Below are 55,564 nucleotides of genomic sequence, written 5' to 3'. Positions count from 1 at the left end.
CCCCGCCGTCGCGCACGATCAGATTCGAGCCCAATCCCAGCGGCATCACCGGCACCGCCGGATCGAGCGCCGCCAGAAACTGCGCCAGGTCGTCGATATCGCGCGGCTCGAACAGCCATTCCGCCGCCCCGCCGGTCTTGAACCAGACGAGCGGCGCGAGCGGCGCCTGCGGCGTCAGCCGACCGGCAACCTCCGGCAACGACACGGAAAAGGACGGCGAAGACGCCATGCTTCAGCCAAGCCCCCACATGCGCGCCCAGGCGTTCATCGCCGCGATGTTCGCTTCGGCCGCCTTGCGACCCGCTTCCTGCATCTTGACGAACGCATCGCCCGCACCGAGCGCCTGTTGCCCGGCACTGAGCGACGCCTTTTGCGCGTCGAGCATCTGTTGCTGGAGTTTGATCGATGCGGTGAACCAGTCGGTCATGAACGTGCTCCTTCGATCGCGGTGGCCAATCCTGCAGCCCATTTGGTGATGTCGCCCGCGCCGAGACACACGACCATATCGCCCGCCTGCAACACCGGCGCCAGCACCTCCGCCAGCGCCCCCGCATCGGCGATCGTGGCGGCGGAACGGTGCCCGCGGCGCTTGATCCCGTCGACCAGCGCGTCTGCGTCGACGCCCTCTACCGGCTGTTCGCCCGCAGCATAAACGGGACTTACCAATACCATATCGGCATCGTTGAAGGCGCCCTGGAATTCCTCCATCAGGTCGCCGAGCCGTGAATAGCGATGCGGCTGCACCACCGCGATCACGCGGTTGCGCACGCCCTCACGCGCAGCGGCGAGCACCGCGCGGATTTCGACCGGGTGGTGCCCGTAATCGTCGATGATCGTCGCGACCCCGCCCGGCACCGCGACTTCCCCGACCTTGGTGAAGCGCCGCTTGACCCCGCCGAACTTGGCGAACCCCTGCTGGATTGTCGCGTCGTCGATCCCGAGCTCGAGGGCCACGCCGATCGCGGCAAGCGCGTTCTGGACGTTGTGGCGCCCCGGCATCGGCAGTTCGATCCCCTCGATCGATCGGCTCGTCCCGTCGCGGTGGCGGATGATCACCTCGAAGCGATTGCCGCCCGGCACCGGCGTCACGTTGACGCCGCGCACGTCGGCTTGCGCCGCGAAACCATAGGTCACGACCCGCCGGTCACGAACCCGCGGGATGATGTTCTGGACCTCGGGATGATCGAGGCACAACAGTGCCGCGCCGTAAAAGGGCACGTTTTCAATGAACTCGACATAGGCGTTCTTCGCTTGCTCGAAGCTGCCGTAATGGTCGAGATGCTCGGGATCGATGTTGGTGACGACCGCGATCGTTCCGTCGAGCCGCAGGAAGCTGCCGTCGCTCTCGTCCGCCTCGACCACCATCCAGTCGCTCGCGCCGAGGCGTGCGTTCGATCCGTAGCTGTTGATGATCCCACCGTTGATCACCGTCGGGTCCACCCCGCCCGCGTCGAGCAGCGCCGCGACCATGCTCGTCGTCGTGGTCTTGCCATGCGTGCCCGCGACCGCGACGGTCGACTTGAGCCGCATCAATTCCGCCAGCATTTCCGCGCGTCTTACCACCGGAATGCGGCGTTCGAGCGCCGCTTCAACCTCGGGATTACCGCGTTTGATCGCGGTTGACGTCACGATTACCGCAGCATCGCCAAGGTTATCGGCATGATGCCCGATCAGGACCGGGATGCCCTTCTCGCGCAGCCCCTCGATGACATAACCCTCGGCCACGTCCGAACCCTGCACGCTGTAGCCGAGGTTTTTCATTACCTCGGCAATGCCCGACATGCCGATCCCGCCGATGCCGACGAAATGGATCGTGCCGATGTCGGTTGCGACACCCCTCATGCGAATGCTGCCTTCTGACTGGGGTTGCGGCGCTGCGGAGCGCCGATCGGCATATCGCCGCGCGTATTGCCGAGGCTTTCGACCAGATCCGCCAAATCGCTCGCCGCTTCCGGGCGACCGCAGGCGCGCGCACGCGCCGCGGCATTCTGGAGCGCCGCGGGATCGAGCCCGAGCTTCTGCATCTGCTTGGCGAGTTCGACCGGCGTGAAACTGCTCTGCTGGATCGTCCGCGCGCCGCCCGCCTGCGTCATCTCGCGCGCGTTGACGGTCTGGTGGTCGTCGGTTGCGGAGGGCAACGGCACGAGGATCGCCGGGCGTCCCGCGCACGTCAGCTCCGCCAGCGTGGATGCGCCCGCGCGCGCGATCACGACATGCGCCCAGGCCAGTTGTTCCGGCAAATCCGGTAGATAGGTCGCCAGATCCGCTGCGATCGACAGGTCGGCATATTTCGCGCGGCACGCCTCGATATCCTCGATCCGCGCCTGATGAGTCACTTGCAACCGCCGCCGGAACGCAAGCGGGAGCAGCGACAACCCGTCGGGCACCACCCGGCTCAACACACTCGCCCCCTGGCTGCCGCCCGTCACGAGCACGCGGAAAATGCCGTCTTCTTCCAGCAGCGGATACGGCTTGGCGCGGAGCGCAAGCACCGCATCGCGCACCGGATTACCGACGAGATACGTCTTGTCGCGCAGCTTCCCGCCCAACCGCTCGACCTCCGCATAGGACGTCGCGATCGCATCCACCTTGCGCGCCACCAGCCGGTTGACCCGACCAAGTACCGCATTCTGTTCGTGCACCGCGGTCGGGATCTTCTGGTTGAACGCCCCCAGCAGTGCCGGCAACGCCGGGTATCCGCCGAAGCCGATCACCGCATCGGGACGAAAGCTCTTGTAAAGCTCGATCGCCATCGCGCGACCCTTGAGCATCGCGCGGGTCGCCTTGAGATACCCCAACGGCCCGCCGCCGAGCCGCCCCGCCGGCAGGATGTGCGTCTGGATCCCCTCGAACAATCCCGGGAAGCGCACACCGCGTTCGTCGCTGACCAGCGCAACGTGATGCCCGCGTCGGATCAGTTCGGCCGCAAGCGCCGCAGCCGGGACCATGTGTCCGCCGGTACCACCCGCTGCCAGTACGAAATGTTTCGCCACGCTCATTCGCCGCTCCATCGCGCGATATATTTGGATCGCATGACGAACGGATTGCGTCGGGTGAACGCCAGCAGCAACCCCATTCCGATCGACAAAGCGATCAACGACGACCCGCCATAGGAAATGAACGGCAGTGTCATGCCCTTCGAAGGCGCGATCCCGGTATTGACCGCCATCGAGATCAGCGCCTGCACACCGAACTGCGTGGCGAGCCCGGCTGCGGCGAACAACCGGAATTCGTCTTGTTCATCCAGCAGCTTGACGAACACGCGCACGACGATCGCGAGGAACAGCAGCGCGATGATCATGCACGCGATCAAGCCGAACTCCTCGCCGATGACCGAGAAGATATAGTCGGTATGCCCTTCCGGCAGCCGAAACTTCATCGCCCCGCCGCCCGGCCCCGTCCCGCGCCAGCCACCCGCAGTGATCGTGTCGTGCGCGGCGTTGGTCTGGTAGTGGTCGGCCGCCCCCGGCCCCTCATGGTCGGGAAAGACGAACGCGTTGATTCGCGCGCGCGCCGTGCCGTAGAACATGTACGCTGCGACGAGCCCCGCCGGGACCGCCGCGACAAACCCCGCGATGATCTTTGGCGACGTTCCCGATATTAGCAGCAACGCCATCCACACCGCACAGAACACCACGGTTTGGCCGAAATCCGGCTGGAGCATCAGCAGCACCGCGACCAATCCCGTCATGCCCGCGGTGATCGTCACCACCGGCAACGCATCGTCCTGCGCGCGCATCGACAGGACCCACGCCGCAGTGACGATGAAGAAGGGTTTGAGAAACTCGGATGGCTGGAGCAGCGACACGCCAAGGTTGAGCCAGCGCGTCGCGCCGTTCTTCTGGACCCCGAATACGGGCACGAGCATCAACAATATCAGGCACGCGACCGTGCCGATCAGCGCCATCCGACGCGCAACCGGGACCGGTAGCATCGACACGCCCAGCAGCACGGGCAGCGACACGCCGACCCACGCCAGCTGCCACCACAAATAGTAAAGCGGCGCGACATGGTGTTTTTCGTCCGAATAGCGCGTCGCGGCGGCAGGCGACGCCGCGCCGACCGCGACCAGCCCGACCGCAATCAGCAGCAGCGTCAGCAGCAGCAGCATCCGGTCGATATCCCAGAACCACGTGCCGAGCGGCGACCGGTCGCCACGTCCGCCGCGACCCTTCATGCTCTTCCACAATTTTGGCGGGCTATTGCTCATATCGTTCACTGGAGCGCCTCGACCAGGGTCCGGAATTGGGCGCCGCGATCTTCGAAATCACGGAATTGATCGAACGAAGCGCATGCGGGCGACAGCAACACCGTATCCCCCGGCGCGGCACTGCGCGCGGCTGCGGCGACTGCGGTAGCGAGATCCCCGCACTGCTCGACCGGCACCTTGCCAGCAAGGATCGCGGCGAACCGCGGCCCCGCTCTGCCGATGGTATAAGCGCAGGCGACATGGCCGAACTGGGGGGCGCAGGCATCGAGGTCGTCCGACTTCGCTTCCCCGCCAAGGATCCAGTGAATCCGCCCGAACGCCGCCAGCGCAGGCGCGGTGGATTCGGGGTTGGTCGCCTTGCTGTCGTTGACATAGGCCACGCCGTCTCGGACGCGGATGCGTTCCATCCGGTGCGCCAGTCCTGCGAAGCTCTGCAGCCCCGCATCGATGGCTGCTTCCGGCACTCCCAGCTCTTGCGCAACAGCGATCGCGGCGAGCGCATTCTGTGCGTTGTGCGGGCCTTGCAGCGACGGCCAGCGCGACTGGTCCATGCACACGCCGGGTGCAATCTTGGTAAGATGCTCGCCGCGCGCGGACAGGCTGCGCGCGATCAGCGCGGAGGGGGTGTCACCGATCCCTATGATCGCGGCGTGCTCGGGCGACTGCATCGCGAACAGGCGGGCCTTGGATGCGGCATAGGCTTGGAACCCGTCGTAGCGATCGAGGTGATCGGGCGTGATGTTGAGCAGCACCGCGACGTCGCAGTCGAGGCTCTGCGTCAGGTCGATCTGGTAACTCGACAGTTCGAGCACATAGACGCCGCCTTCTGGCAGCGGTTGCTGTTCGAGGATCGGCAGGCCGATGTTGCCGCCCATCAGGCTGGGGACCTTCGCGGTTTGCAGGATGTGGTGGATGAGCGCGGTGGTGGTCGACTTGCCGTTGGTGCCAGTGATGCCGACGACCTTGTGGCGCGGCAGCGCGGGGCGCGCCTGCGCGAAAAGTTCGATGTCGCCGAGAATGGGGACGTTCGCGGCGCGTGCGCGTGCTGCGACGGGGTGCCGGTTGAGCGGTACGCCGGGGGAAACTACCAATCCGTCGAAGCCCGCAAGGTCGAACGTCTCCGGATCGTCGAACGTCAAAAGCCCCTCCCCTTCAGGAGTGTCAGGTGAATAGCCCCCCGGGCTATTCAGGTCAGGCTGGGAGCCTGACCGGCCTGACACTGGGTTGGGGGTGGGGGAAGTCTCACCGAGACCAGCGCCTGGTACAGCCCCACCCCAACCCCTCCCCTGAAGGGGAGGGGCTAGAGAAGAAAGAGCCGCCCGCTTGCCCGCATCCGAATCCCACGCGACGACCGCCGCCCCGCCCGCAACCAGCGCACGCACGCTCGCCACGCCCGACCGCGCAAGCCCCAGCACGGCAAACCGCTTGCCAGCCCAAGTTGGCGAAACGATCATCGCAGCGCCACCATTTCAATAAAGCCCCTCCCCTTTAGGGGAGGGGTTGGGGGTGGGGCGTGTCTCACCGAGAACAGCGCCTGGTACAGCCCCACCCCAACCCCTCCCCTGAAGGGGAGGGGCTCAAGAAAAAGCCGCGCGCCGCTCAGGACCCTGGAACCGATCACCGCAACTTCAACGTCGAAAGACCCGCTAGCGCCAGCACCAACGCAATGATCCAGAAACGGATCACGACGGTCGGTTCGCTCCAGCCGAGCTGCTCGAAATGGTGGTGAATCGGCGCCATCTTGAACACCCGGCGCCCGGTGCGCTTGTACCAGAACACCTGGACGATGACGCTCACCGCCTCGACCACGAACAGACCGCCGATGATCCCGAGCACGATCTCGTGATGCGCGACGACCGAGATCGCCCCCAGCGCGCCGCCGAGCGCAAGGCTCCCGGTATCACCCATGAATACCGCAGCCGGCGGCGCATTGAACCACAGGAAGGCAAGCCCCGCCCCCACGATCCCACCACAGAAGATCGCCAGATCGCCCGCATGCGGCACATGCGGAATCCCGAGATAGGTCGCGAACTTGAGGTTGCCCGCCAGATACACGATCAGCATGAACGCGACGCTCGCGATGATCACCGGCATCGTCGCCAGCCCGTCCAGCCCATCGGTGAGGTTCACCGCATTGCCGAACGCGACGATCGTGAAAGCCGCGAAGATGATGTAGAACCACCCGAGCTGGATCACCGGCCCGGTGTAGAACGGCAGATACAGATGCGTCCCGTTCTGCTGAACGATGATCGCGCTCGCAACGAGCGCGATCGCGAATTCGCCGAGCAGCCGCAGCTTGCTCGAGACGCCCGCGGTGCTCGCCTTGCGGACCTTGTCATAGTCGTCGAGGAATCCGATCGCGCCGAACCCAAGCGTCACGAAGGTGCACGCCCAGACGAACGGATTGGACAAGTCCATCCACAGCAGGCTCGAGATAACCAAGCTGGTCAGGATCATCAGCCCGCCCATCGTCGGCGTGCCGCGCTTCGACAAATGCGATTGCGGGCCATCCAGCCGAATCGGCTGTCCCTTGCCCTGCCGCACCCGAAGCCAGCCGATGAACCGCGGACCGATCAACAGCCCGAGGAACAGCGACGTCGCCACCGCGCCGCCGGTGCGGAACGAGAGATAGCGGAAGAGGTTCAGCCCCCCCGGAAATCCCAGATATTCGGCGATGAAATAGAGCATTACTGTATCCCGCTCCGCAGGCTTGCGACAACCGCCGCCAACCCTACGCCGTTCGATCCCTTGATGAGCACCGCATCCCCCGCCCCCATCATCGCGGAAAGGGCGGCACGCGCTGCGGCGGCGTCCGCGACATGGACGAAATCGCCCTTGCCCTCAAGCGCGTTCGCCAGCGGCGCAATGCGTTCACCGACGAGAATGCCCGCTTCGACCCCCGCCGCAAGGATCGGCTCGGCGAGCGCCGCGTGGTAGGAATCGCTGTCCTCTCCCAGCTCGCGCATCTCCCCGAGCACGACGAATCGGCGCACGCCCTTCTCCGCCGCCAGCACTGCAAGCGTCGCGCGCATCGACGCCGGATTGGCGTTGTAGCTTTCGTCGATCACCATTGCGCTGCCCCCGGTGACCCCGACGGTGAAGCGCGCGCCGCGACCGGCGAGCCCGCCCATCTCCGCCAGCGCCAGCCCAGCCAGTGCAAGATCGCCGCCGACCGCGTCGACTGCGGCGAGCACCGCAAGGCCGTTGGACACCCAGTGCATCCCGGCCTGCCCCATGGTGAAGCTCAGTTCGCGCTCACCCACCCGGGCGGTCACGAACGTCCCACGCGCGGTCCGCATCGTTTCCATCGCATGGACGTCCGCGGTCTTGTCCAGACCGAACGTCACGATTCGCGCGGCATATGGCGTGGCGGCGGCGATCAGTCGATCGCGGTGGCGGCTGTCATACGGCACGATCGCGACGCCGCCGGGCTCCAGCCCCGCGAAAATCTCGCCCTTGGCGTCCGCGATCGCTTCCTCGTTCGGGAAGAATTCGGTGTGCGCGGGGGCGATTGTGGTGACGATCGCGACGTGCGGACGGACGAGTTGCGTCAGTTGCGCGAGTTCACCCGCATGGTTCATCCCCATCTCGAACACGCCGAAGCGCGTCTTAGCGGGCATCCGCGCAAGACTGAGCGGAACGCCGGTATGGTTGTTGTAGCTCTTGACCGAGCGATGCGCCGCATCGGGCGCGCCACGATCGAGCGCCGCAAACAGCGCTTCCTTCGTCCCGGTCTTGCCGACCGATCCGGTGACGCCGATGATCTTCGCCGCAGTCCGCGCCCGCGCCGCGCGCGCCAGCGCGTCTAGCGCCAGCGTCGTATCGGCGACCAGCACGTGGGGATGCGGTGTCGGCTGCGACACGAGCGCCCCCGCGGCACCTTGAGCAAAGGTCGTATCGAGGAACCGATGCCCGTCGCTGAATTCGCCCTTCATCGCGATGAACAGGTCACCCGCGCCGATCTCGCGCGAATCGAACGCGACGCCCGTTGCGGCGAAGTCGGTGGAGGCAGTGCCCCCCGTCGCGGCGGCAATGTCCGCAGCGGTCCAGAGCGGCTTGGTCATACCCGCGCCTCCTGCGCCATTTCGCGCGCGACGCTGACGTCGTCGAAGGGGAGTACGAGATCCCCGACGATCTGCCCCTGTTCGTGGCCCTTGCCCGCGATCAGCACGATATCCTGCGGTCCCGCCGCAGCGATCGCCGCGCCGATCGCGTCGCGGCGGGAGGCGATCTCGATCGCGTCGGGTGCACTCGCCAGGATCATCGCGCGAATGCTCGCCGGATCCTCGCTCCGTGGATTGTCGTCGGTGACGATGACGTGATCGGCCTGTTCCGCCGCAATCCGCCCCATTTCTGCGCGCTTGCCCTGGTCGCGGTCGCCGCCCGCGCCGATGACGACGATCAGCCGCCCGCCCGCATGGGGTTTCAGCGCAGCGATCGCTGCCTCGAGCGCGTCGGGGGTATGCGCGTAATCGACATAGACCGGCGCACCGCTCGCGGCGATCACCGCGCGTTCGAGCCGCCCGCGCACCGGCTGAAGCCGCGCAAGGTTGGCCAGCGTCACCGCAACGTCCCCGCCGGTTGCAATCACCAAGCCGGCGGCGGTTAGCGCATTCGCCGCCTGATACGCGCCGATCAACGGCAAGGTGATGGTGTGCGTCCGTCCCTCCGCTTCGATCGTCAGCGCCTGACCGAGCAAGCTCGGCACCCGCTTCACCAGCTTAAGCCGCTCGCCGGTCGTCCCGACCGACGCAACGGTGATGCCGCGCTCGCGTGCCGCGGCGGCAACCTGCGCAGCGGCGGCGTCATCCGCCCACAGCACCGCCGTGCCATCGTCGGCCAGCACTTCAGAGAACAGCCGCAGCTTCGCCTCAAGGTATGCCGCCATCGTCCCGTGATAATCGAGATGATCCCGGCTGAGGTTGGTGAAAGCGGCCGCGCGCACCGCGAGCCCTTCGGTGCGATATTGCGACAGGCCGTGGCTCGATGCCTCGAATGCGACGTGACTCACGCCCTCGCGCGCAAGACCCGCGACGTTCGACAGGAAGGTCACCACGTCCGGAGTCGTCAGCCCGGTTGAGACCCGGTCGTCCCCGGTGGTCACCCCCAGCGTCCCGATCGAAGCGGCGTGATACCCGACCATGCGCCACAATTGCCGGACCATCTCGACGGTTGACGTCTTGCCGTTGGTCCCGGTGACCGCGACCGCGACTTTGGGAAACGGCGCGAAATACCGTGCGGCGAGACGCGCGAACGCACGGCGCGGATTCGCGTCAGCGATATGCACGGCCCCGACCACCATCGCCTCGGGTCGCGCCACGACGGCGACCGCGCCACCCGCCACCGCGGCCGTGATATAGTCTTCACCGTTGACGGCCGCGCCCTGGAACGCACCGAACACCGTTCCCGGTGCGACCTTGCGGTGATCGATCGCGAAGCCGCTTACCGTGGCGCTTTCGTTTCCGCCGGTCAGCGCACCCAATTTCACGGCAAATCCTTCATTCTGCGGTTGCGGCAGGTTTCTTCTCGCCGGTCCATACCAGCGGCAAGAGCTGGGATACATCGATGTCGCGTGTAGCGTCGGGTGTCACCCCCAGCAGCGCCCCAGTCCGCGAGATGACCCGTCCGACAACCGGTGCGGCATTCCATGCGGCGGTGGTCAGGCCGAAGGTTTCCTTGGTCCCGTTGGGCGAATCGAGCATCGCGACGACGACATAGCGCGGCGCATCCATTGGGAACGCCGCCGCAAAGGTCGATACGTTCTTGCTCCGCGAATAGCCGCCCGCGCCCGCGATCTCGCCGGTCCCGGTCTTGCCGCCGACCCGATAGCCCACGGCATCGCCCTTTCGCCCGGTTCCCAGCAGCACGACCAGCCGCAGCAACTGCCGCATCCGCGCGCTGGTTGCCTCGGTCAGCACGCGACGGCCCTTGGGGGCAGCCCCGGGCGCGACCTTGAGCAGCGTCGTCGGACGGTAGATCCCGCCGTTAACGAGCGTGGCATAAGCGTTCGCGAGATGGAGCGGCGTCACCGCGATGCCATGCCCGTAAGCGGTCGTCATCACCGTCGTCCGGCCCCAGTAGCGCGGCCAGATCGGCCCGGCGCGTTCGCGCAATTCGGTCGCAGGGCGTTCGCCGAACCCGAGCGCAGTGAACATCGCCGCCATCCGGTCCTTGCCCATCCTGTCCGCAATCTGCGCGGTCACAACGTTCGACGAGTAGACGAGCGTCTCCGGAATGTTGAGCCAGCGCTTTGGATCGCCGCGATCGTCGTGGATCGTGAACCGGCCGACCTTGAGCGGCTTGGTTGCATCGAACCGGCGTGTCATGTCGGTGATGACACCGTCGTTGATCGCCGCCGCGATCGCGATCGGCTTGAAGGTCGATCCGAGCTCGTAGACCGACTGCGTCACGTTGTTCCGCAGCGAATCACTGCTCGTGCCGCCGATCTTGTTGGGATTGTAGACGGGCAACGACACCATCGAGATAATCTCGCCGGTATGCACGTCGAGTACCACGCCCGTCGCCGCCTTCGCTTTGAAGTTGTTCATCGCGCGGCCGAGTTCGCTTTCCATCGCGGCCTGCACCCGCGCGTCGATCGACAGCGAGATCGGCTCGCCACGACGGCGCGGGTCGCTCAGTCGTTCGTCGAATGCGCGCTCGATGCCCGCCCGGCCAGCAATGTGCGCGTCGGTCGCGGTCGGTCCGATGTACCCGAGCACATGCGCCGCCATCGTCGATTGCGGATACAACCGCTCGGGCTCACGCGCGAAAACGAGGCCCGGCTCGCCGAGCGCATGAACCTGGTTCACCATGTCGGGCGACGCATGCTTTTCCAGGTAGGTAAACTTCGCGCGCATCGTCAACTTCTGGAAATACCAGTTGGCGTCATGGCCCGGCATGATGCGGGCCAGTCCGTCCGCCAGCGCCTGGCGATCGCCGATGACTTGCGGTGGTCGGACGCCGATCGTCCAGGCGTCGATCGTGCGCGCCAGCGGCTGGCCGTTACGATCCAGGATATCACCGCGCACTTGCGGATTGACCGCCAGATTCGCCGCACCGGCGGGCGACCCCAGGATCCCAAGCAACGCAATCCGTCCGATCACGAGCAGGAACCCCGCCATGATCAACAGCATCAGCATCATCAACCGGACATGCGCGACCGCGACCAGCGCATGGCGCTGATCGCTACCCCGTCGCGCGGGGACTGGCCGGGCGACGAAGGTCGTCACTTCCGCGAACGGATTTCGGCGCGGGCACCACTGCGCAAGTCGCCCAACATGCTGTCGTCGAGCAAGGCGCGATCGAGCATCGCAACCGCCGCGCGCTGCTTGACAGGTGCCGCCGACGCCATCGCGGTGCGTCCGACCGGCGCTGCCTCCCGAACAGATTTGGCACGTGCCGAAACCGGTGCCGGGGTGACTGCCGTCTGAGCGTGCGCCACGGGCGCTGAAATTGGCGCAACCTTGGGAGACAACGCCGCGACGGCCACCGCTCCTGAAGCAACGGCCGCAGCAGGTGCGGCACCCGTCACTGCGTCCGTTACCGGCAGCGGCGCCAGCGGCTTGAACGAGGCAAGTTGCGGACCGTTGGGCATGCTTGGCTCAAGCGCGGCGAGCGCGGCCTCGTCGACGACGAACTGCCCCGCCGACGGCGCGACCAGACCGAGCTTCTCCGCGTTCCACTTGTCGAGCTGGGCGAGGTTGGCGCGCGTGTCGAACTCGGTCTCCAGCGCGCGGATCTCGCGCTGTGCGCGCGCGATTTCCACGACGGTGCGATCGAGCTTCTTGCGCTCGGCGGCGACCTGCAACGGCACGAGCAGGAAGCCGAGCGCCACGGCGACGCTCGCCAGGAACCATCCCAGACTCTTCCAAGCCAGCCCAAGCATTACAACGCCCCTTCCGTCCAGGCGGTGGCACCGGTACGTCGTGCCGTCCGCAATGTGGCTGATCGTGCGCGCGGGTTCCGCGCGATCTCGTCTTCGCTGGGGCGCACACCGCGCCCGACCTGCTCGAAACTGGGTTGGTGCTTCGCGGCCACCTCGGGCAAATGTCGCGATCCGGAGGGAAGCCCGCCCGACCGCTCCCGCAGGAAGCGCTTGACCATCCGGTCCTCGAGGCTGTGGAACGTCACGACCGCGAGCCGCCCTCCTGGGGCCAGAACGCGCTCTGCAGCGGCAAGGACGTCCGCCAGCTCGCCCAATTCGCGATTGATATGGATGCGGATGGCCTGAAAGGTCCGCGTCGCCGGGTCCTTCTTGTCGTGCGCCTTATAGCCTAGCGCCCGACGAACGATGTGCGCGAGCTCGCTCGTCCGCGTGATCGGACGCGCCGCGACGATCGCACGCGCGACCCGCCGCGAACGAGGCTCGTCGCCATATTGATAGAGCACGTCGGCAATCGCGGATTCGTCCGCCATGTTGACGAAGTCCGCGGCACTTTCGCCCTCCTGGCTCATCCGCATGTCGAGCGGACCGTCGGACTGGAAGCTGAACCCCCGCTCGGCCTGATCAAGCTGCATCGAGGATACGCCGATATCCAACGTGACGCCCGCCACCGGCACGGCATCCCGCGCGGCGAGCTCGGCTTCCAGCGCGGAGAAGGTCGCAGGCACGAGCATCAACGCGCCATCGGACGTATCGACCAGCGCTGCACCGGCAGCGATCGCGTCCGGGTCACGGTCGAACGCAATGACGCGCGCGCCCTGCGCCAGCATTGCGCGGGTGTAGCCGCCAGCGCCGAAGGTCGCGTCGACATGAGTCTCGCCGGGGGCAATGGCGAGCGCGTCGATCACTTCGTGGAGCAGCACGGGGACGTGCGGGGAAAGGACGGGTGTGTCGCTCACAGCGCGACTCCCTTGGTCTTGCAGTGATAGCGGCACGCCGCCTGCATTACCGGATCGACATCCTCGGCGTCGAGCAAGGTCCTGGGGTCCCATATCTCGATCCAGTCGAGCGTCCCCCAGAAGAACGCATGCTCCCCGATCCCGGCATAGTCGCGCGGGAAGCCGGGCATGATGAAACGCCCCGAACCGTCGAACGGAACCGGCTCGCCGCTCGCGCCGCGCCGCTTGAAATTATAATTGGGCTCGCCGTCCGCGGCGGTATGCGCAGCTTCGCGCGCATCGAGCTGAGCGCGCAGGATCTTCACATAAGCCGGGTCGTAGGCGCGCAGGCACTTGTGCTTGGGATGGACGCCGACGATCACCGTTCCGCCATCCTTGCCATCCGCACGCGGCGCATTCGCCGCCAGCGTCGCCCGAAGAGAAGCAGGAATCGCGACCCGGCCCTTGTCATCGACAAGGCCAAGACCGTCTCCCTGATAATCCCCACGTTCGTCCACGCTTACCCCGCACAAGCGAGCCAGCCTCCCCCGGCCCAGGAAGTGCAAACCTGCACTTCCCAGCGCTGCAAAATGCATGCGAGTTCGGGATGCCCCTGTTAGACCAGAGGTATCACGGGGAGGGTCGGGGATACAAGGGGAAACCCGGGGATCAACAGGGTGAGACCGTCAATCTCACGCTTTTCAACGCAAATCTATTTCCCAGAAATCAAGCCGTTCCCGGTGTGTTCGGTGAACGGATGTGAAAGCGGCGCCGAATCCCCGACAGAATGGGGGCAGCGACATCATTTCCCGGATTTTCCCCGAACATCCCCGTACCGGCGAAGGCGTTTTCCAAGCCAGTCGAGTCATGCGCGATTCGATCACTGCTGCGCGGCGTCCGGCTGCATCATCGCATTGTCGATCGCCGTGGCGTTCTCGACTTCGGCACTGGGAGCGACGCCGAGTTCGGCGAGCGGCTCCTTGTTCACTCCCGACGCTGTGGAACCGGAGGCGCCGGAGACGATATTGGCGACCACGTCCGCACGTGCGCTCCCGATCGCCACAACCTGACGGTCATGGTTGGCGGTCGAGAAGATGGCAGCGGCGAGTCCGATGAACAGCAGAACTGCAGCGAGTCCGATCATCCCGACCCGGAACCGCTGCGTCGTTTGCGCTGCGTCTTGTGCGATGATTTTCATAGGCTGTGGTATAAATGTAACGTCTTTTGACGCCTCTGTCGATGCAAAGCTTAATCGCCCGCCAGCCACGGCGGAACGGCCAGTCCTTTCGCCTCCAACCATTCCCGGTTGTACAGAGTCGACAGGTACCGAAAGCCGGTGTCGCACAGGATCGTCACGACGCGCGACCCCGACCCGAGATGGTGCGCAAGTCGCACTGCGCCCGCAACGTTGATCCCGGACGAAAGACCGAGGCACAGCCCCTCTTCGGATAACAGGCGCGTCACCCACTCCATGCCTTCCGCGTCGGAAATCCGGAATTGCGTGTCGATCGGGGCGCCTTCGAGGTTGGCGGTGATTCGCCCCTGTCCGATCCCTTCCGCGACCGAAGACCCCTCCGATTTGAGCTCGCCATTGGCGTAATATTCGTAAAGCGAGGCCCCGTGCGGATCGGTCAGCGCGATGCAGACATTCTCGTCGTGCGCTTTAAGACCAAGGCCGACCCCTGCGATCGTCCCACCAGTACCTGCAGCGCAGGTAAAGCCGTCGATGCGCCCGTCCATCTGGTTCCAGATTTCCTCGGCGGTCCCGGTGATGTGCGCACGACGGTTGGCGATATTGTCGAACTGGTTCGCCCACACCGCATTGGCGGTTTCCTCAGCAATTCGGCGCGAAGTGTGGACGAAATGGCCGGGATTCGAATAAGGAGCGGCGGGAACCAGCACCAGTTCGGCACCAAGTGCGCGCAAAGTGTCCATCTTCTCGCGGCTCTGCGTCTCAGGCATGACGATGATCGTCTTGTACCCCTTAGCATTGGCGACGAGCGCGAGCCCGATCCCGGTATTGCCAGCAGTACCCTCGACGAAGGTCCCGCCCGGCAGGATCGCCCCGCGGGCCTCCGCATCCTCGACGATCCCGAGAGCCGCCCGGTCCTTGACCGAAGCGCCCGGGTTGGCGAATTCGCACTTCCCATAAATTTCCGCCCCTGCGGCTTCGCTTGGCCCCTTGAGCAGGACAAGCGGCGTATTACCGATCAGGGCGAGCGTGTTCGCTGTTGTATGCATGCGGGATAGCTATGCGTCCGAGTGCTCAGCCGCAAGCAAGCTTCGCTTTGTGGTGCGCGAAGAGCGCTACGCCGCGCCAAGAACGCGCTGTTAGGCGCTCGATTGTTCTGGTATTGTTCCTAGGCCATGGAAACCCGCTTCGAGTCCCCCGAAACTGCTCTGGTGCTTCCGCCACGCCCGCTTCGCTGGTTGTTTCTCGATCTGAACAGCTATTTCGCGAGCGTCGAGCAGCAGCTCGACCCTGCGCTCCGGGGCAAACCCGTGTTGGTCGCGCCGATCGACAGCGACACGACGGTCGCGATCGCAGCAAGCGTCGAGGCGAAGCGGTTCGGCATCAGGACCGGCACGCCGGTTTGGGAGGCCAAGCGCCTGTGTCGCGACCTCATCATCACGCCCGCGCGCCACGACAAATATGTCGAATTCCACGACGCGATCGTCGCCGAGATCTGGCGGCATATTCCGGTGACCAAGGTGTGCTCGATCGACGAGGTAGCATGTCGCTTGCTCGACAATGAAAACAGCGTTGCCGCCGCCACCGCGCTAGCGCACCGGATCAAGGCAGGAATCCGCGCAAACATCGGGGACTGCATGACGAGTTCGGTCGGGATAGCGCCCAACCGACTGCTCGCCAAACTCGCGTCCGATCTGCAGAAACCGGACGGCCTCGTCATCCTGCACGCCGAAACCCTGCCGCAGCGGCTGTATGATCTGCAGTTGCGCGACATCAGCGGGATCGGCGCGAAGATGGAACGCCGGCTCGCGCAGGAAGGCATCAACGACATCCGCCAATATTGCGAGCGGCGCCCGCGTGATGCCGGAAATGCATGGGGCGGCACCAACGGCGATCGGTTGTGGTATCTGCTGCACGGGGTCGACCTGCCGGAAAAGGCCACGCAAAGTCGGTCGATCGGGCACAGCCATGTACTCTCCCCCGGGAAACGCAGCGCGGCGCCAGTGCGGCTTACCGCGCGTCGCCTCGCGCTGAAGGCAGCCAGCCGCCTGCGCCGCAAAGCGTATCGGGCGCGTTTGCTGGTACTGCACGCACGGTTCGAGGACGACAAATCGGCCTGGCGCTGTTCGGCCAAACTGCCCGCGACCCAGGACAGCTTCGTCGTCCTGACCGCCCTGGAAAAGCTGTTCCCGCTGCTTGCCGCAGCAGGCAAGGCGCGTCCTGGTGACTTTCAGGTCCGCATGATCGGCGTGACGCTGGCGGAGATCGAACCGGTCACCGGAGAGCAGCAATCCCTGTTCGGCCTCCTTGATCCGGACGACCCCCTTGCTCGCGAAACCCGTACACTTGCGTTGAGCCGTGCAATGGACCGGATCAACGAGAAGTTCGGTCGACACGCAGTGAGCCTAGGCCCCCAGAACGGCGGAAGACTCGATCGAATAGGCACCAAGATCGCCTTCGGACGAATTCCTGACCTCGACGAATTCCATGAGTAATGATGACGCTACCACGAAATATTTGCTGCAGTGCGTCGATCCGATACGCGCCGCCACAGCGGGGTCTTGACGCTACGTACCGCGTGCGCGAAGAAAATCGAATGCTCAACAAACTGCTCCCCGCCGCCGCCGTCGCGCTCCTTGCGCTGTCGGCCTGTGATAACAAGCCAACCGAAGTTACTTCAGTCTCTGCCGACCCGATGGCGGCGGAAATCGCGAACCGTGCGCCGGTCGAACTTCCGCCGGCGATCAAGAAAGAAGCTACGTTCCGCTGCGCCGACAATAGCTTGGTGTATGTAACCTTCTTCGAGGGCGACAAGCAGGCGCTCGTTCGCAGCACGCAGACCGGCACCCCGGTAAAGCTGACCGCCGCAAACGCTGGCGATCCGCTTAAGGCCGACGGCTATGAAATGACGGGCACGGTCAAGGCAGTCACGCTGACACAGCCGGGTAAGCCCAAGCAGCTCTGCGACCTCTAACCAACCTTTATTGCGCACATCGTCGGCATCCGGCACGATGCCCGTTCCTGAGCGAAGGGCTTTGCCGGTGTCGACGATCGCGATCTACAGTTTGAAAGGCGGCGTCGGAAAAACCACGCTTGCCGTGAATCTGGCATGGTCAGCAGCAATCCAGTCCTCCCGCCGCACGCTCTTGTGGGATCTGGACCCGCAGGCGGCGAGCAGCTTCCTGCTGACGCTCAATGCCGATGTGCCCAAGCACCATGGCCTGGCACAATCGATCTTCGCCAAGGACGTGGCACCCGAAACGCTGATCGAAAAGACGGCAATCCCGCGGCTCGACCTGCTCGGCGCGGATTCATCGCTTCGCGGCCTGGATTTGCTTTTCCACGAAATGGACAAGAAGAAGCGGCTCCAGAAGCTCCTCGCCGGCCTGCGTAAAGATTACGATCGCATCCTGCTCGATTGCCCGCCCGGACTGACCGAGACGACCGAACAGGTAATGCGGGCGGCCGACCTCATCGTTGTGCCCGTCATCCCCTCCCCACTGTCGGAGCGCGCACAGGCGGACGTGATTGCCCATCTCGGCGGGCGGACGGATATCATGCCGGTACACTCGATGGTGGACGGCCGCCGCAAGCTCCACGCCGACGCGCTCGCGCGCCATCCGGACTGGCCAGTCATTCCTACTGCGAGCCAGATCGAGCAAGTTACCGCACGCCGTGCGCCGATCGGCAGCTTCGCCCCGCGCTCAACCGGCGCCGCCGCCTTCGGCCGGCTCTGGCAAGCGATCGAACGTCGTCTCGCGGCATGAGGGCTCCTCCCTCGCCCATCCTCGACGTTCCACCAATCGATCCGCTTGATCCGCAATTGGTGCTGGGGGCGTATGCAGTCGGCGTGTTTCCGATGGCCGACAGCCGGACCGCCGATGAAATCTATTGGGTGGAACCACAGGATCGCGCGGTACTTCCACTGGATGGGTTCCACCTTTCGCAATCGCTGCGCAAGACGATCGCACGCGACCGATTCCGCGTGACCGCCGACCAGCAGTTCGGCGCGATGATGCGACTCTGTGCGGAAGCGGTGCCGAACCGCCCTGATACTTGGATCAATCCGCAGATCGAGGACGTGTTCAACCGCCTGCATAGGCTCGGCTTCGCGCATTCGATTGAAGTCTGGGACGGCGATGAGATGGTCGGCGGACTGTACGGACTGGCGCTCGGCCGGGCGTTCTTCGGGGAAAGCATGGTCAGCCGCGCGCGTGATGCGTCGAAAGTCGCGATCGCATGGCTCGTAGCCCGCCTTCGTGCCGGCGGGTTCGTGCTGCTCGATTGTCAGTTCATGACAGACCATCTGGCATCGCTGGGCGCGGTCGAAATTCCGCGGGCGGCTTATTTGGTCGAATTGTCCGGCGCACTGTCGGCCGTGACCGGTTCAGGCGATTCCTCGGCGGGCGTCGGTGACTTCTTCGCACTCGACCGAGGTGTGGCAGCCGTGGACGGCGTGCCCGCCGAGACCGAGTCGGGTCCGCCTTCAGGGAAGGTCATTGCGCAATTCTTGGTCCAGACATCGTAAATCGGATGCTGAACCACGTTTAGCCCAGGCCGTTCCTTGAACAACCAGCCTGAGAACACACGCCGCCAGCCCTTGTCGGCTCCCGCGATATCGACCTGCACGAAGGCACCGGTATAGTGCTCCTGCTCCCACGGCGCGGTCTGTTCACATGCCTTGAGATGCAACACCACGTCGCCGACGCGGACTGTTTGCCCGGGCTTGAGCACCACGTCACGCGCCTGCCCGTTGCGTTTGTTGAGCAGGCCGAGCGTCGCCACACGTTGCGCCATCTGTGTCGCGCCGAAACTGGGATCAACGCCGCCAGCCACGTCCACCGTCACGACATTCTGTGAACTCGTATCCGCATCGAGCGCGGTTTCCGCGGTAGCGGTCGGCACGGGCGCGGGCGCGTCCGCGGCGCGATCACACCCTGTCGTCGCCAGCAGCGCGGCCACACCGGCCGCGCCCAGCGCGGGGCGAATCACGCGTCCGGCGTCCAGGCTTCGTAATCCCCGGTGGCCTGAGCGCGCACACCGCCCTTTTCAATGGCGCCCTTTGGACGATAGGCCAGAACGGTGCCGGTCAGATTCGGTTCGGGCGGGAGTTGCCACGCCCGCGGCGCGGGAAGTGCACGATCCGGCACGTCGGCAACCTGATGGTGCAACCAGCTGAACCATTCGGGAGCGATCCGGCTGGTGTCGTTGATACCGTTGTAAATAACCCAGCGACGCGGGTTGCCGGCAGTATCCCGACCGCCCTCGTAATAGACATTGCCGAGCGAGTCCTCGCCCATGCGCGCCTTGCCGCGAAGCCCGAATGCCGTGCCCCAGCTTGCGCCGGTCCACCAAGTGAAGGGGTTGAGATTGATGCCCATGCCATAGCGCTTAGCGCGCCACGCCGTGCCCTTCAACCGAGATCAACGCCGGGAAGAGGCCGTCCAGCTGATCCGGTCGCCTTCCTTGATGCCAAGATCGACCGAGCGACCGCCCCGAAGCTCGAGCACGGCCGAGACGGGTTCGCCAGACGCTACCGGAATCTCGGATTGGGGGATCGTGTTCTCCGCAATCCGCGCGATCGTCTGGTCCGGGCGAATGAAGATGATGTCGAGCGGCGTCGGCGTGTCCTTCATCCAGAAACTCGCTTCGCGCGGTGCCCCTTGCGGTGGGTAGGGCGCGAACAACATTCCACCATTTTCCGGTATATCCGTTCGGAACATCAGTCCGCGGCGCTGCTCTTCCTCGCTAGCGGCCGACTCTACCAGGAAGCGATGCTGCCCAGTACCGCTGCTGATGGTCACCGCCACCATCCCCGGCGCAACCTCGGTCGACGCCGCGGCGGGTGCGTTGTCACGGCAGCCGCCAAGCGCCGTCGCGAAGCCTGCGAAGGCAAAAACAGTCAGCAATTGCCGGCGCATGGACAGTCCTTAGATCTTCTGTTCGACCGTCACCGCCAGCGGCCCCTTCTCTCCTCCCACCATGCGGGCGAAGAGCACCTGTCCCGGTTCGACTTCCTCCAGGCCGGCGCGACGTAACGTTTCTACGTGGACGAAGATATCGCCGGAATCGTCGCCGCGCACAAGGAAGCCATACCCTTTCAAGCGATTGAACCACTTCACCGCCACGGGCTCGAAGGGGCCAGCCCCCTCGATCAGGGCCGCAGGATCGGGCCTTTGCGATTCAGGGCGAACTTTTGGTGGAGGTTCGACCGCATTCGTAAGATCGATCGAGAGAATCTCACTCGCCTGCAAACCCCGTTCCCGCAACGAGGCTATACATTCGAGCCGAGCACCCTCAGGCAAGCTACGCCGCCCGTGCGGGCGCAATACCGAGAAGTGGATCAAAATGTCGCCGACCCCTTCTTGGTCGGCGACAAGAAAGCCAAAGCCCCGGGTCATGTCGAACCATTTCAGAACGCCTGAATAACGTTGCGAGTCTTCGCTCACGATATCAGCTTCATCATCTATTCGGCCCTCGCGACCCAGCTGCACAGTCGCCGGAATCGGTTCATCACGCATTTTATAAAGTCCCCCGTCCGGGCCCATAGCATGACTTCATGCAGGATCGAAAGGCCCGTGACGCAGCGGTCAATACTCTTTGTATAATTTGGTAAATAGAGCGTTATTCTTCACTTCGGCCGAACTAAACAAATGTTTCGAAGCTTTCGCCAGGCATTAGGTTCACGATCTTCCGCGCGATGGTGAAGCCGTGACCGCCGCGAATCATCGCGGCAATTTGTTTCTCCCGTAGCGGTGCGTCAGCTTGCTGCAAGGCGAAGGGCCCGAACCGTCGCCGCTTCGCAAAAGCGAGCGCGGTCTCTACCGCCCGCTCCTCCACGCCTGGCACGATCGCGGCAGTGTCATCTTCATTGAGGCCAGACTGGCGCAATACGCCAGCGACCCGACGTTGACCCAACCCGCGGCGCGCCATAGCGACCGCTCGCGCCTCGCCGAACGCGCGGTCGTTGACATAGCCCAGTTCGGCGAACTTCTCGGCGATTCCGGCGGGGTCTCTTTCTGGCCCTTCCCACCCTCGTTCGCGCACCTTTCGCACGAGATAGGCCACCAATTTCGCACGCGTCGTTGAAAAACGTTCGACATAGCGTAAGGCGATCCGTTCCAATGCGGCGCTATCTAGCGGCGGAATTGGCTTTTTTTCTCGGGTTGGGGTCTGGTTCTTGGGGCGCTGGTACATGACGCCATCATTGTGCCACACTCGAACTGGATTTTGAACGCTTGGCATAAGCAGGGGTGCTTGCTGAACGGGACCATAGCGTGGTCGCAAAGAGAGCCACGATCGAGGGCGCAGATACAGATGACAGTTGACGTTGCGGGCACGCAGGACCTCGAGGCCGAAACGCCGAAGCTGGTCGCCACGCCCACCGAAGATTTGCTCCCGCGCCGATTCGCGGACTTTGAGACGCTAGGCGCGGCGTTGGATTACGCTGCGAAAGGTCAACGTGGGTTTAATTTCCATGATGCCCGCGGCACGCTGACACGCGCCTACCCGTTTTCCGAGGTGCGCGACGATGCCCTCGCGATGGCGCGACGCCTGATCGCAGCCGGGATCAAGCCTGAAGATCGTATCGCGATTGTCGCAGAAACCGGTACTGATTTCGCCGCGCTGTTCTTTGGCGCGGTCTATGCGGGCGCATGGCCGGTCCCATTGCCATTGCCCACGTCGTTCGGCGGACGGGATTCCTACGTCGAGCAGCTTCGCGTACAGCTCTCCAGCTGCGAGCCGGTGCTGCTGATCTATCCGCCTGAACTGGCGCAGATGGGAATCGATGCAGCGCGCGCCGCGGGCACCGAAGGGATTGACTGGTCCGAACTCGTCCGACGCCCTGCCCCCGCTGTCGAGCTTCCGCAGGCGACCGGGGATCAGGTTGCCTACCTCCAATACTCGAGCGGATCGACGCGCTTTCCGCACGGCGTCGCGATCACGCATCATGCCCTGCTCAACAATCTGACGGCGCATGCCTATGGCATGCAACTGGTCGCGAAGGACCGCTGCATCTCTTGGTTACCATGGTATCACGACATGGGCCTAGTTGGATGCTTCCTGTCGCCGGTCGCCAATCAGGTTTCCACCGATTACCTGAAAACCGAAGATTTTGCGCGACGCCCGCTGGCATGGCTCGACATGATCAGTCGGAACGAGGGCAATTCGATCAGCTATTCGCCGACGTTCGGATACGACATCTGTGCGCGGCGTATGTCGAGCCAGACCAAGGCGTCGGAGCGATTCGACCTGTCGCGCTGGCGGCTTGCGGGAAATGGCGCGGACATGATCCGTCCGGACGTGATGCAGTCCTTCGTCGATGCATTTGCCGATGCCGGCTTCAAGGCCGGCGCGTTTTTGCCGAGCTATGGTCTTGCCGAAGCGACCCTTGCGGTGTCGATCATGCCGCCCAACGAAGGCATCCGGGTCGAACTGGTCGAGGAAACGCAACTGTCCGGCGTTGCCGCCGGAGAGGACCGCCCGCAGCGGTATCGTGCGATCGTCAATTGTGGAAAGCCAGTGAAAGGCATGACCGTCGAAATCCGCGAGGAGGACGGTACGCCGTTGCCTGAGCGGGCGATCGGCAAGCTGTGGTGTTCGGGCCCGTCGCTGATGGTCGGCTATTTCCGGGACGAGGCCGCGACCGCCGCGTGCCTGATCGACGGTTGGCTCGATACGGGCGACATGGGCTATTTGTCTGACGGCTACGTCTACATCGTGGGTCGCGCCAAGGACATGATCATCGTCAATGGTCGTAATCATTGGCCACAGGATATCGAATGGGCCGTCGAGCAGCTGCCCGGGTTCAAGGCTGGCGATATCGCCGCGTTCGCGATCACCACGCCCGGTGGCGAGGAAACGCCCGCCGTTCTGGTCCAGTGCCGCAGCTCGGACGATGCCGAACGCGTCCGCCTGCGGGAGGAAATCCGCGAGCGGGTTCGCTCGGTCACGGGTATGAACTGCGTGATCGAACTCATCCCGCCGCGCACGTTGCCCCGCACGAGCTCGGGTAAGCTCAGCCGGGCGAAAGCGCGCAACCTCTATCTCAGCGGCGATATCAAGCCGTACGATCTGGCGGCATAAGGCGCCGCGATGGGGGTTGGGCGCGGCCAGCCCCCTCATGGTCTCATCCTAACGAACTCCTAACCTTGCGTAGCGTAGGACGGGCACGGTGAGCATCCGGCCCTCTTCTCAATTTACCAAGCCGCGCATCGACGTGCGGGCTCTGCTTGGACTGCTGGATCCCACCGACACGACCGAATGGGGCCCGATCCGCGCGGCACAGCTGAATGCCGGCAGCAGGCTCAGCGGCTATCTTGTGGCAGCAAACGGGATCGGCGCGGCGCTGGTGGTTGCGATCCTGTCCCGCAGCGTATCCTTACCGTTGCTCGCCGCCTGGGGCGTCAGTGCGACCGCGGTCAGCATCCTGGTTACGGTTCGCCGTCATGCCTCGCGGCATCGTTCCGCTTATACGGCGACGCTCCGCGATGTTCGGCAAACCCTGATCGACGGAATTCTGTTGGGAGGAATCTGGTCCGTCCCCCCGATCATCACCGGACTGCGCGGCGATACCACTACCGCGCTGTACCTGTGGGTCGCATTGTCCCTGATGATGACCGCGTCGTCGGTTGCGATGGCAGCCCTTCCCCTCGCCACCCTCAGCTTCTTGGCGATCCTGGGGGTTTCGATCGCGGCGATGATGCTGTTGACCGGCAGCCCGATGCTGACGGCAGCCGTACTCGCTTTCACCGCCGTCCTGATCGTCACCTGTTTCACCCGCGCAAAATCGCTGGTCCTGCTCCGTACCAGCGAGATCGCGATTGCAGAGCGTGACGAAACTGTCAGTCTGCTGCTGCGGGAAGCGGAAGAGCATTCGTCGGACTGGTTGTGGGAAACGGACGCGCAACGCCGAGTCGTGCGCGCGTCTCCGCGCTTCGCCACCTCAGTCGGGCTCGACACCAACACCGTAAACGGAAAATCGCTGCTGGAAGTGCTCGCCGGCCCCGCATGGGCCGCGGGCAAGGTCGCCCCCGAACTCGCCCGGCTCGCCGAGTATCTTAAAGGACGCGACGCGTTTCGCGGTCTCAACCTGCCGGTCATGGTGGGCACCGAGGAGCGCTGGTTCGAGATCGCCGCCAACCCGCGTTATGACGAACGCGCCGTTTTCATTGGGTTTCGCGGCGTGGGATCGGATGTGACGGAACAGCGGGCATCAGCCGATGAGATCAACCGGATGGCGCGCTTCGACGCACTTACGGGCCTTCCTAACCGCCTGCTAATCAACGAAACGCTTGCGGGCGCGATGGCGGATGCAGACAAATGGGGCAGCCGTTGCGCGTTCATGATGATCGATCTGGACCGCTTCAAGGCGGTCAACGACACGCTCGGCCATCCCGTTGGGGACCGGCTGCTCGGGCGCGTGTCCGAACGGCTTGCGATTCTAGTCACAGAGAACGAGATCATCGGTCGTCTGGGCGGCGACGAGTTCGCGGTGGTGGTGCGCGATGCGACCGACACCAAGCGGGTCGAGCGGCTAGCGCAGACCATTGTCTATGCGCTCGGGCAGCCGTATGAACTCGATCAACATACCCTGTATACCGGCGCGAGCGTCGGTGTTGCCATCGGCCCGCGCGATGGCAACACCGCCGAGACGCTGGTTCGGTCGGCTGATCTTGCGCTCTACCGTTCAAAGGACGCCGGCGGCGGCACCTATCATCGCTACGAACCGCAACTGCATGTCGTCGCCGAGGAGCGGCGTGTCCTTGAGCAGGCGTTGCGGCATGCGCTGGCGAAGAACCAGTTGCACATCTGCTATCAACCTGTGGTCGACGCCGAATTCGGTCGGTTGACCGGGTTCGAGGCACTCGTCCGCTGGACCCACCCGGAGTTGGGCGTGATTCCGCCCGACAAATTCATTCCCCTGGCGGAGGACGCGCGGTTGATCGCTCCGATCGGAGAGTGGGTCCTCCGCAACGCCTGCGCCGAGGCCGCGCGCTGGGCGGGATCGGTGCGGATCGCGGTCAACGTTTCGGCCGAACAGCTGCACAACCCTGGCTTCGTCGGGATCGTAACCTCGGCCCTCGGTGCGTCGGGCTTGCCGGCGGCGCGGCTAGAGCTGGAGGTCACCGAGAGCGTTTTCATGCGCGACACGACCGCCGCGGGAAAGGTGCTGGAGCGCATCCTCGACCTGGGAGTCAGGCTCAGCCTCGACGATTTCGGCACCGGTTATTCGTCCCTAGGCTACCTCAGCCGCACCCGGTTTTCGACGATCAAGATTGACCGGAGTTTCGTCACCGCAGCCTCGAACGGGATTCGCGAAGCGGTCGCGATCATTCGCGCCGTCGTCACGCTGGCGCAGAGCCTGGGCATGACGACCACCGCCGAAGGGGTTGAAACGGAGGAAGAGTACCGGATGGTGCGGGATCTGGCCTGCACCAAGGTCCAGGGCTATTATTTCGGGCGTCCGTTGACGGTGGAGGATGCACGCGTCGTAGCGTTGCGCGCCGCGCAAGATCGTGCGGTTGCTTGATCCGCTTGCGATCCGCAAAATGTCGCGATAGAGAGGCCCTCGATAGGGGTGTAGCTCAGTTGGTTAGAGCGTCGGTCTCCAAAACCGAAGGCCCACGGTTCGAGTCCGTGCTCCCCTGCCATCTTTCCCGATAAGTACCCGTTCGGCCCGCAGCTTGATTTTGCGGCGCACGCGGATTAGGGTCTTATCATTCCGAAATTGGGAATGACCGTCATTCGGCCCTTCACAGGGGCGGGTAGCGGGCCCATGTCCCAAAGCTTCGGCGATAAACACGAGTGCAGCACAGTGGCGAAGACGACCCCCCTCGAATTCATCCGTCAGGTCCAGGCCGAAACCAAGAAAGTCGTGTGGCCGACGCGCCGCGAGACGATCATGACCGGCGTGATGGTCGTCATCATGGCGACATTGCTGGGCGTCTTCTTCTTCGTCATCGATACCGCGTTCGAGACGATCGTCCACTTGCTGCTCACCCTCGCGAAATAACGGACAGACAGACGACATGGCACGTTGGTACATCATCCACGCCTATTCGGGTTTCGAGGGCAAGGTCCGCGACGCGATCATGGCGGAAGCGACTCGCATGGGGCTCGAGCAGCTCGTCGAGCAGATCGAGGTTCCGACCGAGACCGTGACCGAAGCCCGCCGCGGCAAGAAGATCGCGGTCGAGCGCAAGTTCATGCCGGGCTATGTGCTTGCCAAGCTCAACATGAACGACGACGTCTATCACCTCGTCAAGAACACCCCGAAGGTCACTGGTTTTCTTGGACCAAATGGCAAGCCGCAGGCGATCCCGGAGTCGGAAGCCGCTCGGATGCTGAGCACCAAGGACGAAGCGGCCGCCGCTGCGCCCAAGCAGAAGGTCAAGGTCGACTTCGAGATCGGCGATTCGGTCAAAGTGCTCGATGGGCCGTTCGCGAGCTTCAACGGGATCGTCGAGGAGCTCGATTTCGACCGCAGCCGCGTCAAGGTTTCGGTGTCGATCTTCGGGCGCGCGACTCCGGTCGAGCTGGAATTCGAACAGGTCGAGCGCAGCAAATAAGCGCTCCCGCGGCCGGGCGTGCGCGCTCGGCCGTTTTCGATTGTTTCTGACTTATTGCTGTAATCGTACAGGGTTAATCCTGCGTTCATCATTCTCGAACGCGTAGGACAGCTGTATGATCTCCCCTCTTCGCTCGGCGGCCATGATCGCCGCGGCGCTGCTTCCGGTCGCGGCGAACGCGGGTCCGATCTACCTCGCCAACGGCACGATCAGCGGCAGCAGCGCGGGGGCGAACGTCGATCTTTCGGGGCTGAGCGGGCCGCTTGAAAACGGGCTGCCGGGGAATATCTTGGGTGGGATCGGATCCGGCCTCGCTTATGCTGGCGGAAATACCTTCCTCGCGACGCCCGATCGTGGTCCGAATGCTACCGTTTATAACGCTTTTGTTGACGATACGACGTCGTATATCAGCCGTTTCCAGACGCTTTCGCTCTCTTTGACCGCCAATTCCGCCGGCACCGGATTGCCGTTCGGTCTGACCGCCGCGTTGACCGGGACGACCCTGCTCTCCAGCCCGACCGCGCTCAATTACGGGAGCGGTACCGGGCTCGGCACCAAGATCGACGGGACGCCGCTCGGCTCGGGCGCGCCGAGCCAGAACGCCAATGGATCCTATTATTTCACCGGCCGCTCGGACAATTATGCGGCGGGCGCATCGACCAATCCGGCGAACGCGCGGTTCGACCCCGAATCGGTCCGCGTCTCCAACGATGGCAAGAGCGTCTTCGTGTCGGACGAATATGGCCCGTACGTCCGCCAGTTCGACCGCGCGACCGGCAGCCTGATCAAGACCTTCGCGCTGCCCGCCAATCTGGCGGTGACGACGCTGTCCCCCAAGGGCGATACCGAAATCGCGGGCAACACGGTCGGCCGGGTCGCCAACAAGGGGATGGAGGGGCTCGCGATCACGCCCGACGGCAAGACGCTGGTCGGGATCATGCAGGCGCCGCTCGAGCAGGATCCGTCCAAGTTCGTCCGGATCGTGACAATCGACGTCGCGAGCGGCACGACACATGAATATGGCTACAAGCTCACCGCAGGATCGGGGGTCAGCGACATCGTCGCGATCAACGACCACGAATTCCTCGTCGACGAACGCGACGGCAAGGGGTTGGGCGATGGCAGCAAGGCCGCGGTCAAGCAGGTGTTCCGGATCGACCTGGCCGGTGCCGCCGACATCACGCAACTGGCGGGCACCGCCGCGAGCAAGGCGCAGACCGTGACCAAGACGGCGACCCCGTTCCTCGACCTCGTCAGCGCGCTGACCGCAGCGGGGGTGGCGACATCGCAGATCCCCGCCAAGATCGAGGGGATCTCCTTCGGGCAGGACGTGATATACAACGGCACGCTGCTCCACACGCTGTTCATCGCGAACGACAATGATTTCGTCCCCGGCACCGCCGGACAGAATCAGGTGTATGTGTTCGGCTTTACGGACGCCGACCTGCCCGGCTTCGTCGCGCAGAGACTGACCGGCGCGGTGCCGGAGCCCGCAACCTGGACGATGATGCTGTTCGGGTTCGCCGGGATCGGAGCGATGGCGCGCCGTCGCAAGGCGGTTCCCCGCTCCGCCTGAACGCACCCCCCACATCGGGCATTCCGGCGTCGGGCCGGGATGCCCGCGATCGACCCCGGCGATCTGCTCGCCGCAGCTAGGCGTCATCGCCGATCCGCTATATGCCCGCCGATATAGCTCCCGATCGGACTCGTGCATGTATCGTCGTACCCTGCTTCTCTCGCTCGCCGCGGTTGCCGTCGCGTTCGGCCCGGCGGCCACATCGCACGCCGCCCCCCCTGCCCCGATCACCGTGTTTGCCGCAGCGTCGCTGACCGATGCGATGCAGGCGGTCGGCAAGGCCTATACCCGGCGCACCGGCGTCCCCGTGCGCTTCTCGTTCGCGTCGAGCAGCCTGCTCGCGCGCCAGATCGAATCGGGCGCGAAGGCGGACCTGTTCGTCTCCGCCGACCTCGCCTGGATGGACCATGTCCAGAAGGCGGGCCGGATCGATGCGCGTAGCCGCCGCACGATGCTGCGCGGCCGTCTCGCGCTCATCGCCCCCGCGGATGCGCGCATTTCGCTCAAGATCACGCCGCGCTTTCCGCTCGCGCGCGCGTTGGGCCCGACCGGGCGATTGGCGGTCGGCGACCCGGCCTATGTCCCGGCAGGGATCTACGCCCAGACCGCGCTGACGCGGCTTGGCGTATGGCCGAGCGTGCAAGGCAGGCTGGCGCGGGCCGACAACGTCCGGGTCGCGCTGTCCTACGTCGCGCGGCACGAAGCGCCGCTCGGGATCGTCTACGAGACCGACGCCTGGGCCGAGCGAAGCGTGCGGATCCTTGGCGTGTTTCCCGAAGCCAGCCACCCGCCGATCGAATATCCCGTCGCACTGGTCCGGGGCGGCAACCCCGCCGCCGGGGGGTTCGCGTCCTATCTGCAAAGCCCGGCGGCGAAGGCGACGTTCCGCCGCTACGGTTTCCGGACGATTGGCTGAAGCGTGCTGACCGCCGCCGAATGGGACGTCCTCGCGCTGAGCGTATCGATCGCCGGACGGGCGGTGCTGGGCGCGTTGCCGCTCGCCTTGCTGGCGGGGTGGATGATGGCGCGCACGCGCTTCCCTGGCAGGACCTTGCTCGATGCGGTGCTGCACTCCTCGCTCTTCCTGCCGCCGGTGGTGGTCGGCCTCGTGCTGATCCTGCTGTTCGGGAATGACGGGCCGCTGGGACACGTCCTCGCGGGGTTCGGCATCCAGTTGATCTTCACCGCGAACGGCGCCGCGCTGGCGGCGGGGGTGATGGCGTTCCCGCTGATGCTCCGCGCGTGCCGGCAAGCGATCGAAGCGGTCGACCCGCGGATCGAGGCGGTCGCGGACAGTCTGGGCGCCGGTTTCTGGGACCGGACGGTAACGGTCACGCTCCCGCTCGCCGCCCCCGGGCTGATTGCGGCGGCGGTGATCGGCTTTGCCGCCGCATTGGGCGAGTTTGGTGCGGTCATCACCTTCGCCGCCAACATTCCCGGCGAAACCCAGACGCTCGCGCTCGCCATCTACGCCGCACTCCAGCAGCCGGGGGGCGAGGCGGTCGCGCTGCGGTTGGCGGGGATCTCTTTCGGCGTCGCGATTCTGGCGTTGCTGCTGTCGGAAGCCTTGCTCGCCTATGGGCGGCGGCGGGGCGGGCAATGATCTCGATCGCGATCCAGCAGCGCGTCGGCGCTTTCAGCCTCGACGTCGCGTTCGACGGACCCGCGGACGGCGTGACCGCGCTGTTCGGGCCTTCCGGTGCGGGCAAGAGCACGACGCTCGCCGCGATCGCCGGGATGACCACGATCGACACCGGGCGAATCGTGCTGGGCGAGCATGTGCTGTTCGACAGTGCCGAAGCGATCAACGTCCCGCCGCGGGCGCGACGGATCGGCTGGGTGTTCCAGGACGCCCGACTGTTCCCGCACCTGCGTGTCGAGGCGAACCTGCGCTACGGCCTGAAGCGGGCGCCCAGGCCGCACCGGATCGGGTTCGACCATGTCGTCGCGGTGCTCGACATCGGACACCTGCTGACGCGCGGCGTGCGCGACTTGTCTGGTGGCGAACGCCAGCGGGTCGCGCTGGGTCGCGCACTGCTCAGCCAGCCCGAACTCCTGTTGCTCGACGAGCCGCTCGCGGCGCTGGACGGCGGGCGCAAGGCGGAGATCCTGGCCTATATCGCGCGGCTCAAGGCGGATTTCGCGCTGCCGATGCTGTATGTCACGCACAGTCCGGACGAAGTTCGCGCGGTCGCCGACCATGTCGTGCTGCTGGAGCAGGGGCGCGTCGTCGCGCGTGGCGATGCCGCCATCGTCGGCGGTGCGCCTGTCAGCGCGCAAGTGGTCGGGCGCGACGAAACGGGGGTGCTGCTGCGGGTGCCGTCTTCCGCAATCGGCCCGGGCGACACGATCACGCTGTCGATCGACCGCTGACACCCGGCCACGCGCTCATCTTGCCTTTTGCGCCGTCTTCGCCTATGCGCTCGCGCTTCGGTCAGGGTCATCCCTGGAGGCTTGGCCGGAGACACCACTTCCAGTATTTCGGAGCATTGCAATGAGCGAACAGATGACGCTCGCAGCCGAGACGCGCGAACAGGTTGGCAAGGGAGCCTCCCGTTTGCTTCGTCGTGAAGGCCGCGTCCCCGCCGTAATCTACGGCAACAAGCAGGAACCCCTGTCGATCCACGTCGAGGAAAAGGCGCTGATGCGTCTGCTCAACACGGGTCACTTCATGAATTCGGTCGTCATGCTCGACGCCGGTGGCAACCAGGTTCGCACCCTGCCGAAGGACGTCACCTTCGACGTCGTCACCGAGCGTCCGGTCCATGTCGACTTCCTGCGGATCGGCGCGCATTCGACCGTCACCGTCGCGGTTCCGGTCGTCTTCACTGATGAAGACGAAGCCCCCGGCATCAAGAAGGACGGCGGCGTGCTCAACGTCACGCGTCACGAAATCGAAGTCGTCTGCGACGCAGCCGAGATCCCCGGCGAGATCACCATCTCGCTCGCAGGCCTCGAAGTCGGCGCATCGATTCACATTTCCGACGTGAAGCTGCCCAAGGGCGTCGAGCCGTCGATCGCCGACCGCGACTTCGCGATCGCCACGATCGTGCCGCCGACGGTCCCGACCGCAGCGGACGAGGAACTGGAAGCAGCGGTTGCCGAAGCGCAGTCGTCTGAAGCCGAAGCCGAAGCAGCGAGCGAAGCCGCTGCCGAGGACGACAAGGGCGAGTAAGCCCGAGCGCCCTTTCCGGCTTATGCGGAGAGGGACGGGAAAGGGGGACAGTCTGCGGCGCGTGCGTCCGGCAGGCTGTCCCTTTTTTACGAATTCACTCTTCAGCGTCTTCCTGCCCGTTCGCTCGAAACGAACGGGACGAGAGAATGAGGGCAGGCAGAACACGACATGCAACTCTGGGCCGGTCTCGGGAATCCCGGTGCGCACTATGCGCTCAACCGGCATAATGTCGGGTTCATGGCGGTCGACACGATCGCCGAGATGCACGGCTTCGGCAGCGTGAAGAAGGCGTTCCAGGGCTGGACGCAGGACGGCCGGATCGGCAGCGAGAAGATCCTGCTGCTCAAGCCCGCGACCTTCATGAACGAAAGCGGCCGCAGCATCGGCGAGGCGATGCGCTTCTACAAACTCACCCCCGCCGACGTCACGGTCTTCTATGACGAGCTCGATCTCGACCCGTTTCGCGTCAAGGTGAAGACCGGCGGCGGTGCGGCCGGGCATAACGGCATCCGCTCGACCGCGCAGCATATCGGCGAAGACTTCCGCCGCGTGCGGATCGGGATCGGGCATCCCGGCCACAAGGACAAGGTGTCGCCCTATGTGCTCGGCAATTACGCCAAGGCCGAGATGGACCCGCTCAGCGACGTGCTCGGCGCGATCGCGGCGGAGGCATCGTGGCTTGCGGCGGGCGACGACCAGAGATTCATGAGCGACGTCGCGCTCAGGCTTGGAGACCGCAAATGACCGTCCGCTCGTTGTTCGCAACGCCCTTTTACGACGCGAAGCTCAAGGATGCGGCGCTCGTCGCGGATCTCGACCGGTCGTGCCGGTTGCTGTCGGAAGAGGATCGCGCGGGGCGGACCTGGTCGAAGGCGCATGGCTATCGCGGCTATACCTCCTATGCGTCGCTCAACGACTTGCCGATGCGCGACCCGGCGTTCGCGGATCTGGTCAAACTGCTCAACAAGCATGTCGCGAAGTTTGCGGAAGCGTGCGCGTTCGACTTGCAGGGCGGGAAGCTCAAGCTCGACAGCCTGTGGGTCAACGTGATGAAGCCGGGCGGGACGCATTCGGGGCACGTCCATCCGCACAGCGTGGTGTCGGGCACGGTCTATATCGCGGTGCCTGAAGGATCGGGCGCGTTGAAGCTCGAGGATCCGCGGTTGCCGATGATGATGGCCGCGCCACCGCGCCTTCCCGATGCGGCCGAGGAGCAGCGCAGCTTCGTCTATGTCGAGCCCGCGGCGGGCAGCGTGTTCCTGTGGGAGAGCTGGCTGCGCCACGAAGTCGCGCCGAGCTTTGCCAAGAGCGAGCGGATCAGCATCAGCTTCAATTACCGCTGGTCGTGATCTGGCGGGGGCGCCGGAACGCCCCCCTCAGAACGCGTAGGTCATCACCACGTCGGCGACCGGGTTGCGCGCGGTGCGGTCGGTGCTGCCCGCGCCGGGCATCGTCTCGTCGGCATACATTGCGGTCGAGCGACCGATCATCATCCCGCCCTCTACGCCGATCTTCATCCGGTCGCTGACGAACCGGTCGTAGCCCGCGAGCGCGACCGGGGCGTACCCCTCGAACCCGTCGCGCAAATTGACCACGTTCGATCCGCGGCGCGCCGCGCCGCGCGATCCGGGCATCCGCGAGGTCGCGCGGTACGTCATGTGGTAGCTGTTGCCGATCGACATGCGCAGACCGCTGTCGCCGTCGACATAGGCATCGCGCATCCCGGTCCCGCGTGCCCGAAAGCGGCGTTTGAGCGTGGTCTTGAGGCTGTCGTCGTCGCGCTGCACGAGCCGCAGATCGTAGGGTGGCCGTGCGGCATCATGCCCCAAAGCCGTTTCCCCCGCCCCGCCTGCGAGAACGCCGGATCCAACGGACGCATTGATCCCCTCGGCGGGGGCTGCCGCCTGCATCGGCAGCACGATTGCCTTGAACCGCGGTGACGGCGCCGCGATGGCGGCGGACGACGTCAGCACGAACCCCAGACCAACATACCAGACCGATGGTCCCCGCATTTACACCGTCCCCGCGTGATAATCCCGCAAAGTCCGACCCGAAAAGGGCGGACAAGCTGATGCAAATCAATCGTTTGACCGGAAGGTTGGTTCCGCCGAAACATGCCGTGCGTGCGACATGCTGGCGTTTCGCCGCGCGAAGCCCTATCGCCCGGGCTTCCTCTTCAAAATTGCGCTTCAAGGACCATCATGGGATTTCGCTGTGGGATCGTCGGGCTGCCGAATGTCGGCAAGTCCACGCTGTTCAATGCGCTGACGCAGACCGCTGCGGCGCAGGCTGCCAATTACCCGTTCTGCACGATCGAGCCCAACGTCGGGAACGTCGGCGTGCCCGACGACCGGCTGTCGAAGCTGGCTGCGGTCGCCGGGTCGGCCAAGATCATCGAGACGCAGCTCGGGTTCGTCGATATCGCCGGGCTGGTGCGCGGCGCGTCGAAGGGCGAAGGGCTCGGCAACCAGTTCCTCGGCAACATCCGCGAGGTCGATGCGATCGTCCACGTGCTGCGCTGCTTCGAGGATGACGACGTCACGCACGTCGAGGGCAAGGTCGACCCGATCGCCGACGCCGAGACGGTCGAGACCGAGCTGATGCTGTCCGACCTGGAAAGCCTCGAGAAGCGCGTCCCCAACCTCGCCAAGAAGGCGACGCAGGGCGACAAGGAAGCCAAGATCGGCGCGGCCGTGCTCGGCCAGGCGCTCGAACTACTCCGCGAAGGCAAGCCCGCGCGGCTGACCGTGCCGAAGGACGAGGATGAGGCGCGCGTGTTCGCCCAGGCGCAGCTGCTCACCGCCAAGCCGGTGCTCTACGTCTGCAACGTCGAGGAGGCGAGCGCCGCCGAGGGCAACAGCCAGTCCGCGCGCGTATTCGAAAAGGCCAAGGCCGAGGGCGCGCAGGCGGTCGTCGTCTCCGCCGCGATCGAGGCCGAAATCGCGACGATGGACGCCGCGGAACGCGGTGAGTTCCTCAGCGAACTGGGGCTCGAGGAAACCGGGCTCGCGCGCGTCATCCGCGCCGGGTACAAATTGCTCTCGCTGCTGACCTTCTTCACGGTCGGCCCGAAGGAAGCGCGTGCCTGGACCGTCCATGCCGGCGCCAAGGCCCCGCAGGCGGCAGGCGAGATCCACACCGATTTCGAGCGCGGCTTCATCCGCGCCGAGACGATCGCCTTTGACGACTATATCGCGCTGGGCGGCGAAACCGGTGCGCGCGACGCGGGCAAGCTGCGGCAGGAAGGCAAGGAGTATGTCGTCCACGACGGCGACGTGCTCAATTTCCGCTTCAACGTGTGATGTTGCCGGGCGGGCACGGCGCGCGTACTAGTGCGCGCGTGTTCGCCCGGATGATCCTTGCGCTGTTGCTGCTCGCCTTCGCCTTTCCGGCGCTGGCGAACGCGCCGTGCCATGATGCGCCAGTGGTGCCGCCCGCAATGGCGATGATGCATGCGGGCCATCAAGCCCCGCATCACGGCGTGCCCGCTTCCGACGAACGCGGCGTCGTGCCGCACATGTGCATCGGGTGCATCCCGCCCGCATCGATCGCACCACGCCCGATGACGGCGCCCGTCGCTTACGGCGCGGTTCGCCGTGCGATCATTGCAAGCGCGTTCCCAGCGGGGCTCAGCGCCCCCCCGATCCTGCCCCCTCCGCGACCAACGGTCTGACGTACTGCGCGCGCTGACAGCGCGCGCGGCGACCGTATCGTTTCGCGAAGGACTTTTGATGAACCGACCCCTGCTGGTCACGGCCTGTGCCGTGGCCGCGCTGTTGCCGTCCGCGGCGCACGCGCAACATGCAATGCCCGGGATGATGCCCGGCATGAAGATGGACGCGCCCAAGCCAAAGCCGAAGGCCAAGCCCAAATCCGCCAACACGCACCCCGTTTCCCGTTCGGCGCCGCGCGCTGCTGCGGCAAAGGCCGACGCACCGTCGCAGAGCGTCGATCCGCACGCGGGACACGACATGCCCATGGGCACCTCTACAGCCCCTCAGCCCGAGCCGATCGGGCGGGAGACCGTCGATCCGCACGCGGGGCACGCAATGCCGATGGAAACGACGACCGAACCCCGGATGGAAGGGCAAGCGACCGCTTCACCAGAGCAACCCGCGATGGACCACGCCGCGCACGCCATGCCTGCCGGGCACGACATGGCCGGCATGACCATGCTCCCGTTCGACGGCGCTTATGGCGAAGGTTCGGGCACGTCGCGCAACCCCGGCAATGCCGGGCAGATGCTGGGCGAGCATCTGATGCTGGGCGACTGGGGGGTGATGCTCCACGGCTATGTGTGGGGCACCTATACCGATCAGGGCGGCCCGCGCGGCGCCAACATGGCGTTCGTCGAATCGATGGCGATGCTGTCCGCCGCGCGCGATCTCGGGACCGGCGCGCGGTTGCAGCTGCGCACGATGATGAGCCTCGAACCGCTGATCGGCAAAGCCGGCTATCCCAATTTGTTCGCGACCGGCGAGACCGCCGACGGGGTCAACCCGCTGATCGACCGGCAGCATCCGCATGACCTGTTCATGGAACTCGCCGCGCGCGTCGATGTCGATGCGGGCAAGGGTGCTGTGTTCCTCTATGGCGGCCCGGTCGCCGAACCCGCGCTCGGGCCGTCGGCGTTCATGCACCGTGCCTCCGCCACCTATGAGCCGATGGCGCCGATCACGCACCATTGGTTCGACAGCACGCACATCGCCTACGGTGTCGTCACCGCGGGCTATGCCGCGCCGCGCTGGCAGATCGAGGCATCGGCGTTTCGCGGGCGCGAGCCCGACCAGTATCGCTGGGCGATCGAACGCCCATCGCTCGATTCGTGGAGCGTCCGCGCGACCTGGACCCCCTCCCCCGCCTGGGCGGTGCAGGCGAGCCACGGACGGCTCAAGAGCCCGGAGCAGCTGGAAGCCTTCCGCAACGAAGCGCGCACCACCGCGAGCGTGCAATATGCGCGCGGCGGGGTCGCCACGCTGCTCGCCTATTCCGCCAAGCACAAGCTGCCGGGGCGCGTGTTGAGCGCCTGGCTCGCGGAGGTGAATTGGGACGTCAACCGGCACGATACGCTGTTCGGGCGTGGGGAAAGCGTTGCGAATGACGAGCTGTTTCCCGATCCGGCAAGTCCGTTGCACGACCGGAAGTTCCGGGTCGGCAAGCTCGAGGGGGGCTATGCCTACCGTTTGCCGCTGGTCGGGCCGCTGGATCTGGCGGTGGGCGGCGCGGTCGGCATCTATGCCAAACCGAGGGTGCTCGACGCGGCCTATGGACGCTTCCCGGTCAGCCTCAGCCTGTTTGCAAAAGTGTCGCTCGCGCGATGAAACCGTCATGGTTGTGACACTGTTGCCGCGCTAGGGCGGGGCATGCGTTGGCCTACCCGTATTATCGCCACGGCGCTGTGCGCCGCCTTGCAAGCCTGCGCCACGGCGCCGGTCAACGCGCCGCCGCGGGAGCCCAAGGTTGCGGTGGAGGCGGCGCGCGCACCGATGACGATCCTCATCTCGATCGACGGTTTCCGCCCCGATTATCGCGACCGGGGCGTCACGCCCAACCTCGACGCGCTCGCCGCGAGTGGCATCAGCGCGGCGATGCGCCCGTCGTTTCCGTCGGTGACCTTTCCGAACCATTACACCCTGGTCACCGGGCTGCGGCCCGATCGCAACGGGATCGTCGGCAACCGCATGGAGGACGCGCGGCGCCCGGGCGAGGTCTTCACGATGCAGACCGACGACCCGTTCTGGTGGACGCAAGCCGAACCGCTGTGGGTCACCGCCGAAAAGGCCGGGATCCGCAGCGCGACGATGTTCTGGCCGGGGTCGAACGTCGACTTCAACGGAATCCGCCCCGACGACTGGCAGCAATATGCGCATGCGGTCGACGCGCGCCAACGGGTGGATTCGATCATCGACTGGCTCCGCCGCCCGGCGGCGACGCGCCCGCACTTCCTCACGCTGTATTTCGATGCGGTCGACAGCGCCGGCCACAAGTACGGCCCCGCCGATCGCCACGTCACTGCCGCAGTCCGGGACGTGGATACCGCGATCGGGCGGTTGCGCGACGGGCTGGCGGCGCTGGGACAGCCCGCCAATCTGGTGATCGTCGCGGATCATGGGATGGCCCCGATCAGCGCCGACCGCGTCGTGCGGATCGACCGGATGCTGCCACCCGGCGCGTTCAAGGCGATCACCGACGGACCGTATGTCGGGCTGAACCCCGCGCCGGGGCATGAGACAGAGGTCGCGCGCACGCTGCTGGGCGCGCACGATCATCTGCAATGCTGGCGGAAGGGCGAGGTCCCGACACGCTTCCATTACGGGCAGAACGCGCGCGTCCCGGCCTTTGTGTGCCTTGCCGAAACCGGCTGGCTCGCGCTGACCAGAGACGCGCCGATCGACCATCCGGTGTCGGGCGGCACGCACGGCTTCGACCCGGCGGCGCCCGAGATGGCGGCGCTGTTCATCGCCAGCGGCCCCGCGATCAAGCCGCTCGGGGGGCTTGCGGGGTTCGACAATGTCGATGTCGCGCCGTTGCTGCGCGACCTGATCGGGTTGCCGGCGGACACGACGCTGGATGGGGACGATGCACCGTTCCGGGGGGCGTTGCGGGGTTCAAGACCGCACCGGTGACCGTCATGAAATCAACGCTTGCCCTTGCTCGGTGACCGGTGAACACTCGCGGCATGCAGTATTTCGAAGACATCGTCCCGGGCACCAAGCAGGCGTTCGGGGAGTATAAGGTCACGCGCGAAGAGGTGATGGCGTTTGCCGAACGCTATGATCCGCAGCCGTTCCACCTCTCCGACGAAGCCGCCGCAACGACCCACTTCGGGCGGCTGTCGGCGAGCGGATGGCATACCTGCGCGATGACGATGGCGATGGTGGTCGCCAATCTGGAGGCGAACCAGCAAGCCGGGCTGGGCTCCCCCGGGATCGACGAGCTGCGCTGGCTCAAGCCGGTTTATCCGGGCGACACGCTGCGCTGTGAAACCGAGATCCTCGATACCCGTGCATCGCGGAGCCGTCCGGAGATGGGGAGTTACCGCAGCAAGATGACGGTGCTCAATCAGGACGACGTGGTGGTGATGACGTTCGTGTCGACCGGGCTGATCCGAACCCGCCCGGTCGACTGACGCTTTGGTCAGCGGTGGGGGCGGCCACCGCCCGGACGCCGGCCCTCGAACCGCCCGCCACCAAAGCGCTGGCCGCCAAAGCGGCTGCCGTCGGGGCCGCGGTTGCCGAAGCGCTCGCGGCCACTGATTCCGGGACTACCGATGCCGGGACCGCCGCGGACCCCGTAGTCGCGCCACATCGGCCGGATTTCCCGCCGCGCGCTGCGCCAGCCCTGCGCGCGCCCCTGCCAATAGCCGCGCTGCTGCGCGTTCCAGCGATAGCGCCGGTTGGAGCGATCGAAGACGTAATAACCGGTGCCGGGGTAATAGAAATTGTCGTTCCAGCCCCAATAGGGATTGCCCGAGTACCCGCCATAATAGGGGTCCCACGCCGCATTGGCGTAGCCGACGTTGACCCCGCCATAGCCGCCGCCATAGCCATAGCCGTCCGCACAGCCGGAAAGCCCGAGCGTCGACCCGAAGGCAGCGACCGCGATCGCGAGTTTGGCCATCGGCCGGGGGAAGCGAAACGACATGGCGAGCTCCGAAAGGTGCTCGGCGATGGTCGAGCGTCTCCGGATAGAACCGCTCGCGCGGCGCGACGTTCCGCGCGGCGGCTAGTGCCCCGGAAATGCGACCAGCGAATCGACCGACAGCGCTTCGGCGCGGAGCGCGTCGGCGCCGCCCAGATCGGGCAGGTCGACCAGGAACTGCGCCTGCTCGACCACGGCCCCCGCCTTGCGCAACAGCCGTACCGCCGCTCTCGCGGTGCCGCCGGTGGCGATCAGATCGTCGACCAGCAGCACGCGCTTGCCGGGTGCGCAGGCATCCTCATGCATCGCGATCCGGTCGGTGCCATATTCGAGCGCGTAATCCTCCGCGATGGTGACGCCGGGGAGCTTGCCGTCCTTGCGGATCAACAGGACGCCCGCCTTCAACGGCACCGCGAGCGCCGCGGCGAAGATGAAGCCGCGCGCTTCGATCCCGGCGACGAGGTCGACCGGGCCCAGCGTCGCCGCAGCCATCCGCGCGATGCTGGTCGCGAACCCTTCGGCATTCAGCAGCAGCGTCGTGATGTCGCGGAACTGGATTCCCGGCTTGGGGAAATCGGGAATGGTGCGGATCAGTGCCTTCAAGTCATCGTTCACGGCCGAGCTTCCCTTGTCGTTCCGGCAAGTGCCGAGCGTGCCTCCTACCCGCAAGGTGGACGCCGTTCACGCAAAAAAGGGCGGCCCGGAAGTCTTTCCGGGCCGCCCTGTGATCGCTGGTTCGACCGAACTCAGTGCTTAATGTCGCGCCAGATGTTCTGATACGCGCCGTAAGCGAGCGCGGAGAAGACCAGCAGGAACAGCACCACCGCGATGCCTGCGCCATGCCGTGCCGGCAGGTTGGGTTCCGCTGCCCAGGTCAGGAAGGCGGAAACGTCCTTCGCATTCTGGTCGACGGTCGACTTGGTCCCGTCGAGATAAGTCACCTGGCCGTCCTGCGTCAGCGGGGGCGGCATCGCGATGTTGAGGTTCGCGAAATACGGGTTGTAATACAGCCCGTCCGGCGTCTTCGCGTCGGGGAACTTCTTGAGCAGCTCGGCAGGCTGGTCGGCATAGCCGGTCAGCAGCGAGTAGGTGTAGGCAGTGCCCTCATGCCGCGCCTTGGTGATCAGCGAGAGATCTGGCGGGTTGCCGAGGCCGGGATAATAGACCGTCGGGAACTTGTCGGCGGGCGTGTTGGGGCGCTCTACCTTGTCGCCGCTCTTGGGGTCGATATCGACCGCCTTGACCGCCCAGTCCGCCGCGAACTTCTTCACCTGCCCGGCGGAATAGCCGAGCTGGGTCAGGTCACGGAACGCGACGTGCTTGAGCGAATGGCAGTTCGCACAGACTTCCTTGTAAACCTGAAGTCCGCGCTGGAGCTGGCGCTGGTCGTAGGTGCCGAAGAAGCCGTTCGACGCTAGCGACAGCTCCTTGGGATGCTTGTGGAACTCTTCAGTCGCGGTCGGCGCGACCGGGTCGGTGATGAGTCCCGACACCGAGCTGAACAGGGCCAGCGCGAGGACGAAGACGAAGGCAGCGCCGACGGCCCAGGATATGTAGCGGATCATGCTCGAATTGCCCCTTATTCGGCCGGAACCGGGCTACCGCTGACCGCGGTATGCATCGGACTGGTGCCACCCTTGCCCGCCAACACAGCCTCGGTGATCGAGTTGGGCAGCGGACGCGGACGCTCGGTCCGCGCGATGATTGGCAGGATGATCAGGAAGTGCGCGAAGTAATAGGCCGCGCAGATCTGGCTGAGGATCACGTACACCGGCTCGGCCGGCGAGCCGCCGCAATACCCCAGGATCAGCACGTCCGCGACGAGCACCCAGAAGAACGTCCGGTACACCGGGCGATAGTTGGACGAGCGCACCGGCGAACTGTCGAGCCACGGCAGGAAGAACAGCAGCAGGATCGACCCGAACATCGCGAGCACGCCCCACAGCTTGGCCGGCAGGATGAAGTCGACCGTGAAGGCGCGCAGGATCGCGTAGAACGGCCAGAAATACCATTCGGGCACGATATGCGCCGGCGTCTGCAGCGGGTTGGCCGGAACGTAATTGTCCGGATGGCCCAGATAGTTAGGCGCGAAGAAGATGAGGCAGGCGAAGATCAGCAGGAAGATGCCGAGCCCGAAGCCGTCCTTCGCGGTGTAATAGGGATGGAACGGGACCGTGTCCTGCTCACCCTTGACGTCGACCCCGGTCGGGTTGTTCGACCCCGGAATGTGGAGCGCCCAGATGTGCATGATGATGACGCCCGCGATCACGAACGGCAGCAGATAGTGCAGCGAGAAGAAGCGGTTGAGCGCGGCATCATCCGGCGCATATCCGCCCAGCAGCCAGATCCGGATCGTCTCGCCGACAACTGGAATCGCCGAGAAGAAGCCGGTGATGACCTGCGCACCCCAGAAGCTCATCTGCCCCCAGGGGAGGACATAGCCCATGAACGCGGTCGCCATCATCAGCAGGAAGATGGTGACGCCGAGCAGCCAGATCATCTCTCGCGGGGCCTTGTACGATCCGTAATAGAGCCCGCGGAAGATGTGGATGTAGACGACGATGAAGAACATCGACGCGCCGTTCGCGTGCGCATAGCGCAGGAACCAGCCGGCGTTGACGTCGCGCATGATGTGCTCAACCGAATCGAACGCGACCCCGCCGTTCGCCGCATAATGCATGGCGAGGACGATGCCGGTGATGATCTGGATACCAAGCGCCGCGCCCGCGAGCACGCCGAAGTTCCAGAAGTAATTGAGGTTGCGCGGCACGGGATAGCCCGCACCGACCGCGCCATAGACGAGGCGCGGGAGCGGCAGGCGCTCGTCGATCCACTTGGTAAAGCCGTTTTGCGGCGCGTAATGTTTGGCCCAGGGAAAACTCATCGTTCTATCCTCAACCCACCGTGACCGTTGTCGGCGTCGTGAATGCATATTCCGGGACCGCCAGGTTGGTCGGTGCCGGGCCTTTGCGGATGCGCGCCGCGGTATCGTATTGCGATCCGTGGCACGGGCAGAAATAGCCGCCGTACTGGCCGCGATTCTCGCTTGCGACGATGCCCTGCGGAATGCAGCCGAGATGGGTGCAGACGCCCAAAGTGATCAGCCAGTTCTTCTTGCCGCGAGTCCGCTGCTCGAGCGTTTCGGGATCACGCAGTTCGGAAAGCGCGACCTTGTCGGCGGCGGCGATCTCGGCCGGCGTCAGGTTGCGGACGAACAGCGGCTGTTTGCGGAACGAGGTGACGATCCCCGACCCCGCCTCGATCTTCGACAGATCGACCTCGGTGGTCGACAGCGCGAGCACGTCGGCGGAGGGGTTCATCTGATTGATCAGTGGGACGATCGCGATGACGCCGCCGACACCGGCGGTCGCCACCGCGGCGATGTTCAGAAAGTCGCGACGGCGCGGTGCTTTCTCGTGAAATGGAGCGGGATCTTCCCCAAGTGGCACGGCGGAATCGACTGTTGCCATTGACTAGCCCTTGTACCTCTGCCCTTCGCCCATCTGCTACGTGGCGACGGTCGATCGTTCATATTGGGAAGGCGCGACACGAATGTGCCTGCCTGCCGATCGCCCCCAAAGCGTTGATCGGGGACGAGCCACGTTAGACGGCGTAACGACATTTTGCCAACAGCAATTCGTGCGTGGTAGCGCTCTGTCTATGCGTATTGCTCTTTACCAACCCGATATCGCCGGCAACGTCGGCGCGATTCTGCGTCTCGGCGCGTGCTTCGGCGTTCCCGTCGATGTGATCGAGCCGACCGGCTTCACCTGGAGCGACAAGGCACTCGCTCGATCGGGGATGGATTATGCCGATTCCGTCCAGGTCCACCGCCATGCCGATTGGGAAGCGTTCCTGCAGACCGTGACGGGCCGGCTGGTGTTGCTGACGACGCGCGGCGGGACGCGGCTGGATACGGCGACCTTTGCGTCCGACGACACGCTGCTGCTCGGGTCCGAGGGGAGCGGCGTTCCCGACCACGTGCATGCGCTTGCCGACGTCGCGGTGCGCATTCCGCTGGCGGAGGGGATGCGGTCGCTCAACATCGCGGTGGCGGCGGGAATCGGGATTGCCGAGGCCTTGCGGCAGACCAACGGCTTCCCGGACGCCGCATGATCCTACATGCCTGACGCGAGTGGGGATTCCGCGATGGGGAGAAGCCCACTAAGCACCTTTACCTATGGTTCCCCCAGCGCACCGTGACGAGTAGAGCCCCCTCCCCACCACAACAGGACAGCCAAACCGTGGACATCGCCCTAGACCCCGAACAGGCCCGCGCTCGCACATGGTTCGAGCTGCTCCGCGACCAGATCTGCGCCGAATTCGTCGCGATTGAGCGCGAGGCTGGGTCGGACGCGGACTTCGACTATACGCCGTGGGATCGGACCGACCCGGACGGTGCGCCCGGCGGCGGCGGCGTCCGCGGGGTGATGACGGGCAAGGTGTTCGAGAAAGTCGGCGTCAACGTGTCGACCGTCGGCGGGGTGTTCGAGGGCGAGTTCGCCAAGTCGATTCACGGCGCCGCCGAGAACCCGCAATTCTTCGCGACCGGAATTAGCCTGGTCGCGCACATGGCCAACCCGCATGTGCCCGCCGTGCACATGAACACGCGGTTCCTGGTCACGACCAAACGCTGGTTCGGGGGCGGCGCAGATCTCAATCCGCCGCTGCCCTATGACGAGGACACCGCCGAGTTCCACGACGTGCTGAAGGCCGCGTGCGACCCGCACGGTGCCGATTATTACGATCGCTACGCCAAATGGGCCGACGACTATTTCTACATCCCGCACCGCAAGGTCCATCGCGGGGTCGGCGGGATCTTCTGCGATCATCTGGAGGGGGACTTCGACGCCAACTTCGCGTTCATCCAGGATATCGGGCGCGCGTTCCTCGATGTGTACCCACGACTCGTGCGGCGGCGGATGAACTTGCCGTTCACGGCTGCGGATACGGCGCAGATGCTCGAATGGCGCGGGCGCTATGCCGAGTTCAACCTGGTCTATGACCGGGGGACGCTGTTCGGGCTCAAGACCGGGGGCAACATCGACGCAATCCTGATGAGCCTGCCGCCGCGCGCGACATGGTCGTGACCGGAAGCGACTGCGCATGGGGCTGATCCCGGTCCGCGAGAACGAGGTGGCGGCGGTCGTCACGACGCTCGAGATGCGTCGCCGCCCGCCGCTCCGGCCGCTGCCCGCGTCGCCATTGCGCCTGGTGCAGTGGGAGCAGCCGACGGTGGAATCGTATCGCGCGCTGTTCCGGCGCGTCGGGGCGCCGTGGCTGTGGTTCTCGCGGCTGGTGATCGACGAGGCGGCGCTGTTGCGGACGATCCATGACCCGGCGGTCAAGGTCTACGCCGCGGTCGACGCCGCGGGGATCGAGGTCGGTTTCCTCGAACTCGACTTCCGCGTCGCCGGGGCGTGCGAAATTTCTTACTTCGCGTTGATTCCGGAACTCGCGGGTCGCGGGCTCGGCCGGTGGCTGATGGCCGAGGCGCTCACCCGTGCGTGGGGAAAAGGCATCACGCGGGTGTGGCTGCACACCTGCTCGCTCGACCACCCGTCAGCGCTGAACTTCTATCGCAAGCAGGGGTTCGAGCCGATTCGCCGCACGGTCGAGACCTTCGTCGACCCGCGCCTCAGCGGGCATCTGCCCGCTGACAGCGCGCCTCACATTCCCTTGCTGAACCGGCGGTAGAGCGCGACCTGGATCAACAGCGTCGCGACCATCCCGATCGTCACGCCAGTCGCGGCGCCGATCTGGAGGATCGCGGCGACCACCGGGTTGGCGAGCGGTGCCCCCGCCAGCGCGGCGCCGATGCTCCGGAACGGCAGCGCCAGAAGATCGCCCATCAACACGGTGACGCAGGCAATCCCCATCAGCACCAGCCCGTGCCCGCGCGTCAGGCGGAAGCTCTGGGTGAAGGCGGCAATCACGCCTTGCCCCGGTTTCGCGACCAGCAACGGCAGGGCGAGCAACAGTCGACCCTGCAAGTACAATCCCGGCAGGAACAGCAGCAGCGTACCCAGGCTGATCGGGATCGACGTCAGCAGCGACAGCAGGATCACCCGCGGCAACAGCGCGAGTGCCTGCATCAGGGCGGATTGCGTCGTCGGGCGCTCCCGGTCGAGGTACAGCACCAACACGGTCGCGCTACCCAGCAGCAGCACGATCGACAAAGCGATCACCGGCAGGCTGTAGAGTTGCGACCACGCCTCGACCGACGCGATCCAGGCGGCGGTTTCCTCGGACGTGGTCGGCATCGCCGGGGGCCGCGCGACGAACATCGCCATCGCGATCTGCGGGACGAGCAGCAGCAAGCCGCAGACCCCGATCAGGACGTCCCGATCGCGTTTCGCCATCGTCCAGGCGTCGCGCAGAACCGCGACGACGTCGAGCCGTGCCATTGCCTGCTTCATGCGCCGACGACCGGCGCGTCGAGGTCGGCCGACCGGGCGCGGGCGTCGCGCAACGCCAGGTAGAGTTTGGCGAGGAACGCGACGGCCAGCACCAGGAAGATCGTGGAGACGATGGCGACCACGCTCGCGGTCAGAATTCCTGAAAGCGACATTGGTCCCAATCCCCCCAGCACGATGCCAAACACTGCGCCCGCGACCATGCGCGCGGCAAGCCCCGCCACTTGCGAAACGATGAGATACAGCAGCATCACCCCCATGATCTTGAGCGCGCTGCCCCGCGTGAGTCGAAAGGCCTGGGCGAAGGCGCCCAGCCCACGGCGTTCGTCGACGAGGATCGGGATGATCACCGACAGACGCGCGACGATCCACAACAGCACCGGCAGCAACGCCAGCGTGTAGAGGCTGGCGAACAGCACGATCGGCGCGTTGATCGTTTCGAGCGAGGGCTGCGGTCCGGTCATGTCCCCGGTCATCTGATCGGTCGGAATGCCGCTCATCGCAAAGCCGACCATCGCCGGCAGGAACACCAGGAACAGCCCGACCAGCGCGATCACGTTCACCCCCAGGATGGGCAGGAAGCGGCGGTTCGCGGTCCGTACCGCCGACGCCCGCCCCGCCGCCGGGTCGAGCGCAAGCGCGGTCACCGCCACCGCCCCCCAGTTGCTCGCGAGCGACAGGATCACGACCACGATGCCGACGACCGAACTGCCAGCGAGACCGACCGCCCCCATCAGCGGCATCAAATTCCCGATCAGCGCGAGCGGCAGGAAGATGCCGAACAGCGCGATCGGCGTCAGCGAAGCGAGATTGTCGCCGAGGAACTCGGTCGTGCGGTCCCATACCGTACTCATCGTCGCCATCACGTCGCCGTCTCCCGTCGCCGGCCAAACCGGCCCGTTCCCCCGGCCCGTCCATTCGGCAAGGCGCAGTTGCGCGCTGTTAGCGCATGGCCGGACAGCTTGCCAATGACTTGCACCCGCGCCGCGACTGGCGCAATCGAGCAGGCGTGGACCATATTCCAGACGACATCGAATGGCGGATCGCCCCCGCCCCCGTTCCCTATGCCGAAGCGATCGCCGAAATGGAGGCGCGCGCGGCGGCGGTTGCCGAGGGTACGGCGCGCGAACTGATCTGGCTGCTCGAACATCCCCCGGTCTATACCGGCGGGACGAGCGCGGATCCGGCGGATCTGCGCGACCCGCAATTCCCCGTGATCGGGACGGGGCGCGGTGGCCGCTACACCTATCACGGGCCGGGCCAGCGGATCGGTTATGTCGTGCTGGACCTGACTCAGCGGGGGCGCGACGTGCGGCAGTTCGTCCATGCGCTCGAAGGCTGGGTGATCGCCACGCTCCGGGATCTCGGCATCCCGGCGTTTCGCGCGCCCGGGCGGATCGGGATCTGGACGATGGCGCCCGATCCGCTGTCCGCCACGGGCGCGAGCGAGGCCAAGATCGGCGCGATCGGCGTCCGCGTCCGGCGGTGGGTGACGCTGCACGGATTCTCGGTCAATCTCGCGCCCGATTTGTCGCATTTCGCGGGAATCGTCCCGTGCGGTCTGGCGGATTTTGCCGTCACGAGTGCCGAAGCGCTTGGCGCGCCTACCGATTTCGCAACTTTCGACGCGGCCCTTGCGCTACGGCTTGCGGCGTTCCTGGAAACTCATTCTTTGGCCCGACAAAACTAGGCTTGAGGGTCAGGCGTAATACGACTAATGTCCACCACGGTTTGGGTATTAAAGGTCTCGAGGCCTACCAATCCTTCTATCTAGGGAGCTTTCCAATGCGTGCATTCATTTCCAAGGTCGCTGCTGGTTCGATGATCGCTGTTGCTGCGATCGCGATTTCGGCTTGCACCCCCAAGACCGAGACGACGACGACCGACAACACGATGGTCACCGACCTGAACTCGACCGACACGATGGCAACGTCGACCAACGACACGATGACGTCGACCGACGGCGCGATGGCAAACGACGGTGGCATGATGTCGAACGACACCATGATGATGTCGAACACCACGACCACGACCACGAACGCGATGTAATCTTCCCGTCCGGGAAGCCCTTACGGGAAACATCGTGGAAGGGGCCGTTCGGGAAACCGGGCGGCCCCTTTCGATTCGAGCCCGACCGGTGAACCGCGCGGCCTGCGCCGATCCGCCTGATCCAACCGAACCGCGTTTGGGAAATTCGGACTTGGTTTGCGATGGATCGATCCGCTAAAAGAGTTGGGAAGGCCCGCGAAAGGCCGTACGCGCTGACGCGTGAATCGAGAGGGAATGAATGACCGTGTTGCGTATTTTGGCCACGTTGGCCGCTACTTGTAGCGTCACGCTGGCAAACCCGGCTTCGGCGCAATTCTTCTTCCAGTCGCACGACATGACGGCCCCGCCGATCGAGGGCGATGAGCCGGGCCAGCTGGCGCTTCCGGGCGCGACGCCACTGGAAGTGCGCGCGAACCTCTTGTGGAACCTGCGGTCCGCGCTCAACGTCGCGGCGTTGCAGTGCCAGTTCGAACCGACGTTGCTCAACGTCGAAAACTACAATGTGATGATCAACAATCACAAGGACGAGCTGAAGGTCGCGTTCGATACGCTGGTGAAATATTTCAACCGCACGAACAAGACGCCCAAGGCGGGCCAAGCCGCGCTGGATCGGTTCGGAACGCGCACCTATTCCTCGTTCACCACGGTCGGTGCGCAGTATGGCTTCTGCCAGACCGCGTCGCAGATCGCGACCAATGCCGCCTATGCGCGCCGCGGCGAGCTGTACAAGGTCGCCATCAACGACATGGGCACGCTGCGCAATTCGTTGACGCCGTGGGGCGAACAGCGTTTCGCGCGCCGCCCGCGGATCGAGACGCGCGTGTCGGTGCCGCGGTTCGACGAGATGTGCTGGACCAAGAACGGCGCGTGGGTTTCGCGGCGTTGCGGAGAGTTCAAAGCGACGCTCCGCTAATCCCTTGATCGGATCGACCGGGGTCGCAAGCGCCATGCTTGCGGCCCTCGGCACGCCAGCGAGCGTGTCAGCGCAAGCCCAAGGTCTTGTGCGCCTGCAGCGTCAGCCGCCACCGTGGCCGCGCCATCACCAGATCGATCGCCGCCGCATGGTTCGCCACCGCCTCCGCGCTATCGAGCGGCTGGATCAAGTGATGCGCAAAGTCCCAGCGTTCGAGCTCGGCGACATCGCTGCCCGGCTGCGGCCACACCAGTTTGAGTTCGTCTCCGCTACGCTGGACCACGACGCTCCCCGCCTTGGGGCTGACGCAGACCCAGTCGATTCCGGGATGCGCCGCAAGCGTGCCGTTGCTTTCCATCGCGATCTCGAACCCCGCGCCGTGCAACGCATCGACCAACGCATCGTCAATCTGGAGCATCGGCTCCCCACCGGTCAGCACAACGAAGCGTTCCGCACGCTCGTCGCCCCAGAAACCAGCGACCGCTGCGGCCAGCGCTGCCGCATCGGCGAAGCGACCGCCGCCGGCGCCATCGGTCCCGACGAAATCGGTGTCGCAGAAACGGCAGATCGCCGCCGCCCGGTCCTGTTCCCGACCCGACCACAGGTTGCACCCGGCAAAGCGCACGAACACCGCGCGCCGCCCCGCCTGGACGCCCTCACCCTGGAGCGTCAGGAACATTTCCTTGACCGCGTAGCTCATCGCGTCAGACCGCGTAGCGGGTCGGGTCGGGCAGGCCAGCGTCCTCGAACCCCTTCTTGCGCAACCGGCAGCTGTCGCAGGTGCCGCAATGCAGCCCCTCCGGCGTCGGGTCGTAGCAGGACCAGCTCATGCCCGCGTCGAGCCCGAGCCGGTCGCACTCGCGCACGATGTCGGCCTTGGTCATATGCTGGAGGGGCGCGTGGATCTTGAACGGCTCGCCCTCGACGCCAGCCTTGGTCGCGAGTTCGGCCAGACCTTCGAACGCGGCGATGAATTCGGGGCGGCAGTCGGGATAGCCGGAGTAATCGAGCGCGTTGACGCCGATGAACAGGTCGCGCGCACCCGCCGCTTCGGCCCACCCCAGCGCGAGACTGAGGAAGATCGTGTTGCGGGCCGGGACGTAGGTGACGGGGATGCCCGGCGCCACGCCATCCTTTGGCACGGCGATATCGGCGGTCAGGGCGGAGCCGCCGAAAGCCGATAAGTCGAGCGGCAGGACGATGTGCCGCTCCGCACCAAGCGCCGCCGCGATCCGGCCGGCGGCGTCGAGTTCAACGCGGTGCCGCTGGTTATAGTCGACCGAGAGCGCGAACAGGCGATAGCCGTCCGCTTTCGCGCGCGCTGCCGATACCATGGAATCTAGCCCGCCCGACACCAGCACCACGGCTGCGGGGGCGACCGTTGGGGTCGTTTCATCTGTCATGATGCGCCGGTAGGTAAGCGCCGGCCCCGTGATACGCAAGCACACCGCACGCCGTGGCGACGACCCCAAAAAAATGGGCCGCCCGTAAGCGACCCAGGGGGTGCCCGAGTATGGGCAGATCAGGAGAAAAGCCTTCCATCACGGAATGCAGTCTTCGACCTACCGCCCAATGGGTTAAGACCGTCTTAACGGTACCGCCGATTTCGCGCTATTTTGCCTTGTCCGAACACGGGCCGAGATAACGAGCATCGAACGAATCCTCGAACGGCGCGCCGTTGATGACGCCTTGCGTATCGAGATTGAACGACCGCGGAGTCGCCACCTTGACGATCGTCTGCCCGTGGCTGCCGCGACACGTGAAATGCATCGCGGTGGTGTTGATGTCATTGGCCACGACGGTGTGGTGGCACTGCTCGACCTCATGCGCGTAGTGGATCAGGACTCGCGGATCGCGGATGCACAGCGTGCGGGTGTCGGGATTGGTCCCGACCTGCTTCAACTGCCACTCCCCCCGCTCCACGCGCGCCAGCGCGGTGAGCGACGGCGCGGACACCGCCGCGACGAGGCCGCTGCCCATGAGCAGGCCGATACCGGCGAGTCCCGCCCGTACCCATGTCCGTTTGTTCGCGATCATCCCGAAGTCCCCGTGCCGATCCCGGCGTGCCCGTATCGCCTAGTGCGGCCGGTCAGTCGCTATCTGGGGAGTGCGGGCGAACTTACAATAACGGAGGCGTAACAATCTCGAGCGCGGCGGGGACCGGGAACTTTTGCGCGCAAAAGGCGCAATCGACCACGATCATGCCGTTCTCGTCCGCCATGTCGCGCTGTTCCTCCGGCGGGAACTTCGCCAAGACGGACGCGATATACTCGGGCGAGCACCGGCACCCGCGGACGAACCGGGTCTCGCCTTGGACGCGCACTTCGGTCTCTTCGTTGAACAAGCGCCAGACGAGCGTTTCCAGCGACAGTGCGGGGTCGGCGAGTTCCTCGGGCTTCATCGTCCCGCCCAGGATGGCGACATGCTCCCACTCGGGATGATCGAGCCGGGTGTGGATCCGGTCGCGACCGTCCTCGCCTTCGGGGAGATGCTGGAGCAACAGCCCGCCCGCGACGCGCCCGTCCCGGCCGCCCGCGCCGGTTCCGACCCGGATCAGCGTCGGGATCTGTTCGGACTGGAGGAAGTAATGTTCCGCGGCCTCGCTCAGCGAGTCGCCGTCGAGCGGGACGATCCCCTGATAGCGTTCGCCGGTGTCCGCCTGGTCGAAGGTGATCGCGAGATACCCCTTGCCGAACAGTGCGAACAGCGTCGGTTCCTCGGGCGCTTCGGCGAGGCGGTCGGCGTCGAAGTCGACATAGCCGCGCAGTTCGCCGCCGCGATAGTCGCACACCAGCAGCTTGACGATCCCGCCCTCGGTCTGCGCCTGCATCGTGAGCTGGCCGCCCGCTTCCTTGAGCGTCGAGCCGATCAGCGCGGCGAGCGTCAGCGCCTCGGTCAGCAACGCTTCGATCGGGGCGGGATAGGCGTGCGCCGCGAGGATCGTGTCGAGCACCGGCGCGAGGCGGACGATCCGGCCGCGGGCGTGGCGCGCGGGGATGGTGAAGCCGATCGCGCGATCGATGTCGGCGGGGGTGGTGGGGGCTTGCGGGGTCATGTTTTTCTCGCGGAAATTACGCCCTCCCAACCGTTCGCCCTGAGCGCAGTCGAAGGGCCCGCGCCACGCATGGGGCTTCAACTTCGCTCAGCCCGAACGGTGGGGAGATAAACGGGACAACAGAACCAAAGAGATAGGAACCCGCAGCCCCCAATCAACCGATCTGCCCGAAGCACCACCGCAACACCGATTTCTGCGCGTGCAACCGGTTCTCCGCCTCGGGCCAGATCAGCGACTGCGGCCCGTCGATCACCTCCGCGGTCACTTCCTCGCCGCGATGCGCAGGCAAGCAGTGGAGGAACTTGGCGTCGGGCTTGGCGGTCGCCATCAGTGCGGCGTCGACCTGATAGGGCCACATCGCCTTGAGCTTGGTCTCGGCGTGGTCCTGCCCCATCGAAATCCATGTATCGGTGACGATGACGTCCGCGCCCTCGACGGCTTCCTTTGCGGTGCCCACGACCCGCGCGCGCCCCTTGCCGAGCGCGACATCGCTGTCGGCGGGCATGAACCCCTGTGGGCACGCCGCCACGACGTCGAACTGCATCAACCCGGCGGCTTCCATGATCGACGCGAGCACATTGTTGCCGTCCCCAAGCCACGCGACCTTGAGGCCGGGGAGCGGCTTGCCCGCTTCCATCAGCGTCAGCAGGTCGGCCATGATCTGGCACGGATGCGAATTGTCGGTCAGGCCGTTGATCACCGGGATGGTCGCATGCCGCGCCATCTCTTCCAGTTTCTCGTGATCGTCGGTGCGCAGCATGATCGCATCGCAATAGCCCGACAGGACGCGCGCGGTGTCCGCGACGGTCTCGCCACGCCCAAGCTGGGTCGTGCCGGAATCGAGAATGATGCTGCTGCCGCCCAACTGGCGGATCGCCATGTCGAAGCTGACGCGCGTGCGGGTCGAGTTCTTCTCGAACACCATCGCGAGCGTGTGCCCCGCGAGCGGTGCGTCGGCATCCGGCTTGCCCTTGGGCCAGCCGGCGCGCGCGGCCTTCCGGTCGAGCGCATCGGCGAGCATCGCGGCGACGCCGTCGGGTCCGGCGTCGGACAGGCTGAGGAAATTGCGCATCTTACATTCTCCCCCGGGCACCGGGGGAGGTGGCGAGCGCAGCGAGACGGAGGGGGTAAGGGCTGGGCGCAACAACCGCCGTCGCAACCCCTCCACCGTTCGCTGAATGCTCACGGTCCCCCTCCCCCGCTGCGCGGGGGAGGAATTCGGGAAACCCGCTCATGCCGCCACCGCCATCGCGGTATACGCCCGTGCGCCGTCGCTGAGTTTCTGGACGAACTCGGCGATATGCGCCTCCTCGATCACCAGCGGCGGGAGCACGCGAACGACGTTCTCGCCCGCTGCGACCGTCAGCAGCCCGTGATGATCGCGCAGATGCGCGACGAAATCGCGCGCAACCGCTGCATCCTTGAGCTTGATGCCGAACATCAGCCCCTTGCCGCGGACGCCCTCGAAGATCTGGTCGTGGTTGGGGATCATCTGCTCGACCGAGGTGCGCAGCCGCTCGCCCATCGCCGTCACATGTTCGAGAAAACCGGGTTCGAGCATCACGTCGAGGATCGCCTCGCCCGCCGCCATCGCAAGCGGGTTGCCGCCATAGGTCGAGCCGTGCGTGCCGAACACCATGCCCTTGGCCGCTTCCTCGGTCGCAAGACACGCGCCGAGCGGGAAGCCGCCGCCGATGCCCTTGGCCGAGGACAGGATGTCGGGGGTGATGCCGTAATGCTCATAGGCCCACATCTTGCCGGTCCGGCCATAGCCGCACTGGACTTCGTCGAGCACCAGCAACAGGCCGTGCTCGTCGCACGCCTTGCGCAGGCCCTGGAGGAACTCCGGGGTAGCGGCGGAGACACCGCCTTCGCCCTGGATCGTCTCGACCATGAAGCCCGCGGTCGTATCGTCGATCAGCGCGAGCGCCGCTTCGAGATCGTTGAACGGCGCGTACGCGAAGCCCGGCAGCAATGGCTCGAACCCGTCGCGCATCTTGGGCTGGTTTGTCGCCGAGATCGCGCCCATCGTGCGCCCGTGGAACGCGTTGTTGAAGGTGATCAGCGTGGTCCGCTGCGGGTTGCCGGTGACGAAATGATAGCGCCGCGCAGCCTTGATCGCGCATTCGACCGCTTCGGTGCCCGAATTGGTGAAGAACACGGTGTCGGCAAACGACTGCTCGACGATCCGCTGCGCGAGATGCTCGCCCTGTGGGCTACCGTAGAGGTTGGAGACGTGCATCAGTGTCGCGGCCTGGTCGGCGATCGCCTTGACCAGCTTGGGGTGGCCGTGGCCGAGCGCGTTGACCGCGATCCCGGCGGCGAAGTCGAGATATTGCGCGCCGTCCTCACCGTAGAGATAGACGCCCTCGCCTCGCACCGGACGCACGCCACACCGTGGGTATACGGGCATCAGGGCTGGGGTCGACACGACGCGTCTCCTTCAAAAAGCAAAAGGGCGACCTGTGCGGTCGCCCGATCACGGTTTTTACGGGGATTGGGGGGCGAGCGCAACACCATGTGTTGGTGGTTGCGCGTCGGGCTCAGGCGGAGTGTCTGGCTGGGCGTTGCAGTAGGAAGGGATTTATCACGCAAAGGCGCAAAGCCGCTAAGAGAAGAAGGTGATGTGGGCTTGACCGAGCAGGGCGAGCGCGAGGCTGTTTTGGATGAGCTTCGCTCGGCACACGCTGCCGAAGGCGTTCGAAACCTTCCTTTTTCTTCTCTTAGCGGCTTTGCGCCTTTGCGTGATAAAACCCTTCTACCGCCGCCAACCCCGAGACGCAGAACGTCAGTTCTTCAGCCGCCACCCGCTCCGCAGCAGCAGATAGCACAGCAGCCCGAGCACGATATCAATCGCCAGGATGATCACCGACCCCAGCATCACCGGCGAATCCGCCGTCCCCAGGAACCCGTAACGGAACCCCGAAATGATGTAGAAGAACGGATTGGCATGGCTGAACGCCCGGAACGCCGGCGCGAGCTTGTCGACCGAGTAGAACGTCCCCGACAACAACGCCAAAGGCGTGATCACGAAGTTGGTCACCGCCGCCGCGTGATCGAACTTGTCCGCCCAGATCGACGTCAGCACGCCCAGGAACGACAGGAACGCCGCCCCCAGAAACCCGAACCACAGGATCGCCAGCGGATGCTTCGGCGTGACGTGCACGTCCGGGTAGATCGCCATCGCCAGCCATACCACGAACCCGACGATGAACGCCCGCGTCATCGCGCCGCCGACCAGCGCGGTCAGCAATTCCATCGTCGACAAGGGCGGTTGGAGATAATCGACGATCGTCCCTTGGATCTTGCCGACCATCAGCGAGAAGCTCGCGTTGGCGAACGCAGGCCCCATCATCCCCTGGCTTATGATCAGCCCGGGCGCGATGAAATCGGCGAACGGGATCTCGACGCCGCCGACCAGAACCGGGCGTTTCGCGCCGGTTGCGATGGTAAAGACGACGAGAAACAGCAGCGTGGTGATCGCAGGCGCCCACACGGTTTGCAACTGCACCTTGAAGAAGCGGCGAACCTCCTTGATATAGAGCGTTCGCAGACCGCCCCAATTGACGCTCCGGATGACCGGGACGCCGGGGGCGTTCATCGCCGTTGTACGAATTTCGCCGATTGGGGGCTGGCTGCTCATGGCATGGTCGCTAAAGACTGCCGACGCCGCCCGCAACCCGGATTAGGGATTTGGCGGCCCGAGATGATTGGAAACGAGAGCAGATGAGCTGGACCGACGAACGCATCGATATGCTGCGCAAGATGTGGGAAGCAGGGCAGACCGCGAGCCAGATCGCCGAGGAACTCGGCGGCGTCAGCCGTAACGCCGTGATCGGCAAGGCCCATCGCCTTGGCCTCCAGTCGCGCCCCTCGCCGGTCAAGCCCAACGACGGCACCGCCAAGGCGGCCGCGGCAGCCGCCGCCGCTGCGGTCGTTCCGGCG

The 55,564-nt window shown here is 65.3% G+C and carries 62 protein-coding genes, 1 tRNA gene and 1 pseudogene (1 of these 64 cut by a window edge); 29 read left to right on the top strand and 35 right to left on the bottom strand.

What is annotated here, in order from left to right; genetic code table 11:
• From murB to QBJ92_RS05415, 15 genes are all read right to left on the bottom strand, one after another.
• Positions 1-229: the start of a UDP-N-acetylmuramate dehydrogenase gene (gene murB / locus QBJ92_RS05485; RefSeq protein ID WP_277968681.1), read on the bottom strand. Its footprint begins 683 nt before the window's first position; the window shows 229 of its 912 coding nt (coding positions 1-229); the start codon lies at positions 227-229; its stop codon lies off the left edge, out of view.
• A 3-nt stretch (positions 230-232) separates the two neighbouring features.
• Positions 233-427: a hypothetical protein gene (locus tag QBJ92_RS05480; RefSeq protein WP_010162702.1), complete on the bottom strand. Its 195-nt coding sequence runs from the start codon at positions 425-427 to the stop codon at positions 233-235.
• Entirely contained in the window at positions 424-1,842 is a 1,419-nt protein-coding gene (gene murC, locus QBJ92_RS05475; RefSeq protein WP_277968680.1) for a UDP-N-acetylmuramate--L-alanine ligase, read from the bottom strand. The genes QBJ92_RS05480 and murC overlap by 4 nt, the downstream gene beginning before the upstream one ends.
• On the bottom strand, positions 1,839-2,999 hold the full coding sequence (gene murG / locus QBJ92_RS05470; protein WP_277968679.1) for an undecaprenyldiphospho-muramoylpentapeptide beta-N-acetylglucosaminyltransferase: 1,161 nt from the start codon (positions 2,997-2,999) through the stop codon (positions 1,839-1,841). The genes murC and murG overlap by 4 nt, the downstream gene beginning before the upstream one ends.
• Entirely contained in the window at positions 2,996-4,210 is a 1,215-nt protein-coding gene (locus QBJ92_RS05465; RefSeq protein ID WP_277968779.1) for an FtsW/RodA/SpoVE family cell cycle protein, read from the bottom strand. Before QBJ92_RS05465 ends, murG begins: the two co-directional genes overlap by 4 nt.
• Positions 4,211-4,215: 5 nt before the next feature.
• Positions 4,216-5,349: a UDP-N-acetylmuramoyl-L-alanine--D-glutamate ligase gene (gene murD / locus QBJ92_RS05460; RefSeq protein WP_431358370.1), complete on the bottom strand. Its 1,134-nt coding sequence runs from the start codon at positions 5,347-5,349 to the stop codon at positions 4,216-4,218.
• Positions 5,350-5,827: 478 nt separating this feature from the next.
• Complete coding sequence (gene mraY / locus QBJ92_RS05455) at positions 5,828-6,898, bottom strand: phospho-N-acetylmuramoyl-pentapeptide-transferase (RefSeq protein WP_277968677.1); 1,071 nt, start codon at positions 6,896-6,898, stop codon at positions 5,828-5,830.
• Positions 6,898-8,274, bottom strand: coding sequence for a UDP-N-acetylmuramoyl-tripeptide--D-alanyl-D-alanine ligase (locus QBJ92_RS05450; protein ID WP_277968676.1), 1,377 nt, complete (start codon positions 8,272-8,274; stop codon positions 6,898-6,900). The genes mraY and QBJ92_RS05450 overlap by 1 nt, the downstream gene beginning before the upstream one ends.
• Positions 8,271-9,698, bottom strand: a complete 1,428-nt coding sequence (locus tag QBJ92_RS05445; RefSeq protein ID WP_277968675.1) for a UDP-N-acetylmuramoyl-L-alanyl-D-glutamate--2,6-diaminopimelate ligase — start codon at positions 9,696-9,698, stop codon at positions 8,271-8,273. Before QBJ92_RS05445 ends, QBJ92_RS05450 begins: the two co-directional genes overlap by 4 nt.
• Positions 9,699-9,708: 10 nt before the next feature.
• Positions 9,709-11,439: a peptidoglycan D,D-transpeptidase FtsI family protein gene (locus QBJ92_RS05440; RefSeq protein WP_277968674.1), complete on the bottom strand. Its 1,731-nt coding sequence runs from the start codon at positions 11,437-11,439 to the stop codon at positions 9,709-9,711.
• Positions 11,436-12,095 carry a hypothetical protein gene (locus QBJ92_RS05435; RefSeq protein WP_277968673.1) on the bottom strand — a complete coding sequence of 220 codons (660 nt, stop codon included), beginning with the start codon at positions 12,093-12,095 and terminating at the stop codon, positions 11,436-11,438. The genes QBJ92_RS05440 and QBJ92_RS05435 overlap by 4 nt, the downstream gene beginning before the upstream one ends.
• Positions 12,095-13,051 carry a 16S rRNA (cytosine(1402)-N(4))-methyltransferase RsmH gene (gene rsmH, locus QBJ92_RS05430; RefSeq protein WP_277968672.1) on the bottom strand — a complete coding sequence of 319 codons (957 nt, stop codon included), beginning with the start codon at positions 13,049-13,051 and terminating at the stop codon, positions 12,095-12,097. Before rsmH ends, QBJ92_RS05435 begins: the two co-directional genes overlap by 1 nt.
• Positions 13,048-13,548: a division/cell wall cluster transcriptional repressor MraZ gene (locus tag QBJ92_RS05425; protein ID WP_277968671.1), complete on the bottom strand. Its 501-nt coding sequence runs from the start codon at positions 13,546-13,548 to the stop codon at positions 13,048-13,050. The genes rsmH and QBJ92_RS05425 overlap by 4 nt, the downstream gene beginning before the upstream one ends.
• Before the next feature lie 362 nt (positions 13,549-13,910).
• On the bottom strand, positions 13,911-14,228 hold the full coding sequence (locus QBJ92_RS05420; RefSeq protein ID WP_277968670.1) for a hypothetical protein: 318 nt from the start codon (positions 14,226-14,228) through the stop codon (positions 13,911-13,913).
• Between the two features lie 50 nt (positions 14,229-14,278).
• Positions 14,279-15,271 carry a cysteine synthase A gene (locus QBJ92_RS05415; protein ID WP_277968669.1) on the bottom strand — a complete coding sequence of 331 codons (993 nt, stop codon included), beginning with the start codon at positions 15,269-15,271 and terminating at the stop codon, positions 14,279-14,281.
• A gap of 162 nt (positions 15,272-15,433) precedes the next feature.
• Here QBJ92_RS05415 and QBJ92_RS05410 point away from each other — a divergent pair, with 162 nt between their 5' ends.
• The 4 genes from QBJ92_RS05410 (at position 15,434) to aat (ending at position 18,750) form a co-directional block, all read left to right on the top strand.
• Positions 15,434-16,717, top strand: coding sequence for a type VI secretion protein ImpB (locus QBJ92_RS05410; RefSeq protein WP_277968668.1), 1,284 nt, complete (start codon positions 15,434-15,436; stop codon positions 16,715-16,717).
• Between the two features lie 101 nt (positions 16,718-16,818).
• Complete coding sequence (locus tag QBJ92_RS05405; protein WP_277968667.1) at positions 16,819-17,196, top strand: hypothetical protein; 378 nt, start codon at positions 16,819-16,821, stop codon at positions 17,194-17,196.
• A 67-nt stretch (positions 17,197-17,263) separates the two neighbouring features.
• Positions 17,264-17,989: a ParA family protein gene (locus QBJ92_RS05400; RefSeq protein WP_277968666.1), complete on the top strand. Its 726-nt coding sequence runs from the start codon at positions 17,264-17,266 to the stop codon at positions 17,987-17,989.
• Positions 17,986-18,750, top strand: a complete 765-nt coding sequence (gene aat, locus QBJ92_RS05395) for a leucyl/phenylalanyl-tRNA--protein transferase (protein WP_277968665.1) — start codon at positions 17,986-17,988, stop codon at positions 18,748-18,750. Before QBJ92_RS05400 ends, aat begins: the two co-directional genes overlap by 4 nt.
• Before the next feature lie 35 nt (positions 18,751-18,785).
• On the opposite strand, the pseudogene QBJ92_RS05390 reads toward aat, so the two are convergent.
• A pseudogene (locus QBJ92_RS05390) lies at positions 18,786-18,956 on the bottom strand (DUF2155 domain-containing protein); the annotation flags it as partial.
• On the opposite strand from QBJ92_RS05390, the gene QBJ92_RS05385 reads away from it, so the two are divergent.
• Positions 18,909-19,082, top strand: coding sequence for a hypothetical protein (locus tag QBJ92_RS05385; protein WP_277968780.1), 174 nt, complete (start codon positions 18,909-18,911; stop codon positions 19,080-19,082). The pseudogene QBJ92_RS05390 and the gene QBJ92_RS05385 sit on opposite strands and share 48 nt — an antisense overlap.
• Before the next feature lie 128 nt (positions 19,083-19,210).
• On the opposite strand, the gene QBJ92_RS05380 is transcribed toward QBJ92_RS05385, so the two are convergent.
• The 4 genes from QBJ92_RS05380 to QBJ92_RS05365 form a co-directional block, all read right to left on the bottom strand.
• On the bottom strand, positions 19,211-19,603 hold the full coding sequence (locus QBJ92_RS05380; RefSeq protein WP_277968664.1) for an NADH:ubiquinone oxidoreductase subunit NDUFA12: 393 nt from the start codon (positions 19,601-19,603) through the stop codon (positions 19,211-19,213).
• A gap of 42 nt (positions 19,604-19,645) precedes the next feature.
• Positions 19,646-20,143: a DUF192 domain-containing protein gene (locus tag QBJ92_RS05375; protein WP_277968663.1), complete on the bottom strand. Its 498-nt coding sequence runs from the start codon at positions 20,141-20,143 to the stop codon at positions 19,646-19,648.
• 9 nt (positions 20,144-20,152) lie between these two features.
• The gene (locus QBJ92_RS05370) at positions 20,153-20,743 is read right to left on the bottom strand and encodes a cold-shock protein (protein WP_277968662.1); all 591 of its coding nucleotides are present in this window, start codon (positions 20,741-20,743) and stop codon (positions 20,153-20,155) included.
• A gap of 124 nt (positions 20,744-20,867) precedes the next feature.
• The gene (locus QBJ92_RS05365; RefSeq protein WP_277968661.1) at positions 20,868-21,419 is read right to left on the bottom strand and encodes a regulatory protein RecX; all 552 of its coding nucleotides are present in this window, start codon (positions 21,417-21,419) and stop codon (positions 20,868-20,870) included.
• Between the two features lie 120 nt (positions 21,420-21,539).
• Here QBJ92_RS05365 and QBJ92_RS05360 point away from each other — a divergent pair, with 120 nt between their 5' ends.
• The 12 genes from QBJ92_RS05360 to QBJ92_RS05305 all read left to right on the top strand — a co-directional run bounded on the left by QBJ92_RS05360 (position 21,540) and on the right by QBJ92_RS05305 (position 32,894).
• Complete coding sequence (locus QBJ92_RS05360) at positions 21,540-23,309, top strand: fatty acyl-AMP ligase (protein WP_277968660.1); 1,770 nt, start codon at positions 21,540-21,542, stop codon at positions 23,307-23,309.
• 88 nt (positions 23,310-23,397) lie between these two features.
• Positions 23,398-25,755, top strand: coding sequence for a putative bifunctional diguanylate cyclase/phosphodiesterase (locus tag QBJ92_RS05355; RefSeq protein ID WP_277968659.1), 2,358 nt, complete (start codon positions 23,398-23,400; stop codon positions 25,753-25,755).
• A 44-nt stretch (positions 25,756-25,799) separates the two neighbouring features.
• Positions 25,800-25,876 (top strand) — tRNA-Trp (locus tag QBJ92_RS05350).
• 164 nt (positions 25,877-26,040) lie between these two features.
• Positions 26,041-26,238, top strand: a complete 198-nt coding sequence (gene secE, locus QBJ92_RS05345; RefSeq protein ID WP_131527009.1) for a preprotein translocase subunit SecE — start codon at positions 26,041-26,043, stop codon at positions 26,236-26,238.
• Positions 26,239-26,254: 16 nt separating this feature from the next.
• Entirely contained in the window at positions 26,255-26,794 is a 540-nt protein-coding gene (gene nusG, locus QBJ92_RS05340) for a transcription termination/antitermination protein NusG (RefSeq protein ID WP_131527007.1), read from the top strand.
• 115 nt (positions 26,795-26,909) lie between these two features.
• Positions 26,910-28,370 (top strand): esterase-like activity of phytase family protein, encoded by a 1,461-nt coding sequence (locus QBJ92_RS05335; RefSeq protein WP_277968658.1) that lies wholly within the window; start codon positions 26,910-26,912, stop codon positions 28,368-28,370.
• A gap of 136 nt (positions 28,371-28,506) precedes the next feature.
• Positions 28,507-29,286, top strand: coding sequence for a molybdate ABC transporter substrate-binding protein (gene modA / locus QBJ92_RS05330; protein ID WP_277968657.1), 780 nt, complete (start codon positions 28,507-28,509; stop codon positions 29,284-29,286).
• 3 nt (positions 29,287-29,289) lie between these two features.
• Positions 29,290-29,973: a molybdate ABC transporter permease subunit gene (gene modB / locus QBJ92_RS05325; protein WP_277968656.1), complete on the top strand. Its 684-nt coding sequence runs from the start codon at positions 29,290-29,292 to the stop codon at positions 29,971-29,973.
• Positions 29,970-30,743, top strand: a complete 774-nt coding sequence (gene modC, locus QBJ92_RS05320) for a molybdenum ABC transporter ATP-binding protein (RefSeq protein ID WP_277968655.1) — start codon at positions 29,970-29,972, stop codon at positions 30,741-30,743. Before modB ends, modC begins: the two co-directional genes overlap by 4 nt.
• Before the next feature lie 121 nt (positions 30,744-30,864).
• The gene (locus tag QBJ92_RS05315) at positions 30,865-31,545 is read left to right on the top strand and encodes a 50S ribosomal protein L25/general stress protein Ctc (protein WP_277968654.1); all 681 of its coding nucleotides are present in this window, start codon (positions 30,865-30,867) and stop codon (positions 31,543-31,545) included.
• A 168-nt stretch (positions 31,546-31,713) separates the two neighbouring features.
• Positions 31,714-32,289, top strand: a complete 576-nt coding sequence (gene pth / locus QBJ92_RS05310) for an aminoacyl-tRNA hydrolase (RefSeq protein ID WP_277968653.1) — start codon at positions 31,714-31,716, stop codon at positions 32,287-32,289.
• Positions 32,286-32,894: a TIGR02466 family protein gene (locus QBJ92_RS05305; protein WP_277968652.1), complete on the top strand. Its 609-nt coding sequence runs from the start codon at positions 32,286-32,288 to the stop codon at positions 32,892-32,894. The genes pth and QBJ92_RS05305 overlap by 4 nt, the downstream gene beginning before the upstream one ends.
• Before the next feature lie 27 nt (positions 32,895-32,921).
• Here the strand turns inward: QBJ92_RS05305 and QBJ92_RS05300 are convergent, their stop codons facing one another.
• On the bottom strand, positions 32,922-33,557 hold the full coding sequence (locus QBJ92_RS05300) for a hypothetical protein (protein ID WP_277968651.1): 636 nt from the start codon (positions 33,555-33,557) through the stop codon (positions 32,922-32,924).
• A 189-nt stretch (positions 33,558-33,746) separates the two neighbouring features.
• Here QBJ92_RS05300 and ychF point away from each other — a divergent pair, with 189 nt between their 5' ends.
• The 5 genes from ychF to QBJ92_RS05275 are packed head-to-tail and all read left to right on the top strand — an operon-like array spanning position 33,747 to position 38,674.
• Entirely contained in the window at positions 33,747-34,847 is a 1,101-nt protein-coding gene (gene ychF, locus QBJ92_RS05295) for a redox-regulated ATPase YchF (RefSeq protein WP_277968650.1), read from the top strand.
• 38 nt (positions 34,848-34,885) lie between these two features.
• The gene (locus tag QBJ92_RS05290) at positions 34,886-35,218 is read left to right on the top strand and encodes a hypothetical protein (protein WP_277968649.1); all 333 of its coding nucleotides are present in this window, start codon (positions 34,886-34,888) and stop codon (positions 35,216-35,218) included.
• A gap of 58 nt (positions 35,219-35,276) precedes the next feature.
• A complete protein-coding gene (locus QBJ92_RS05285; protein ID WP_277968648.1) occupies positions 35,277-36,866 on the top strand; it encodes a hypothetical protein in 1,590 nt (529 codons plus the stop codon).
• Between the two features lie 42 nt (positions 36,867-36,908).
• On the top strand, positions 36,909-38,171 hold the full coding sequence (locus QBJ92_RS05280; RefSeq protein WP_277968647.1) for an ectonucleotide pyrophosphatase/phosphodiesterase: 1,263 nt from the start codon (positions 36,909-36,911) through the stop codon (positions 38,169-38,171).
• 53 nt (positions 38,172-38,224) lie between these two features.
• The gene (locus QBJ92_RS05275) at positions 38,225-38,674 is read left to right on the top strand and encodes a MaoC family dehydratase (RefSeq protein WP_277968646.1); all 450 of its coding nucleotides are present in this window, start codon (positions 38,225-38,227) and stop codon (positions 38,672-38,674) included.
• 8 nt (positions 38,675-38,682) lie between these two features.
• Here the strand turns inward: QBJ92_RS05275 and QBJ92_RS05270 are convergent, their stop codons facing one another.
• The 5 genes from QBJ92_RS05270 to petA all read right to left on the bottom strand — a co-directional run bounded on the left by QBJ92_RS05270 (position 38,683) and on the right by petA (position 42,656).
• A complete protein-coding gene (locus QBJ92_RS05270; protein ID WP_277968645.1) occupies positions 38,683-39,189 on the bottom strand; it encodes a hypothetical protein in 507 nt (168 codons plus the stop codon).
• Positions 39,190-39,270: 81 nt separating this feature from the next.
• Positions 39,271-39,801, bottom strand: a complete 531-nt coding sequence (locus QBJ92_RS05265) for an adenine phosphoribosyltransferase (RefSeq protein WP_277968644.1) — start codon at positions 39,799-39,801, stop codon at positions 39,271-39,273.
• 131 nt (positions 39,802-39,932) lie between these two features.
• Positions 39,933-40,751, bottom strand: coding sequence for a cytochrome c1 (locus tag QBJ92_RS05260; RefSeq protein ID WP_277968643.1), 819 nt, complete (start codon positions 40,749-40,751; stop codon positions 39,933-39,935).
• Between the two features lie 14 nt (positions 40,752-40,765).
• A complete protein-coding gene (locus QBJ92_RS05255; protein WP_277968642.1) occupies positions 40,766-42,070 on the bottom strand; it encodes a cytochrome b in 1,305 nt (434 codons plus the stop codon).
• 10 nt (positions 42,071-42,080) lie between these two features.
• Positions 42,081-42,656: a ubiquinol-cytochrome c reductase iron-sulfur subunit gene (gene petA / locus QBJ92_RS05250; protein WP_277968641.1), complete on the bottom strand. Its 576-nt coding sequence runs from the start codon at positions 42,654-42,656 to the stop codon at positions 42,081-42,083.
• A 190-nt stretch (positions 42,657-42,846) separates the two neighbouring features.
• Between petA and QBJ92_RS05245 the strand changes: the two genes are divergently transcribed.
• The 3 genes from QBJ92_RS05245 to QBJ92_RS05235 all read left to right on the top strand — a co-directional run bounded on the left by QBJ92_RS05245 (position 42,847) and on the right by QBJ92_RS05235 (position 44,883).
• Positions 42,847-43,302 (top strand): tRNA (cytidine(34)-2'-O)-methyltransferase, encoded by a 456-nt coding sequence (locus QBJ92_RS05245; protein ID WP_277968640.1) that lies wholly within the window; start codon positions 42,847-42,849, stop codon positions 43,300-43,302.
• Between the two features lie 128 nt (positions 43,303-43,430).
• Positions 43,431-44,276, top strand: coding sequence for an oxygen-dependent coproporphyrinogen oxidase (gene hemF / locus QBJ92_RS05240; RefSeq protein ID WP_277968639.1), 846 nt, complete (start codon positions 43,431-43,433; stop codon positions 44,274-44,276).
• A gap of 16 nt (positions 44,277-44,292) precedes the next feature.
• Positions 44,293-44,883, top strand: a complete 591-nt coding sequence (locus QBJ92_RS05235; protein WP_277968638.1) for a GNAT family N-acetyltransferase — start codon at positions 44,293-44,295, stop codon at positions 44,881-44,883.
• Here the strand turns inward: QBJ92_RS05235 and QBJ92_RS05230 are convergent.
• Together QBJ92_RS05230 and QBJ92_RS05225 are read right to left on the bottom strand one after the other, a co-directional pair.
• Positions 44,856-45,593, bottom strand: a complete 738-nt coding sequence (locus tag QBJ92_RS05230) for a hypothetical protein (protein WP_277968637.1) — start codon at positions 45,591-45,593, stop codon at positions 44,856-44,858. The genes QBJ92_RS05235 and QBJ92_RS05230 overlap by 28 nt on opposite strands.
• 8 nt (positions 45,594-45,601) lie before the next feature.
• Positions 45,602-46,465: a hypothetical protein gene (locus QBJ92_RS05225; RefSeq protein WP_277968636.1), complete on the bottom strand. Its 864-nt coding sequence runs from the start codon at positions 46,463-46,465 to the stop codon at positions 45,602-45,604.
• A 146-nt stretch (positions 46,466-46,611) separates the two neighbouring features.
• On the opposite strand from QBJ92_RS05225, the gene lipB reads away from it, so the two are divergent.
• From lipB to QBJ92_RS05210, 3 genes are all read left to right on the top strand, one after another.
• Positions 46,612-47,292: a lipoyl(octanoyl) transferase LipB gene (lipB, locus tag QBJ92_RS05220; protein WP_277968635.1), complete on the top strand. Its 681-nt coding sequence runs from the start codon at positions 46,612-46,614 to the stop codon at positions 47,290-47,292.
• A gap of 95 nt (positions 47,293-47,387) precedes the next feature.
• The gene (locus QBJ92_RS05215; protein ID WP_277968634.1) at positions 47,388-47,651 is read left to right on the top strand and encodes a hypothetical protein; all 264 of its coding nucleotides are present in this window, start codon (positions 47,388-47,390) and stop codon (positions 47,649-47,651) included.
• Between the two features lie 238 nt (positions 47,652-47,889).
• Positions 47,890-48,564 (top strand): hypothetical protein, encoded by a 675-nt coding sequence (locus tag QBJ92_RS05210; RefSeq protein ID WP_277968633.1) that lies wholly within the window; start codon positions 47,890-47,892, stop codon positions 48,562-48,564.
• A gap of 67 nt (positions 48,565-48,631) precedes the next feature.
• On the opposite strand, the gene queE is transcribed toward QBJ92_RS05210, so the two are convergent.
• The 7 genes from queE to QBJ92_RS05175 all read right to left on the bottom strand — a co-directional run bounded on the left by queE (position 48,632) and on the right by QBJ92_RS05175 (position 55,262).
• Positions 48,632-49,264, bottom strand: coding sequence for a 7-carboxy-7-deazaguanine synthase (gene queE / locus QBJ92_RS05205; protein ID WP_277968632.1), 633 nt, complete (start codon positions 49,262-49,264; stop codon positions 48,632-48,634).
• Positions 49,265-49,268: 4 nt separating this feature from the next.
• A complete protein-coding gene (queC, locus tag QBJ92_RS05200) occupies positions 49,269-49,967 on the bottom strand; it encodes a 7-cyano-7-deazaguanine synthase QueC (RefSeq protein WP_277968631.1) in 699 nt (232 codons plus the stop codon).
• A gap of 208 nt (positions 49,968-50,175) precedes the next feature.
• Positions 50,176-50,601, bottom strand: a complete 426-nt coding sequence (locus tag QBJ92_RS05195; RefSeq protein WP_277968630.1) for a DUF3617 domain-containing protein — start codon at positions 50,599-50,601, stop codon at positions 50,176-50,178.
• An 82-nt stretch (positions 50,602-50,683) separates the two neighbouring features.
• Positions 50,684-51,619 (bottom strand): Hsp33 family molecular chaperone HslO, encoded by a 936-nt coding sequence (locus QBJ92_RS05190; protein ID WP_277968629.1) that lies wholly within the window; start codon positions 51,617-51,619, stop codon positions 50,684-50,686.
• 154 nt (positions 51,620-51,773) lie between these two features.
• Positions 51,774-52,691 (bottom strand): ornithine carbamoyltransferase, encoded by a 918-nt coding sequence (gene argF / locus QBJ92_RS05185; RefSeq protein WP_277968628.1) that lies wholly within the window; start codon positions 52,689-52,691, stop codon positions 51,774-51,776.
• A 159-nt stretch (positions 52,692-52,850) separates the two neighbouring features.
• Positions 52,851-54,050, bottom strand: coding sequence for an aspartate aminotransferase family protein (locus QBJ92_RS05180; RefSeq protein ID WP_277968627.1), 1,200 nt, complete (start codon positions 54,048-54,050; stop codon positions 52,851-52,853).
• A gap of 357 nt (positions 54,051-54,407) precedes the next feature.
• Positions 54,408-55,262, bottom strand: coding sequence for an ABC transporter permease (locus QBJ92_RS05175; RefSeq protein ID WP_277968626.1), 855 nt, complete (start codon positions 55,260-55,262; stop codon positions 54,408-54,410).
• Positions 55,263-55,345: 83 nt separating this feature from the next.
• On the opposite strand from QBJ92_RS05175, the gene QBJ92_RS05170 reads away from it, so the two are divergent.
• Positions 55,346-55,564, top strand: a 219-nt coding sequence (locus tag QBJ92_RS05170) for a GcrA family cell cycle regulator (protein WP_277968625.1), incomplete at its 3' end; no start/stop codon positions are given.

It is taken from the genome of Sphingomonas echinoides, from assembly GCF_029623395.1.
Classification (GTDB): Bacteria; Pseudomonadota; Alphaproteobacteria; order Sphingomonadales; family Sphingomonadaceae; genus Sphingomonas; species Sphingomonas echinoides_A.
The sequence above is the reverse complement of the archived record's forward strand: the minus strand, read 5'-3'. Positions and strand labels throughout refer to the sequence as shown.

Coding starts and splice junctions, on each gene's coding strand:
- QBJ92_RS05480 (WP_010162702.1), bottom strand. CDS start 427: ATGACCGACTGGTTCACCGCATCGATCAAACTCCAGCAACAGATGCTC.
- murC (WP_277968680.1), bottom strand. CDS start 1,842: ATGAGGGGTGTCGCAACCGACATCGGCACGATCCATTTCGTCGGCATC.
- murG (WP_277968679.1), bottom strand. CDS start 2,999: ATGAGCGTGGCGAAACATTTCGTACTGGCAGCGGGTGGTACCGGCGGA.
- QBJ92_RS05465 (WP_277968779.1), bottom strand. CDS start 4,210: ATGAGCAATAGCCCGCCAAAATTGTGGAAGAGCATGAAGGGTCGCGGC.
- mraY (WP_277968677.1), bottom strand. CDS start 6,898: ATGCTCTATTTCATCGCCGAATATCTGGGATTTCCGGGGGGGCTGAAC.
- QBJ92_RS05450 (WP_277968676.1), bottom strand. CDS start 8,274: ATGACCAAGCCGCTCTGGACCGCTGCGGACATTGCCGCCGCGACGGGG.
- QBJ92_RS05435 (WP_277968673.1), bottom strand. CDS start 12,095: ATGCTTGGGCTGGCTTGGAAGAGTCTGGGATGGTTCCTGGCGAGCGTC.
- QBJ92_RS05420 (WP_277968670.1), bottom strand. CDS start 14,228: ATGAAAATCATCGCACAAGACGCAGCGCAAACGACGCAGCGGTTCCGG.
- QBJ92_RS05415 (WP_277968669.1), bottom strand. CDS start 15,271: ATGCATACAACAGCGAACACGCTCGCCCTGATCGGTAATACGCCGCTT.
- QBJ92_RS05405 (WP_277968667.1), top strand. CDS start 16,819: ATGCTCAACAAACTGCTCCCCGCCGCCGCCGTCGCGCTCCTTGCGCTG.
- aat (WP_277968665.1), top strand. CDS start 17,986: ATGAGGGCTCCTCCCTCGCCCATCCTCGACGTTCCACCAATCGATCCG.
- QBJ92_RS05385 (WP_277968780.1), top strand. CDS start 18,909: ATGCAACACCACGTCGCCGACGCGGACTGTTTGCCCGGGCTTGAGCAC.
- QBJ92_RS05380 (WP_277968664.1), bottom strand. CDS start 19,603: ATGGGCATCAATCTCAACCCCTTCACTTGGTGGACCGGCGCAAGCTGG.
- QBJ92_RS05375 (WP_277968663.1), bottom strand. CDS start 20,143: ATGCGCCGGCAATTGCTGACTGTTTTTGCCTTCGCAGGCTTCGCGACG.
- QBJ92_RS05370 (WP_277968662.1), bottom strand. CDS start 20,743: ATGCGTGATGAACCGATTCCGGCGACTGTGCAGCTGGGTCGCGAGGGC.
- QBJ92_RS05365 (WP_277968661.1), bottom strand. CDS start 21,419: ATGTACCAGCGCCCCAAGAACCAGACCCCAACCCGAGAAAAAAAGCCA.
- QBJ92_RS05360 (WP_277968660.1), top strand. CDS start 21,540: ATGACAGTTGACGTTGCGGGCACGCAGGACCTCGAGGCCGAAACGCCG.
- nusG (WP_131527007.1), top strand. CDS start 26,255: ATGGCACGTTGGTACATCATCCACGCCTATTCGGGTTTCGAGGGCAAG.
- QBJ92_RS05335 (WP_277968658.1), top strand. CDS start 26,910: ATGATCTCCCCTCTTCGCTCGGCGGCCATGATCGCCGCGGCGCTGCTT.
- modA (WP_277968657.1), top strand. CDS start 28,507: ATGTATCGTCGTACCCTGCTTCTCTCGCTCGCCGCGGTTGCCGTCGCG.
- modC (WP_277968655.1), top strand. CDS start 29,970: ATGATCTCGATCGCGATCCAGCAGCGCGTCGGCGCTTTCAGCCTCGAC.
- QBJ92_RS05315 (WP_277968654.1), top strand. CDS start 30,865: ATGAGCGAACAGATGACGCTCGCAGCCGAGACGCGCGAACAGGTTGGC.
- pth (WP_277968653.1), top strand. CDS start 31,714: ATGCAACTCTGGGCCGGTCTCGGGAATCCCGGTGCGCACTATGCGCTC.
- QBJ92_RS05305 (WP_277968652.1), top strand. CDS start 32,286: ATGACCGTCCGCTCGTTGTTCGCAACGCCCTTTTACGACGCGAAGCTC.
- QBJ92_RS05300 (WP_277968651.1), bottom strand. CDS start 33,557: ATGCGGGGACCATCGGTCTGGTATGTTGGTCTGGGGTTCGTGCTGACG.
- ychF (WP_277968650.1), top strand. CDS start 33,747: ATGGGATTTCGCTGTGGGATCGTCGGGCTGCCGAATGTCGGCAAGTCC.
- QBJ92_RS05285 (WP_277968648.1), top strand. CDS start 35,277: ATGAACCGACCCCTGCTGGTCACGGCCTGTGCCGTGGCCGCGCTGTTG.
- QBJ92_RS05280 (WP_277968647.1), top strand. CDS start 36,909: ATGCGTTGGCCTACCCGTATTATCGCCACGGCGCTGTGCGCCGCCTTG.
- QBJ92_RS05275 (WP_277968646.1), top strand. CDS start 38,225: ATGCAGTATTTCGAAGACATCGTCCCGGGCACCAAGCAGGCGTTCGGG.
- QBJ92_RS05270 (WP_277968645.1), bottom strand. CDS start 39,189: ATGTCGTTTCGCTTCCCCCGGCCGATGGCCAAACTCGCGATCGCGGTC.
- QBJ92_RS05260 (WP_277968643.1), bottom strand. CDS start 40,751: ATGATCCGCTACATATCCTGGGCCGTCGGCGCTGCCTTCGTCTTCGTC.
- QBJ92_RS05255 (WP_277968642.1), bottom strand. CDS start 42,070: ATGAGTTTTCCCTGGGCCAAACATTACGCGCCGCAAAACGGCTTTACC.
- petA (WP_277968641.1), bottom strand. CDS start 42,656: ATGGCAACAGTCGATTCCGCCGTGCCACTTGGGGAAGATCCCGCTCCA.
- QBJ92_RS05245 (WP_277968640.1), top strand. CDS start 42,847: ATGCGTATTGCTCTTTACCAACCCGATATCGCCGGCAACGTCGGCGCG.
- QBJ92_RS05235 (WP_277968638.1), top strand. CDS start 44,293: ATGGGGCTGATCCCGGTCCGCGAGAACGAGGTGGCGGCGGTCGTCACG.
- QBJ92_RS05230 (WP_277968637.1), bottom strand. CDS start 45,593: ATGGCACGGCTCGACGTCGTCGCGGTTCTGCGCGACGCCTGGACGATG.
- QBJ92_RS05225 (WP_277968636.1), bottom strand. CDS start 46,465: ATGGCGACGATGAGTACGGTATGGGACCGCACGACCGAGTTCCTCGGC.
- QBJ92_RS05215 (WP_277968634.1), top strand. CDS start 47,388: ATGCGTGCATTCATTTCCAAGGTCGCTGCTGGTTCGATGATCGCTGTT.
- QBJ92_RS05210 (WP_277968633.1), top strand. CDS start 47,890: ATGACCGTGTTGCGTATTTTGGCCACGTTGGCCGCTACTTGTAGCGTC.
- queE (WP_277968632.1), bottom strand. CDS start 49,264: ATGAGCTACGCGGTCAAGGAAATGTTCCTGACGCTCCAGGGTGAGGGC.
- queC (WP_277968631.1), bottom strand. CDS start 49,967: ATGACAGATGAAACGACCCCAACGGTCGCCCCCGCAGCCGTGGTGCTG.
- QBJ92_RS05195 (WP_277968630.1), bottom strand. CDS start 50,601: ATGATCGCGAACAAACGGACATGGGTACGGGCGGGACTCGCCGGTATC.
- QBJ92_RS05190 (WP_277968629.1), bottom strand. CDS start 51,619: ATGACCCCGCAAGCCCCCACCACCCCCGCCGACATCGATCGCGCGATC.
- argF (WP_277968628.1), bottom strand. CDS start 52,691: ATGCGCAATTTCCTCAGCCTGTCCGACGCCGGACCCGACGGCGTCGCC.
- QBJ92_RS05175 (WP_277968626.1), bottom strand. CDS start 55,262: ATGAGCAGCCAGCCCCCAATCGGCGAAATTCGTACAACGGCGATGAAC.